This window comes from Arthrobacter sp. NPDC055585 (assembly GCF_053619115.1).
The window spans coordinates 56,899-112,222 of the sequence record NZ_JBSHIT010000004.1; the positions used below are offsets into that span (position 1 = coordinate 56,899).

The 55,324-nt window shown below is 66.6% G+C and carries 53 protein-coding genes, 1 tRNA gene and 1 riboswitch (2 of these 55 running past the window's edge); of the genes, 26 read left to right on the forward strand and 28 right to left on the reverse strand.

The features are described 5' to 3' along the window. Together ACWGQ2_RS08370 and ACWGQ2_RS08375 are read right to left on the reverse strand one after the other, a co-directional pair. A protein-coding gene (locus tag ACWGQ2_RS08370) for a flagellin N-terminal helical domain-containing protein (protein ID WP_452016191.1) crosses the window boundary here: on the reverse strand, window positions 1-546 show its 5' portion. 336 nt of this gene lie to the left of the window's left edge; the window shows 546 of its 882 coding nt (coding positions 1-546); its start codon is at window positions 544-546; its stop codon lies off the left edge, out of view. 123 nt (window positions 547-669) lie between these two features. Beyond that, a complete protein-coding gene (locus ACWGQ2_RS08375; RefSeq protein ID WP_452016193.1) occupies window positions 670-1,512 on the reverse strand; it encodes a sigma-70 family RNA polymerase sigma factor in 843 nt (280 codons plus the stop codon). A 262-nt stretch (window positions 1,513-1,774) separates the two neighbouring features. Here ACWGQ2_RS08375 and ACWGQ2_RS08380 point away from each other — a divergent pair, with 262 nt between their 5' ends. From ACWGQ2_RS08380 to ACWGQ2_RS08395, 4 genes are read left to right on the forward strand one after another with little or no spacing between them, the layout of a single operon-like run. Next, the gene (locus ACWGQ2_RS08380; RefSeq protein WP_452016195.1) at window positions 1,775-2,260 is read left to right on the forward strand and encodes a flagellar protein FlgN; all 486 of its coding nucleotides are present in this window, start codon (window positions 1,775-1,777) and stop codon (window positions 2,258-2,260) included. Between the two features lie 27 nt (window positions 2,261-2,287). Continuing rightward, a complete protein-coding gene (gene flgK, locus ACWGQ2_RS08385; protein ID WP_452016197.1) occupies window positions 2,288-3,688 on the forward strand; it encodes a flagellar hook-associated protein FlgK in 1,401 nt (466 codons plus the stop codon). A gap of 3 nt (window positions 3,689-3,691) precedes the next feature. After that, window positions 3,692-4,594 (forward strand): flagellar hook-associated protein FlgL, encoded by a 903-nt coding sequence (gene flgL, locus ACWGQ2_RS08390; protein WP_452016199.1) that lies wholly within the window; start codon window positions 3,692-3,694, stop codon window positions 4,592-4,594. Beyond that, entirely contained in the window at window positions 4,591-4,989 is a 399-nt protein-coding gene (locus tag ACWGQ2_RS08395) for a flagellar assembly protein FliW (protein WP_452016201.1), read from the forward strand. Before flgL ends, ACWGQ2_RS08395 begins: the two co-directional genes overlap by 4 nt. 87 nt (window positions 4,990-5,076) lie before the next feature. Here ACWGQ2_RS08395 and ACWGQ2_RS08400 read toward each other — a convergent pair whose 3' ends face one another. The 7 genes from ACWGQ2_RS08400 to ACWGQ2_RS08430 form a co-directional block, all read right to left on the reverse strand. Beyond that, complete coding sequence (locus ACWGQ2_RS08400; RefSeq protein WP_452016203.1) at window positions 5,077-5,913, reverse strand: aldo/keto reductase; 837 nt, start codon at window positions 5,911-5,913, stop codon at window positions 5,077-5,079. 100 nt (window positions 5,914-6,013) lie between these two features. Beyond that, window positions 6,014-6,472 (reverse strand): hypothetical protein, encoded by a 459-nt coding sequence (locus ACWGQ2_RS08405; RefSeq protein WP_452016205.1) that lies wholly within the window; start codon window positions 6,470-6,472, stop codon window positions 6,014-6,016. A gap of 25 nt (window positions 6,473-6,497) precedes the next feature. Next, window positions 6,498-7,208, reverse strand: a complete 711-nt coding sequence (locus ACWGQ2_RS08410) for a bacterial proteasome activator family protein (RefSeq protein ID WP_452016207.1) — start codon at window positions 7,206-7,208, stop codon at window positions 6,498-6,500. A 40-nt stretch (window positions 7,209-7,248) separates the two neighbouring features. Then, entirely contained in the window at window positions 7,249-7,500 is a 252-nt protein-coding gene (locus ACWGQ2_RS08415; protein WP_452016209.1) for a hypothetical protein, read from the reverse strand. 132 nt (window positions 7,501-7,632) lie between these two features. Then, complete coding sequence (locus ACWGQ2_RS08420) at window positions 7,633-7,824, reverse strand: YbdD/YjiX family protein (RefSeq protein ID WP_194781513.1); 192 nt, start codon at window positions 7,822-7,824, stop codon at window positions 7,633-7,635. Beyond that, window positions 7,824-10,127 carry a carbon starvation CstA family protein gene (locus ACWGQ2_RS08425; RefSeq protein ID WP_452016211.1) on the reverse strand — a complete coding sequence of 768 codons (2,304 nt, stop codon included), beginning with the start codon at window positions 10,125-10,127 and terminating at the stop codon, window positions 7,824-7,826. The genes ACWGQ2_RS08420 and ACWGQ2_RS08425 overlap by 1 nt, the downstream gene beginning before the upstream one ends. 150 nt (window positions 10,128-10,277) lie before the next feature. Then, window positions 10,278-11,255 carry an NAD(P)H-quinone oxidoreductase gene (locus tag ACWGQ2_RS08430; RefSeq protein ID WP_452016213.1) on the reverse strand — a complete coding sequence of 326 codons (978 nt, stop codon included), beginning with the start codon at window positions 11,253-11,255 and terminating at the stop codon, window positions 10,278-10,280. 66 nt (window positions 11,256-11,321) lie between these two features. On the opposite strand from ACWGQ2_RS08430, the gene ACWGQ2_RS08435 reads away from it, so the two are divergent. The 4 genes from ACWGQ2_RS08435 to ACWGQ2_RS08450 all read left to right on the forward strand — a co-directional run bounded on the left by ACWGQ2_RS08435 (window position 11,322) and on the right by ACWGQ2_RS08450 (window position 17,972). Beyond that, a tRNA-Ser gene (locus ACWGQ2_RS08435) sits at window positions 11,322-11,409 on the forward strand. A 234-nt stretch (window positions 11,410-11,643) separates the two neighbouring features. Beyond that, window positions 11,644-12,216 carry a septum formation family protein gene (locus ACWGQ2_RS08440; protein WP_452016215.1) on the forward strand — a complete coding sequence of 191 codons (573 nt, stop codon included), beginning with the start codon at window positions 11,644-11,646 and terminating at the stop codon, window positions 12,214-12,216. Window positions 12,217-12,433: 217 nt separating this feature from the next. Then, entirely contained in the window at window positions 12,434-16,918 is a 4,485-nt protein-coding gene (locus ACWGQ2_RS08445) for an ExeM/NucH family extracellular endonuclease (protein WP_452016217.1), read from the forward strand. A 166-nt stretch (window positions 16,919-17,084) separates the two neighbouring features. Then, window positions 17,085-17,972 (forward strand): alpha/beta fold hydrolase, encoded by an 888-nt coding sequence (locus ACWGQ2_RS08450; RefSeq protein WP_452016219.1) that lies wholly within the window; start codon window positions 17,085-17,087, stop codon window positions 17,970-17,972. An 18-nt stretch (window positions 17,973-17,990) separates the two neighbouring features. Here the strand turns inward: ACWGQ2_RS08450 and ACWGQ2_RS08455 are convergent, their stop codons facing one another. The 8 genes from ACWGQ2_RS08455 to ACWGQ2_RS08490 form a co-directional block, all read right to left on the reverse strand. Next, window positions 17,991-18,998 carry a glycosyltransferase family 2 protein gene (locus ACWGQ2_RS08455; protein ID WP_452016221.1) on the reverse strand — a complete coding sequence of 336 codons (1,008 nt, stop codon included), beginning with the start codon at window positions 18,996-18,998 and terminating at the stop codon, window positions 17,991-17,993. Then, the gene (locus ACWGQ2_RS08460) at window positions 18,995-20,530 is read right to left on the reverse strand and encodes a polysaccharide pyruvyl transferase family protein (RefSeq protein WP_452016223.1); all 1,536 of its coding nucleotides are present in this window, start codon (window positions 20,528-20,530) and stop codon (window positions 18,995-18,997) included. Before ACWGQ2_RS08460 ends, ACWGQ2_RS08455 begins: the two co-directional genes overlap by 4 nt. A 100-nt stretch (window positions 20,531-20,630) precedes the next feature. Then, window positions 20,631-22,376 (reverse strand): aa3-type cytochrome oxidase subunit I, encoded by a 1,746-nt coding sequence (ctaD, locus tag ACWGQ2_RS08465; protein ID WP_452016225.1) that lies wholly within the window; start codon window positions 22,374-22,376, stop codon window positions 20,631-20,633. Between the two features lie 146 nt (window positions 22,377-22,522). After that, window positions 22,523-23,749: an amidohydrolase family protein gene (locus ACWGQ2_RS08470; RefSeq protein WP_452016227.1), complete on the reverse strand. Its 1,227-nt coding sequence runs from the start codon at window positions 23,747-23,749 to the stop codon at window positions 22,523-22,525. After that, window positions 23,746-25,104, reverse strand: a complete 1,359-nt coding sequence (locus tag ACWGQ2_RS08475) for a formimidoylglutamate deiminase (protein WP_452016229.1) — start codon at window positions 25,102-25,104, stop codon at window positions 23,746-23,748. Before ACWGQ2_RS08475 ends, ACWGQ2_RS08470 begins: the two co-directional genes overlap by 4 nt. After that, window positions 25,101-26,300 (reverse strand): allantoate amidohydrolase, encoded by a 1,200-nt coding sequence (locus ACWGQ2_RS08480; protein WP_452016231.1) that lies wholly within the window; start codon window positions 26,298-26,300, stop codon window positions 25,101-25,103. The genes ACWGQ2_RS08475 and ACWGQ2_RS08480 overlap by 4 nt, the downstream gene beginning before the upstream one ends. 63 nt (window positions 26,301-26,363) lie before the next feature. After that, complete coding sequence (hutU, locus tag ACWGQ2_RS08485; protein ID WP_452016233.1) at window positions 26,364-28,040, reverse strand: urocanate hydratase; 1,677 nt, start codon at window positions 28,038-28,040, stop codon at window positions 26,364-26,366. A 43-nt stretch (window positions 28,041-28,083) separates the two neighbouring features. After that, the gene (locus ACWGQ2_RS08490) at window positions 28,084-28,758 is read right to left on the reverse strand and encodes an IclR family transcriptional regulator (protein WP_452016235.1); all 675 of its coding nucleotides are present in this window, start codon (window positions 28,756-28,758) and stop codon (window positions 28,084-28,086) included. A 207-nt stretch (window positions 28,759-28,965) separates the two neighbouring features. Between ACWGQ2_RS08490 and ACWGQ2_RS08495 the strand changes: the two genes are divergently transcribed. Then, window positions 28,966-29,610, forward strand: coding sequence for an NADPH-dependent F420 reductase (locus ACWGQ2_RS08495; RefSeq protein ID WP_452016237.1), 645 nt, complete (start codon window positions 28,966-28,968; stop codon window positions 29,608-29,610). A 77-nt stretch (window positions 29,611-29,687) separates the two neighbouring features. Here the strand turns inward: ACWGQ2_RS08495 and ACWGQ2_RS08500 are convergent, their stop codons facing one another. Beyond that, window positions 29,688-29,846 (reverse strand): hypothetical protein, encoded by a 159-nt coding sequence (locus ACWGQ2_RS08500; protein ID WP_452016239.1) that lies wholly within the window; start codon window positions 29,844-29,846, stop codon window positions 29,688-29,690. A 702-nt stretch (window positions 29,847-30,548) separates the two neighbouring features. Here ACWGQ2_RS08500 and ACWGQ2_RS08505 point away from each other — a divergent pair. After that, on the forward strand, window positions 30,549-30,926 hold the full coding sequence (locus ACWGQ2_RS08505) for a DUF5956 family protein (protein ID WP_452016685.1): 378 nt from the start codon (window positions 30,549-30,551) through the stop codon (window positions 30,924-30,926). Window positions 30,927-30,980: 54 nt separating this feature from the next. Here the strand turns inward: ACWGQ2_RS08505 and ACWGQ2_RS08510 are convergent, their stop codons facing one another. Continuing rightward, window positions 30,981-31,622 carry an NADPH-dependent F420 reductase gene (locus tag ACWGQ2_RS08510; protein WP_452016241.1) on the reverse strand — a complete coding sequence of 214 codons (642 nt, stop codon included), beginning with the start codon at window positions 31,620-31,622 and terminating at the stop codon, window positions 30,981-30,983. A 490-nt stretch (window positions 31,623-32,112) separates the two neighbouring features. Between ACWGQ2_RS08510 and ACWGQ2_RS08515 the strand changes: the two genes are divergently transcribed. Continuing rightward, window positions 32,113-33,594, forward strand: a complete 1,482-nt coding sequence (locus ACWGQ2_RS08515) for an aldehyde dehydrogenase family protein (RefSeq protein WP_452016243.1) — start codon at window positions 32,113-32,115, stop codon at window positions 33,592-33,594. Here the strand turns inward: ACWGQ2_RS08515 and ACWGQ2_RS08520 are convergent. Beyond that, window positions 33,557-35,563: an FAD/NAD(P)-binding protein gene (locus ACWGQ2_RS08520; RefSeq protein WP_452016245.1), complete on the reverse strand. Its 2,007-nt coding sequence runs from the start codon at window positions 35,561-35,563 to the stop codon at window positions 33,557-33,559. The two genes, ACWGQ2_RS08515 and ACWGQ2_RS08520, sit on opposite strands and share 38 nt — an antisense overlap. Before the next feature lie 67 nt (window positions 35,564-35,630). Beyond that, on the reverse strand, window positions 35,631-35,816 hold the full coding sequence (locus ACWGQ2_RS08525) for a hypothetical protein (RefSeq protein ID WP_452016247.1): 186 nt from the start codon (window positions 35,814-35,816) through the stop codon (window positions 35,631-35,633). Between the two features lie 335 nt (window positions 35,817-36,151). Between ACWGQ2_RS08525 and ACWGQ2_RS08530 the strand changes: the two genes are divergently transcribed. Genes ACWGQ2_RS08530 through ACWGQ2_RS08555 form a run of 6 tightly spaced genes read left to right on the forward strand, consistent with a single transcriptional unit; the run spans window position 36,152 to window position 43,859 of the window. Continuing rightward, a complete protein-coding gene (locus tag ACWGQ2_RS08530; protein ID WP_452016249.1) occupies window positions 36,152-36,241 on the forward strand; it encodes a potassium-transporting ATPase subunit F in 90 nt (29 codons plus the stop codon). Further along, on the forward strand, window positions 36,241-37,902 hold the full coding sequence (kdpA, locus tag ACWGQ2_RS08535; protein ID WP_452016251.1) for a potassium-transporting ATPase subunit KdpA: 1,662 nt from the start codon (window positions 36,241-36,243) through the stop codon (window positions 37,900-37,902). Before ACWGQ2_RS08530 ends, kdpA begins: the two co-directional genes overlap by 1 nt. A 1-nt stretch (window position 37,903) precedes the next feature. Then, on the forward strand, window positions 37,904-40,069 hold the full coding sequence (gene kdpB, locus ACWGQ2_RS08540; RefSeq protein WP_452016253.1) for a potassium-transporting ATPase subunit KdpB: 2,166 nt from the start codon (window positions 37,904-37,906) through the stop codon (window positions 40,067-40,069). Window positions 40,070-40,086: 17 nt separating this feature from the next. Then, window positions 40,087-40,680: a potassium-transporting ATPase subunit KdpC gene (gene kdpC / locus ACWGQ2_RS08545; protein WP_452016255.1), complete on the forward strand. Its 594-nt coding sequence runs from the start codon at window positions 40,087-40,089 to the stop codon at window positions 40,678-40,680. A gap of 3 nt (window positions 40,681-40,683) precedes the next feature. After that, complete coding sequence (locus ACWGQ2_RS08550) at window positions 40,684-43,188, forward strand: ATP-binding protein (protein WP_452016257.1); 2,505 nt, start codon at window positions 40,684-40,686, stop codon at window positions 43,186-43,188. Beyond that, the gene (locus tag ACWGQ2_RS08555; RefSeq protein WP_452016259.1) at window positions 43,185-43,859 is read left to right on the forward strand and encodes a response regulator; all 675 of its coding nucleotides are present in this window, start codon (window positions 43,185-43,187) and stop codon (window positions 43,857-43,859) included. Before ACWGQ2_RS08550 ends, ACWGQ2_RS08555 begins: the two co-directional genes overlap by 4 nt. Before the next feature lie 69 nt (window positions 43,860-43,928). Here ACWGQ2_RS08555 and ACWGQ2_RS08560 read toward each other — a convergent pair whose 3' ends face one another. From ACWGQ2_RS08560 to ACWGQ2_RS08575, 4 genes are read right to left on the reverse strand one after another with little or no spacing between them, the layout of a single operon-like run. Beyond that, window positions 43,929-44,711: an ABC transporter permease gene (locus ACWGQ2_RS08560; protein ID WP_452016261.1), complete on the reverse strand. Its 783-nt coding sequence runs from the start codon at window positions 44,709-44,711 to the stop codon at window positions 43,929-43,931. Then, window positions 44,708-45,493 carry an ABC transporter ATP-binding protein gene (locus ACWGQ2_RS08565; protein WP_452016263.1) on the reverse strand — a complete coding sequence of 262 codons (786 nt, stop codon included), beginning with the start codon at window positions 45,491-45,493 and terminating at the stop codon, window positions 44,708-44,710. Before ACWGQ2_RS08565 ends, ACWGQ2_RS08560 begins: the two co-directional genes overlap by 4 nt. Then, complete coding sequence (locus ACWGQ2_RS08570) at window positions 45,490-45,870, reverse strand: DUF1048 domain-containing protein (RefSeq protein ID WP_452016265.1); 381 nt, start codon at window positions 45,868-45,870, stop codon at window positions 45,490-45,492. The genes ACWGQ2_RS08565 and ACWGQ2_RS08570 overlap by 4 nt, the downstream gene beginning before the upstream one ends. Then, window positions 45,860-46,201: a PadR family transcriptional regulator gene (locus ACWGQ2_RS08575; RefSeq protein WP_452016687.1), complete on the reverse strand. Its 342-nt coding sequence runs from the start codon at window positions 46,199-46,201 to the stop codon at window positions 45,860-45,862. The genes ACWGQ2_RS08570 and ACWGQ2_RS08575 overlap by 11 nt, the downstream gene beginning before the upstream one ends. Window positions 46,202-46,848: 647 nt before the next feature. Between ACWGQ2_RS08575 and ACWGQ2_RS08580 the strand changes: the two genes are divergently transcribed. From ACWGQ2_RS08580 to ACWGQ2_RS08610, 7 genes are all read left to right on the forward strand, one after another. Continuing rightward, window positions 46,849-47,346, forward strand: a complete 498-nt coding sequence (locus ACWGQ2_RS08580; protein WP_452016267.1) for a MarR family winged helix-turn-helix transcriptional regulator — start codon at window positions 46,849-46,851, stop codon at window positions 47,344-47,346. A 46-nt stretch (window positions 47,347-47,392) separates the two neighbouring features. Further along, window positions 47,393-47,482: riboswitch (TPP riboswitch) on the forward strand. Next, window positions 47,474-48,283: a hydroxyethylthiazole kinase gene (thiM, locus tag ACWGQ2_RS08585; protein ID WP_452016269.1), complete on the forward strand. Its 810-nt coding sequence runs from the start codon at window positions 47,474-47,476 to the stop codon at window positions 48,281-48,283. (Overlaps the previous riboswitch by 9 nt.) After that, window positions 48,280-48,969: a thiamine phosphate synthase gene (gene thiE, locus ACWGQ2_RS08590; RefSeq protein ID WP_452016271.1), complete on the forward strand. Its 690-nt coding sequence runs from the start codon at window positions 48,280-48,282 to the stop codon at window positions 48,967-48,969. The genes thiM and thiE overlap by 4 nt, the downstream gene beginning before the upstream one ends. Then, window positions 48,957-50,534 (forward strand): bifunctional hydroxymethylpyrimidine kinase/phosphomethylpyrimidine kinase, encoded by a 1,578-nt coding sequence (locus tag ACWGQ2_RS08595; protein ID WP_452016273.1) that lies wholly within the window; start codon window positions 48,957-48,959, stop codon window positions 50,532-50,534. The genes thiE and ACWGQ2_RS08595 overlap by 13 nt, the downstream gene beginning before the upstream one ends. A 51-nt stretch (window positions 50,535-50,585) precedes the next feature. Beyond that, a complete protein-coding gene (locus tag ACWGQ2_RS08600; protein ID WP_452016275.1) occupies window positions 50,586-51,758 on the forward strand; it encodes a sensor histidine kinase in 1,173 nt (390 codons plus the stop codon). Beyond that, a complete protein-coding gene (locus ACWGQ2_RS08605; protein WP_452016277.1) occupies window positions 51,755-52,435 on the forward strand; it encodes a response regulator in 681 nt (226 codons plus the stop codon). Before ACWGQ2_RS08600 ends, ACWGQ2_RS08605 begins: the two co-directional genes overlap by 4 nt. 86 nt (window positions 52,436-52,521) lie before the next feature. Next, entirely contained in the window at window positions 52,522-53,004 is a 483-nt protein-coding gene (locus ACWGQ2_RS08610) for a hypothetical protein (protein WP_452016279.1), read from the forward strand. Here the strand turns inward: ACWGQ2_RS08610 and ACWGQ2_RS08615 are convergent. Further along, window positions 52,968-53,708, reverse strand: a complete 741-nt coding sequence (locus ACWGQ2_RS08615; protein ID WP_452016689.1) for a helix-turn-helix domain-containing protein — start codon at window positions 53,706-53,708, stop codon at window positions 52,968-52,970. The genes ACWGQ2_RS08610 and ACWGQ2_RS08615 overlap by 37 nt on opposite strands. Further along, on the reverse strand, window positions 53,633-53,818 hold the full coding sequence (locus ACWGQ2_RS08620) for a hypothetical protein (protein ID WP_452016281.1): 186 nt from the start codon (window positions 53,816-53,818) through the stop codon (window positions 53,633-53,635). The genes ACWGQ2_RS08615 and ACWGQ2_RS08620 overlap by 76 nt, the downstream gene beginning before the upstream one ends. Window positions 53,819-53,887: 69 nt before the next feature. Between ACWGQ2_RS08620 and ACWGQ2_RS08625 the strand changes: the two genes are divergently transcribed. Then, window positions 53,888-54,295, forward strand: a complete 408-nt coding sequence (locus tag ACWGQ2_RS08625; protein WP_452016283.1) for a DUF6157 family protein — start codon at window positions 53,888-53,890, stop codon at window positions 54,293-54,295. A gap of 13 nt (window positions 54,296-54,308) precedes the next feature. On the opposite strand, the gene ACWGQ2_RS08630 is transcribed toward ACWGQ2_RS08625, so the two are convergent. Continuing rightward, window positions 54,309-54,935, reverse strand: a complete 627-nt coding sequence (locus tag ACWGQ2_RS08630) for a trimeric intracellular cation channel family protein (RefSeq protein WP_452016285.1) — start codon at window positions 54,933-54,935, stop codon at window positions 54,309-54,311. Window positions 54,936-55,096: 161 nt separating this feature from the next. Between ACWGQ2_RS08630 and ACWGQ2_RS08635 the strand changes: the two genes are divergently transcribed. Then, on the forward strand, window positions 55,097-55,324 hold the 5' end (the start) of the coding sequence (locus tag ACWGQ2_RS08635; protein WP_452016287.1) for a prolyl oligopeptidase family serine peptidase. The gene runs 1,887 nt beyond the window's last position; only the first 228 of its 2,115 coding nucleotides appear in the window; it begins with the start codon at window positions 55,097-55,099; the stop codon falls past the right edge of the window.

Sequence of the window (55,324 nt, forward strand, 5' to 3'; positions counted from 1 at the left end):
CAGCGTGGTGACAGTGTCGAGCACGTTCGCCAGGTTGATATCGATTGTTTCCCCGGAGTCAGCACCTACCTGGATCTTCAGGGTTGCCTTGTAATCAGTAGGAGGTGTAGCGGGCGCCAGGGCGCTGTTGTCGAGCAGCTTGATTCCGTTGAAATTGGTCGTAGTCGAGATGCGAACGAGTTCATCCGACAGTGCGTCAACTTCGGACTGGATGGCGGTGCGTGACTTATCGTTGTTCGTGTCATTTGAGGCCTGGACGGCCAGGTCACGGACACGGTTAAGGATGTTGTGGACCTCGGTCAGTGCGCCTTCAGCAGTCTGCACCAGGCTGATGCCGTCCTGAGCATTGCGGCCAGCCTGCGTCAGGCCGGAGATCTGGTTCTTCAGACCTTCGGAGATAGACAGGCCGGCAGCGTCGTCAGCTGCACGGTTGATCCGGAGGCCGCTGGAGAGGCGCTCCACCGACTTGGCCTGGTTGGTCTGGTTCAGGTTGAGGTTACGCATCGCGTTGAGCGACGAGGTGTTAGTTGCAATTGTGAAACCCATGATGAATTCCTCCGTGATTGGGCGATAACTACGAGGCCCGTCCGTGGGCCTGTACCCCTAGCTATCGGCCCTCATCACGGGCGTGTTAGGAATTCGTCAGAGGATTTTTTGGTTTTCTGGGAGCTAGGACACCGCAGCGTTCAGCCCATGGCCCGGAACATGAAGTCCGGCAGGGCTGTGGTGCGGATCCTGACGGGTCAGGCCGCCTGCGGTCCACTCCGCGACTGACGCAAGGTACGCGTTTCGGCGGGCCGGCGAAATCCGCGACTCGATCGGCGCGGGCGTTTCAGTGTCGGAGTAATGCGTTCCCAACCCGTCGCGGAGAAGCCGGACGGCTTCGGCACGCTGCTGCGATATAGCAGAATGCGTAGCTCCCAGCTCAGCGGCAAGGTCCTTAACCGAGCGGTCGTGGAAGTAGACCTGTTCCACGATGTAGCGCATCTTCTCCGGCAGGGCAGCCACCGCGGCCCGCAGGTACTGCATACGCTCCGCAGAAAGCGCGGACCCTTCAGGAGACGGCAGCGCGCTCACCAGCGAGTCCGCAGCGGCGTCGTCCAGGTGGGAGACGGTGCGCGAGGCATCGGCCAGGGCATCCTCGGCCGCAGAGCGGTCAACGCCCATGGCGGAAGCGATCTCATCCACCTTGGGCGCGCGGCCCAGTGCGGCGGTCAGTGCTTCCTTGACGGCCAGGGTTTCCTTGATGCGCTTGCGTGCTGTGCGCGTAGCCCAGTCGTTCGAGCGCATCTCGTCAGCAAAGGCACCGACAATACGGCGCCGTGCGTAGGCGCCGAAGGGCACACCAAGCTCCGCGTTAAAGGAGTCGGCAGACGTAATCAGGGCAATTGCCCCTACTGATGCCAGATCGTCCCTGGAAAGATGCGTGGCTTTGGCACACACCTCTGAGACCAGATATCCGACCAAAGGTAAGTTCTCCACAACCAGACGGTTGCGTTCATCGCGATTCAACTAGTGGACCCCCAAGTCCTTGTTCCCCAACAAAACACGCTGACCGCTTGGACAGGAGCTGAGACTCCCGATAGACCTTCACTTTGGCGTAATAGCTGCAACATACCACTAACATTGGGAATGCAGACGCCGATAAGTGTTTCCGACGGATTAAAAGTTCTTGAGCCTGCAACGCGCGGGTGTCTTTGGCCCGTTGCAGGGTGTGCGTCCACATCCTTCGGAAAACAAGACAATTGCGTGCGTCGCAGGAGGTGAGCTAGGCATGGGAACCCAGAAACTATCCGCGTTACTCTGGGAAGAACGGGAGCTGCTGGAGCTCCTGACTTTCAAGCTCGAAGAAGAACAACTGCTTCTAACCTCCGGCAAAACCCGGTGGCTGCAGCACGCTACCCGGGAAGTGGAACAGGTTCTTGAACGCCTGCGCGCCGCGAATCTGGCCAGGACGGTGGCCGTTTCCGAGCTCGCACAGGAGTGGGGCATAGCCGAAGATGCAACTCTTCGGGAGATCATTGCCGCTGCTCCTCCCGGACCGTGGACTGAGATCTTCACGGCCCATCTGCAGGCGATGACAGAACTGACGGTAAGTATCCGCGATCTGCGCGACACGAACGAGCAGTTCCTGCGGACTGCCGCGCGCTCCGCCCAGGAAACCCTCGCCGGGCTGGGCACTGAAAGCAAGACGTACACGTCCAGCGGCACTTCGGCCGGCACCGGAAGCGGTGCCCGGATTGTGGACAAGCAACTCTAAGACCGTGAACAAAGGAACCAGCACGCCATGAGCACCTTCAGCGGTCTGAACACCGCCTACTCTGGTCTGAGCGCAGCCCGTAAGGGACTCGACGTCGTCGGGCAGAACATCGCCAACGTCAACACACCCGGCTACACCCGCCAGCGCGTCACCACCTCAGCCATGGGCGGGGCAGCGGTCACCGGCAAGTTCGCCACAGGGGCCCGGGTAGGCCAAGGCGTGTCCGTGGACGGCATCGCCCGCCTGGGCAGCATGCAGCTGGACGCCCGGGTGCGGGGCACCGCAGCGGCGTCGGGCTTCTCCGCAGTGCGTGCCAACGCCCTGGCAGCACTCGAAACCAGCCTCAACGAACCCGGCAAGAACGGCATCTCTGCCTCCCTCACCGAGTTCTGGGCGGCCTGGCAGGGTGTTGCCAACAAGCCGGGCGATGAAGCTGCCGCTACGGCGCTGATCGGCCAGGCCACCATCCTCACCACGCAGGTTGCCGCCGGCTACAAGGCAGTCGAGGAACAGTGGACAGGGGCCTACAAGCAGCTCAAGGACATGGAAGCGGAACTCAACGGTGCCGCGTCGCAGGTAGCCTCGCTCAATGCCCAGATCCGCACCACGCTGGCCTCGGGCGGCACTGCCAACGAACTCATCGACCAGCGCAACGCCCTGACCACCACGATTGCTGCCCTGGCCGGCGGAACCGTGCGCGAATCGGACAACGGCATGGTGGACGTACTCATCGACGGCAACGCCATCGTTTCCGGCGACATCGTCCGCCCGGTGCAGGTTGCCGGCGGTACTGAGATGGGCGGAGATGCTCCCCGGCTTGAGTGGGCACACCGCCCCGGAGTCAACATGGCAACCAGCGGGGAGATCGCCGGTGCGCTCAGCGTCCTGGCACCCGCAGCAGGCGGCGGCATCCTCGCCGGTGCTGCCGAAGGCTACAACAAGTTCGCCAAGGACTTGGCTGACGCAGTGAACGGGTTCCACAACGGGGGAACCAACACCGCAGGAGACGTTCGGGGAGACTTCTTCAGCCACGGCCCCGGCCCGGCTGCCCTCTCCCTGAAAGTGATTCCTTCTGACGCGTCGGGCATTGCGACCGGAGCCGCGGGGAAGGGAAACCTGGATAACTCCGTGGCCGACGACATCGCCCAGCTCGGAACCGGCCCGGAGTCACCTGACTCCGTGTGGACGAAATTCGTCAGCGGGATCGGTGCCAGCACCCGGCTGGAAATGCAGCAGGCGGATCTGGCCGGCGTGGCGGCGTCCGCCGCCGTCGACATGCAGCTTTCCAATTCCTCAGTGGACCTGGATGAGGAAAACCTCAACCTCCTGGCCTACCAGCACGCCTATCAGGGCGCGGCGCGGGTCATGACTGCCATCGACGAAATGCTCGACACCCTCATCAACCGCACCGGCATTGTGGGAAGGTAACCCGTGATCACCCGCACCTCCAACCTGCTGCTGACGCGCAACGCGCAGCAGAACCTGCAGGCCAACATGTCCCGGCTGGCCAAGCTGCAGGAGCAGGCCCAGACCTCGGCAGCCATCACCCGGCCCTCCGACGATCCCTCCGGTACCGCCGATGCGCTGAAGGTCCGCGCAGAAATGCGCGCCAACGCCGCGTACAAGAACAACATCACAGACGCGAACAGCTGGCTCTCCACCGTCGATGCCGCGCTGACCCGCACCAATGACATCCTCACCCGGATCAAGGACCTTGCGATCACCGCATCGACAGCCACGGCCACGCCAGCCAACAAGGCTGCCATCGCCACGGAGATCGAGGGCCTGAAGTCGGACCTGCTGGGGCAGGCCAACACGTCCTTCCTGGGCCGGAACATCTTCGCCGGGAACTCCGATTCCGGTAAGGCCGTGGACGTTGCCGGCACCCCTCCCACCTACACCTTTACCGGAGCCGGCGACGGCCCGGTGAACCGCCGTCTGGATGCCAACACAACTGTGCGCGTGGATGCCAGCGCGTCGGACATCTTCGGCGGCGTCAACGGTGAGCCGGATGTCTTCACAAAGCTGGACTCGCTGACCGCCGCGCTGCGTGCCAACGGCGATATCAGCACACACCTGGCTGGTCTCGACGCAAGCATGCAGCGGGTGATCACCCAGCAAACGGACGTCGGTATCCGCCACGCCCGGGTCCTGAAAGCAGAGGAAACCAACTTGGAGCAGTCCGTCAGCCTGGAAACCCGGCGCTCCGGCATTGAGGATCTGGACACCGCCCAGGTCATCCTCGATCTGAAGCTTCAGGAACTTGCCTACCAGTCTTCCCTTGCTGTCACCGCGAAGGTGCTCCAGCCCACCCTCATGGACTTCCTGCGATGAGCACCGCGACTCCCGTATCCTTTCTGGCTCCTCCCCCGGGCCTCGAGCCGCTGACCGAGTTCGCCCTGGAAGACGTCGACGGCGCACACGGGCTGTATTCCCTCACCGGCACGGACACGTCAGCCGGTGTGCGGCGGTTCTACGCCATTGATGCAGCGGTATACCTGCCGCACTACAACCCTGAGATCAGCGATGAGCAGGCCCGCCAGCTGCATCTGGAAGACCCCGCCGACGCACGCGTCCTGGTGGTTGCCAATCCGTCCGACGCCGGCACCACAGTCAATCTGCTGGCTCCGGTAATCGTTAACACCCGCACCTGGCAGTGCGCCCAGGTGATTCTGGAGGGCAGGGACCTGCCGCTCCGTGCACCGCTGGAAGCCGTAGCTGCCGCCTGAGCGTCTTACCTAAAAACGAGATAACAGAAAGTGCACGTCCCAGCTCTGGGACGTGCACTTTCTGTTATCTCGTTTTTAGGCTGGGATCTACGCGAAGTCGGACGTTGCCGGATCCGCGCCGAAACGGGTGCCGTTATCCAGGGCATTGATCGCCTGGATGTCCTCGTCGGAGAGCTTGAGGTCCAGTGCAGCCCAGTTCTCGCGGATGCGGGACTCGGTGACGGACTTCGGGATCACGATGTTGCCGAGCGCCAGGTGCCAGGCGATGACCACCTGGGCGGGCGTAGCGCCGTCGTACTTTGCGGCGATCTGCTGCAGCACTGCGTCATCCAGCAGGCCCTGGCCGGAGCCCAGCGGCGAGTAGGACTCGTGCTTGATGTTGTGCTTGGCCTCGAACTCACGCAGTTCGGTCTGGGCCAGGTACGGGTGGGTTTCCACCTGGTTCAGGACGGGCACAACGCCGGTGGCGTCGATGATCTCCTGCAGTGCCTCAACGGTGAAGTTGCAGACGCCGATGGACTTGACCCGGCCGGACTTCTGCAGTTCGACCAGGGCCTTCCAGGTGTCCACGTACTTGCCCTGCTTCGGCTGCAGCCAGTGGATCAGGTACAGGTCAAGGTATTCCAGGCCGAGGCGCTCCATGGAGGCGTCGAAGGCGGCCAGGGTTTCTTCGTAGCCCTGGTCGGCGTTCCAGACCTTCGTTGTGATGAAGAGGTCTTCACGCGGCAGGCCGGAAGCGGCAATGGCGCGGCCGACGCCGGCTTCGTTGCCGTAGATCTTGGCGGTGTCGATGTGGCGGTAGCCGGCTTCGAAAGCCATGCCCACAGTCTTTTCCGCGAGTTCGTCCTCAACCCGCCAGACGCCGTAGCCGAGCTGGGGAATGGTGTTGCCGTCATTAAAGGTGACGAGTGGAGATGTAGTCATGGTCCCCATCCTCCACCCGATGCCGGTGTCCGCGTGACCAAAAGGGCCTCTGTTAGCTGGACGCGAAATCGCCGCCGGCGCTCTTGCGCTGACGGAACGCTCAGGTGCCGGAGGCCGCGAGGACCCGCTCTGCCTCTGCGACGTCCTCTTCAACCAGGGCCGCGCGGCGGCGGACGTTCTCGACGCCGGCCGAGGCAATCCCCCACCGCTCGCCTTCGAGCCGGGACATGGCCGCGGCCTCAGCGGCGGCCGCCAGCGAATTGCCGGAGCGGGAAAGCGCCCGGTGCACGGCGATCAGTCCGCCGGGGATGTCCTGGCCGGTGCTGGGGAGCTGTTTCTGGGCCCCGGCACAGACCGCCCGAACCCGCGGGAGGAGCGCAGCCAGGTTGTTGGCCACCAGTGCCAGCTCGTTGTACAGGGCGTCGTCCTCCACCCCTTCAAGCATTTGGTGGTACCGGTCCAGGCCGCGGGTAAACCGGTCGTGGGCACGGCGCCACACACCCTTGCCGAGTTCGGTGTCGTCCTTGCGCCCCTGCCGGGCTGCTGCGAAAAGTGCCATCCTGCCGGAAATTCTACAGATAACTCTACAAATACTGTCCGGGACCCGCGTGGGGCTCAACGCGGCTGCCCACACCGGGCTGCTGGCCCGGCTGTGCGGCGGTACCGGTACGCCTGGGCTCGCCGTTCTCGCCAATCACGACGCCGGGAGCCAGCACGGTGCCCGGGGGGAGCTGGCGCAGCTGGAGTCTGCTCTGCAGCTGCGCGTTGGCCGTCTGCTGGGCGGCGATCGCCGTCTGGATGCCGCGGAACAGTCCTTCGAGCCAGCCCACCAGCTGGGCCTGTGCGATGCGCAGCTCGGCGTCCGTGGGGGTGGCGTCGTCCGGGAACGGCAGGTTGATCCGCTCGAGCTCCGTCACCAGTTCCGGGGCCAGCCCGTCGTAGAGCTCTTTGAGCGAGCGTTCATGGATCTCGGCAAGCCGGTTCCTGGCGGCGTCGTCCAGCGGGGCGTTGCGGACTTCTTCAAGCAGCTGCTTGATCATGGTTCCGATCCGCATGACTTTGGCCGGTTCGTCCACCAGCTCGTTGAGCTTGGCCGGGCCGGGTTTTGCGGCGGCCGGCTGGGCAACTGCGGACTCGGCGGCATCACTGCCGGACTGGCCGGCGCCGTCCGGGCTGGTGGCCCGGGCCGGCTGGTCCGTCCCGTCCCGGTCCGGGGACTCCGAGGGACTGCCGCCGGCCGGTGAACCGGAAGTATCCAGCCCGGAGGCGGCCGCAGATCCGTTCTCTTCAGTCATGGATTAATGCTCTCACGCCTGCTGCCGGATGGTCCGGGGCTTAGTCGTTTTCCAGCTCTTCCCCGCGCATTTGTGCGTACTCGCCGTCCGGGCTGAGTCCTGCGGCGTACTGCCCGGCATTGAGCTGGCCTGCCGTGTAGTGCTTCTCATCGAACTCCGGCCCTGCCTTGGCGTCCTCAGGGATTCCGGCGTCCTCGGCCAGGTGCTCGTCCTCGTTGTCCGGCTCCGGCAGCGGGAGGCTGATGTCCTCACGCAGGTGGGGGTCGGCGGGTAGGTTCTTGTCTTCTGCCATTCCCCCAGCAAAGCAGCATCCGGGAACCGTCTCAACCCTCTCCCCTCACCACCGAGAGGCCAGTTGCGGCTCTTTTCAGGGCTGAAATGAGCCGTAACTGGCCTCTCGATGGGGTGGGACGCGGCTGCCGGGTCAGCAGCAGCGCCCGCCGGGGTTGGCGTCCTGGCGGTCCATCTTGTCCCGCCAGAACTCCCGCTCGGTCAGCGGCGGGGAAGAGCAGCCCGACGCCGCGTGGTGGGCCTGGTATTTGCGGTACGCATCCTCCCCCATCACGTCACGGAAGAAGCGAATGAATCCGCGCAGGTGCCCGACGACGGCGGTCATCAGTGCCCCGCCGCTGCTGGTTTCTTGTCCTCCGGCAGCGCATCCCACTGTGCCTGGATCTTCTTCTCCTCCTCGGTGGCGAAGAAGCCTGCCGGCGCGAAGGTCCGCGACGGCACGGCCGGATCCTCGGCGCTCGGTGCCCCGCCGGAGCGGTAGGACCGGATGGAAGCGATCACCGCGGTGATGATCACGATGATCGCCAGGGTCACGAACAGGATGGACAGGACGCCCTGCACGAAGGTATTGCGCACCACCGCTTCCATGGCTTCAACGGTCTTGGCTGTGCCGAAGCTGGTTTCTCCGGCATCCAGTGCGTTGCGGAAGGCGTTGTGCTGTGCCCAGTAACCCACGGCAGGCACCGGCGAGAAGATCTTGTACATCGAGGCCGTGATCGTGACGACGGACGCGAAGGCCAGCGGCAGCACCACCACCCAGATGTACTTGAAGACGTTCTTCTTGGCCAGGATCGCCAGGCAGATGGCCAGCGCAATGGCTGCCAGCAGCTGGTTCGCAATGCCGAACAGCGGGAAGAGCGTGTTGATGCCGCCCAGCGGGTCAGTGACTCCCATGATCAGGATCGACCCCCAGCCGGCCACCATAATCGCCGTACATATCCAGGCTCCGGTCCGCCACCCCGTATCGCGGAACTTCGGAATGAAGTTGCCGATCGAGTCCTGCAGCATAAAGCGGGCAACGCGGGTGCCGGCGTCCACGGCGGTGAGGATGAACAGCGCCTCGAACATGATGGCGAAGTGGTACCAGAACGCCATCATTGCCGGTCCGCCGATGAAGCTCTGCATGATCATGGCCAGGCCGACCGCAAGTGTGGGCGCACCGCCGGTTCGCGAGACGATGGACTCCTCGCCGACGTCGGAGGCCAGTGAGGTGAGCATGTCCGGCGTGAGGTTCACGCCCACCAGGCCCAGGGAGTTCACGAACGCGACGGCGCCCTCCACGGTTCCGCCGGTGGCGGCTGCGGAGGAGTTCATGGCGAAGTAGATGCCGCGGTCCAGGGAGATGGCCGCAACCAGGGCCATGATGGCCACGAAGGACTCCATGAGCATGCCGCCGTAGCCGATGAACCGGGTCTGGCGTTCCTTCATGACCATCTTCGGGGTGGTGCCTGAGGAGATCAGGGCGTGGAACCCGGACAGCGCACCGCAGGCAATGGTGACAAACAGGAACGGGAAGAGCGGGCCGGCGACCACCGGGCCGTCGTCCCGGGAGGCGAACTCGCTGAAGGCCGGAACGCTGATCTCCGGGCGGACGATGATGATGGCGACGGCGAGCATCACGATCGTGCCGATTTTCATAAAGGTGGAGAGGTAGTCGCGCGGGGCCAGCAGCAGCCAGACCGGCAGGACGGCGGCGATGAAGCCGTAGATGATGATGCCCCAGGCGATGGTCACACGGTCCAGGGAGAAGATCGCCACACCCCATTCGGTGTCGGCGATCCAGCCGCCGCCGATGATCGCGAGCATCAGCAGCACGAACCCGATGACGGAGACTTCGCTGACCTTGCCGGGGCGCAGGTAACGCAGGTACACGCCCATGAACAGGGCGATCGGGATGGTCATGGCCACGGAGAAGACGCCCCACGGGCTTTCCCCGAGCGCATTCACGACCACCAGCGCCAGGATGGCAACAATGATGATCATGATGGTCAGGGTGGCGATGAGCGCTGCCGTGCCGCCGATCAGGCCGAGTTCCTCGCGGGCCATCTGGCCCAGGGAACGCCCGCCGCGGCGCATGGAGAAGAACATGACCAGATAGTCCTGGACGGCTCCGGCGAGGATAACGCCGACGATGATCCAGACTGTGCCCGGCAGGTAGCCCATCTGGGCGGCGAGGACCGGACCCACCAGCGGGCCGGCGCCGGCGATGGCGGCGAAGTGGTGCCCGTACAGCACCCGCCGGTCGGTGGCGGCGTAATCCTTGCCGTCGGCTTTGTACTCGGCCGGAGTCGCGCGCCGGTCGTTGGGTTTGAGCAGGTGCCGCTCGATGTACTTGGAGTAGAACCGGTACCCGATCAGGTACGTACAGACAGCGGCGAAGACGAACCAGATGGCGTTGACGGTTTCGCCGCGGACAATCGCCAGCATGGTCCAGCTGATGCCGCCCAGCAGGGCGATGCCCACCCAGACAGCAATCTTCAGCGGCGTCCAGCGGCGTTCTTCGGAATCGGCCGCAGCCTCATCGACCGCCACCGGCGGCAGGTCAGGGTCCTGGACGAGGACGTCGGCATCCCCGGTGCCGGGATCCGGGCGGTCCGGATCCCGCCGTCGGCGATTGTTTTCACTCATGGTGCTACCCCTTGTCAGCAGTGCGGGTCCTCACCTTTGGTGAAAAGGTGCGGGTGATGCGCAAGAGGTTAGCACCGGAGGTGAGATACGGGTCACACACACGCCGTGGCCGGGACGGCAACACGCCGCCCCGGCCATCCGCCGGTTCCCCTAGACGGTGAGCAGGACCTTTCCGGTGTGCTGACCGGAATCAAAGTACTCGTGGGCGGCGGATGCCTCGGCCAGCGGGAACGTGCGGTCCACCAGCGGTTTTACGGTCCCGTCCTTGAGCAGCGGCCACACATACTCACCGACGGCGGCCATGATGGCGCTCTTCTCCGCCTCCGGACGCGCGCGCAGGGTGGTGCCCATGACGGCACAGCGCTTGCGCATCAGCGCATTCAGGTCCAGTTCCGCCCGGGTGCCTCCCTGCAGCCCGATGATGACCAGCCGGCCTTCGACGGCGAGCGCGTCCAGATTGCGCTGCAGGTATTTGGCGCCCATGACGTCAAGGATGACGTCCGCACCGTGGCCGCCGGTGGCGGCCCGGACCTCCTCGACGAAGTCCTGTTCCTTGTAGTTGATCAGCACCTTGGCACCCAGGCTGCGCGCCAGTTCCAGCTTGGCCGGACTGGAGGCCGTAACCATGGGCACCGCCCCGAAGGCCGCGACAAGCTGGATGGCCATGGTGCCGATTCCGCCGGCGCCGCCGTGGATCAGCACGTACTCGCCCTCGCGCACTCCGGCGGCCATAAAGAGGTTGGAGAAAACGGTGGCTGCGACTTCGGGCAGCGCTGCGGCGGTCACCAGGTCCATTTCCGGCGGAACCGGGAGGACCTGCCCGGCAGGAACTGCGACCTGCTCGGCGTACCCGCCGCCGGATAGCAGGGCAACGACGTCGGCGCCCACTTCCAGCCCCTCCACACCCGTGCCCACCGCAGCCACCCGGCCGGAGACCTCCAGGCCCGGATATTCGGGAGCACCCGGCGGAACGGGATAGTTGCCGTGGCGCTGCAGGACGTCCGCGCGGTTGAGTCCCGCTGCCGCCACGTCAATCAGGACTTCGCCCGGCCCCGGCACGGGTGCTGGCACATCGCGCAGGGCCAGGACCTCGGGGCCACCGGCTTCGGTGATGACTATGGCTTTCATAAAACCTCCTGCAGAAGTGGGGAAAATTTTGGTGAACTGCGCTCATCTGCCAGACTACTAAGCGGAGGAAGGTTGTCCGAGCGGCCGATGGAGCTGGTCTTGAAAACCAGTGTGCGGTAACCCCGTACCAAGGGTTCGAATCCCTTACCTTCCGCTGGCGGGATGGTCCGCTTCCTGCCCTGCCGGCAGGCAGCATGACCTCCCGAACACCCCGGTCCTGGACCGGGGTGTTTTTCTTTGCCGTCTTCAATGCCTATGCATATTGCGCCGGCATGTTACTTCGCGGATTTATAAGCATGCTTGTGTTGCACATAGTCTCTTGTGGTGGTTTCCGGCCCATTTGGGGGGTGGAGAACCTAAACCATTCACAGCAGAAGGAGTTATTCGCATGAATTCCGCACGCCAGGGACAACTGGCACGCGCCGGAAAAGCCATCACTGTCGCTGCCTTTGCACTCGCACTTGCCGGGTGCGGTGCCTCGGGGTCTTCAGCAGACAACGACGAGCCCAGGACCAGCGAGTCGCCGGCCGCGGCATCCGCGGCGCCTGAGGCAGACACCGTTGCTGACGAGGCAGCAGAAGAAACAGCGCCGGAAACCGTGGAGGCGGTCAACCTGAAGGTCGGAGACTGCATGGCTGATGATCCGGATGCAGAGGAAGTCAGCGACGTCGACGTCCTGCCCTGCACTGAGCCGCACGACTCCGAGGTCTACGCAGCCATGGACATCGACGCCGATTCCTACCCCGGCGAGGAAGCCGTGGACACCATGGCCCAGGAATTCTGCCTCGCCCAGTTTCAGCCCTACATCGGCACTGACTACTCCGTTTCGGCCCTGGACATTGGATACCTGACGCCGACGGCGATGTCCTGGACGCTTGGCAGTGACCGAGAGATCCTCTGCACCGTCTACCGTGTAGACGGCGAAAAGCTGAGCACTTCCGTGAAGAACTCGAACGTCTAATACCCATACCGAAGAAGGGGGCCTGATCCAAGTGATTAGGTCCCCTTTTCGGTGTTTGTCAAGAGTTACGTACCGTTAGGCGGCCAAAGGGCCGGAATTCATATGCCTGTCACTCCGGGGTGGTATCCAGAAGGGGTTCACCGCACCCGCTGCCGTTTTCAATGCCGTTACCGCGCGCCCGAATCCGGCATCCTTTCCCCCAAAGGAGCAATGAGGCATGAGATTTACCCGATGGAGGGCAGCGCTGGGAACAGCACTGTCTGCCGGCCTGCTGGCCGGACCACTGGCGGCGCTGCCCGCCCACGCCGAGGAAGCAGCACCCTCCGGCGTCCTCATTAACGAGGCCTACCTGAGCGGTGGCAGTGCCAACGCCCCGTTCACCAACAAATTCGTTGAACTGTACAACCCCGGCACCTCGGCGGTCAGCCTGGACGGCTGGTCGCTTCAGTACCGTGCCGCAGGCAGCACGGGCGCACCCACAGGCGTCGGCCGGCTCTCCGGGAGCATTCCCGCCGGCGGCTACTACCTGATCCAGGGCGCCAGCAACGGCACCAGCGGTGTTGCCCTGCCGGCGGCCGACGCCACCATCGGAGCGAGCTTCTCCGGCGGGTCCGGCACTCTGGTCCTCGCCAGCCAGGCGTCCGCGGTAAACCCGCTGCCCACCGGTTCGGTGACGGATCAGCCCGGAGTCGTGGACCTGCTCGGCTACGGAACGTCCAATACTTTCGAGACTGCTCCGGCCGCCGCCCCGGCCGGCAACTCCGATCCGAAGTCCCTGAACCGCACCGAATTCGCGGACACCAACAACAACGCCGCGGACTTCAGCCTCAGCGCCGCCGTCACCCCGACCAACACGGCGGGATCCGGCACCGTACCGGACCCTGAACCCACTGATCCCGAACCAACCGACCCGGAGCCCACGGACCCGCCGGCCGGTGCAGTTGCGATCGCCGAAATCCAGGGCACCGGGGAGGCAAGCCCGCTGGTCGGCCAGAACGTCACCACCCGCGGCAAGGTCACCGCCGCTTACCCGACCGGCGGCTTCAGCGGCTACTACATCCAGACCCCGGGCACCGGCGGCGAACTGGATCCCGCAACCCACACCGCCTCCCACGGCATCTTTGTCTTCTCCGCGGACACCGTCGGCCAGGTTGCCATCGGCGACTACGTCGAGGTCACCGGAACCGTCGGTGAATACTTTGGCCTGACCCAGCTGACCGTCCCGGCGAGCGGCCTGACCAAGCTCAGCGAAGCTGCTGAAGAGGTCAAGCCCGCCACGGTGGCCTGGCCGGCCACCGACCCCGAGCGGGAAACCCTTGAGGGCATGCTGCTCGCACCGCAGGGCGAGTTCACCGTTACGGATAACTACACCCTGAACCAGTACGCAGAGATCGGCCTCGCAGCCGGCACCGAGACGCTGGTCCAGCCCACCGCCGTCGCACCGGTGGGCACTCCGGAGCACGCCGCGGTTGTCGCCAACAACGCGGCAAAGGCGGTAAAGCTGGACGACGGCGCCACCACCAACTTCCTCTCCGCCGCCAACCAGGCCAAGCCGCTGCCGTACCTGACGTCCACCGATCCGGTACGGATCGGGTCCCCGGCAGAGTTCACCACCAACGTGATCCTGGACTTCCGCAACAGTGCGTGGAAGTTCCAGCCGCTGACCGAACTGACTCCCGCCAACGCTGAAACTGTCCAGCCGGCGTCGTTCGAAAACACCCGCACTGCGGCACCACAGAGTGTGGGCGGCAACCTGAAGCTCGCCGCGTTCAACGTGCTGAACTACTTCAGCACCACCGGCGCGGACCTTTCCGGCTGCACCTACTACAACGACCGCTCCGGTGCTCCCGTCACCGTCCGCGGCGGCTGCGATGCCCGCGGTGCTGCCGACGAAGCGAACCTCGAACGCCAGCAGGCGAAAATCGTCGCAGCCATCAACGCTCTGGGTGCCGACGTCGTTGGCCTGATGGAAATCGAAAACTCCGCCGAGCTGGGACAGGACCGGGACACCGCTCTGGCCCACCTCACCGCGGCCCTGAACGCAGACGCGCCGGGCACCTGGGACTACGTCCGCTCCCCCGCGGCCCTGCCCGATGACGAAGACGTGATCCGCACGGCGTTCATCTACCGGACCGCTGCCGCCGAACCGGTGGGCGACTCGGTAATCCTGAATGACGAGAGCGTGTTCTCCAACGCCCGCGAACCCCTGGCCCAGGCCTTCAAGCCGGCCGGCGGAGAAGACAGCGAGAGCTTCGTGGCGATCGCGAACCACTTCAAGTCCAAGGGCTCGGCACCGTCCAGCGGAGAGAACGCAGACAACGGGCAGGGCGGCTGGAACGCCGACCGCGTCCGCCAGGCACAGGCCGTGGCCGCCTTCGCGGACACCGTGGCACAGGACGCCGGAACCGAGCGGGTCTTCCTGCTCGGCGACTTCAACTCCTACGCCGCAGAAGACCCCATGCAGGTCTTCGCCGAAGCCGGTTACGTGAACCTGGGCAAGGCCACGGGCAAGCACTCCTACGCCTTCAGCGGCCTGGTGGGTTCCCTGGACCACATCCTGGCCTCCCCCGCCGCTGCCGAGGACGTCACCGGAACCGACATCTGGAACATCAACTCCGTGGAGTCGGTGGCCCTGGAGTACAGCCGGTACAACTACAACGTCAACGACTACTACGCAGCAGATCCCTACCGGTCCTCGGACCACGATCCGATCCTGGTGGGCATGGACCTGACTCCGGCCGAGGCCGAGGTCACCGACCTGAACCTGCTCAACATCAACGATTTCCACGGCCGCATTGACGGCAACACGGTGAACTTCGCCGGCACCGTTGAGCAGCTCAAGGCCGCCGCACCGGAGGGCAGCTCGCTGTTCCTCTCCGCCGGCGACAACATTGGTGCCTCCCTGTTCGCCTCTTCGGTACAGCAGGACCAGCCCACCATCGACGTCCTGAACGCCCTGGGCCTGCGGGCCTCGGCAGTGGGCAACCATGAGTTCGACGGCGGATTCACGGACCTCACGGACCGTGTGGTTCCTGCCGCGGACTTCGAGTACCTGGGTGCCAACGTTTACCTCAAGGGCACCACCACCCCGGCACTGCCGGAGTACACCATCCTGGACGTCAACGGCGTGCAGGTGGCCGTGATCGGCGCCGTCACCGAGGAAACCGGCACCCTGGTTTCCCCGGGCGGCATAGCCGCGCTTGAGTTCGGCGATCCGGTGGAAGCAGTGAACCGCGTCGCTGAGCGCCTCGAAGCCGAGGGCCTGGCGGACGTCATCATCGCCGAATACCACGAGGGCGCCGGCTCGGGAACGCCCGACGGCGCCACCTTGGAAGAGGAGATCGCCGGCGGCGGTGCCTTCGCGGAGATCGTGACGGAAACCAGCGCACGGGTGGACGCCATCTACACCGGCCACACCCACAAGCAGTACGCATGGGACGCTCCCATTCCGGGTGTCGACGGCAAGACCCGTCCTGTTGTCCAGACCGGTTCCTACGGCGAGTTCATCGGCCAGATCGAACTCGCGTACAACGCCGAGACGGACGAGGTTCTCTCCTACACCGCAGGGAACGTTGCCCGCACCACCGAACCGGCTGATGCGCTGGTCTCCGCCTACCCGGCAGTTGCCGAAGTGAAGCGCATTGTCGACGCAGCCCTGGCGTTTGCGGCCGAGGTCGGCAACCAGCCGGTTGGCTCGGTCACGGCGGACATCACCACGGCCTTCGCGGGCACTTCCCGCGATGACCGCGGCAACGAGTCCACCCTGGGCAACCTGGTGGCAGACTCGCTGCTCTCCTCCCTCGGCTCCCCCGAGCGCGGCGGAGCCGAAATCGGCGTCGTCAACCCGGGCGGACTGCGCGCTGAGCTGTACTACGGCGAGGACGGCGTGATCACCTACGCCGAAGCCAACGCCGTGCTGCCGTTCGTGAACAACCTGTGGACCACCACCCTTACGGGTGCGCAGCTGAAGTCGGTGCTGGAGGAACAGTGGCAGCCTGCGGACAGCTCACGGTCCTTCCTGGCGCTTGGCCTCTCTGACAACGTGACCTACACCTACGATCCGGACCAGCCCGCCGGCTCCCGCATCCAGTCGGTCACCATCAACGGGGAACCGCTGGACACCAACCGGGCTTACCGCGTGGGTACGTTCAGCTTCCTGGCCCAGGGCGGAGACAACTTCTCCACCTTCGCGCAGGGAACGGATACCCGCGACTCCGGCCTGATCGACCGGGATGCCTGGATCAGCTACCTGGAGGCCAGCAGCCCGGTTTCGCCTGATTTCGCCCGCCAGGGTGTCATCGTCAAGGGGGCCCCGGCCACCGTGCAGGCCGGCTCCAGTGTCTCCTTCGCTGTGGAGAAGCTGGACCTGACCTCGCTGGGCAGCCCTGCGAACACCACGCTGGCCGTCAGCTGGGTCCCCGCCGGCGGAACCGCCGTCGCGCTTGGCTCGGTTCCGGTCAGCGCAGGTTCAGCCAGCGTCACGGCCACCATTCCGGCGTCGGCTTCCGGCAGCGGATCCCTGGTCCTTACCGCGGATCCCTCGGCTACGACGGTGACCATTCCGGTCACCGTGGATGCCGCACCGGAGCAGCCCACCTGTGTCCGTCCCGTCCCGCCGAAGAACTGGTGGGATCTCCGGGGCTGGCTGAAGTATGCAGTGGACTATGCCCGCTACCTGATCTGCCTCTCCGGCCGCGGCTAGTGCGCACCAACTAAGAAAATGGCGCCGCCTGGACCTCACGGTCCGGGCGGCGCCATTCTTTAACCTGCGGCAGGCGGTGGGCGGCCGCGGACAGGGAAGGTAGGCTGGCCGCCACACGCGGTCCGGCAGCACAGCCGCGTACCCCAAGACCGGAAGGACCTGGACAGTGACCCTCCCTGGAACCCGCCAGCCGGCCCCGGCGCCCCTGCACCCCAGCGAACGCCGCAGCTGGGTCAGCGGACACGAGGCGCAGCTCGCCGTCTACGAGTATGGTCCGGATCCGGGGCCAGGCGTTCCGGAAGTATTGCTGGTCCATGGATATCCTGACGACCATACGGTCTTCGCCGGGGTGATTCCGCTGCTGGCCGAAGACCATCATGTGATTGCCTACGACACCCGCGACGCTGGACTCTCCACCGTCCAGGAAGCGGCGCTGGCGAACTTCCGGCTGCCGCTGCTGGTCGATGATCTGTACGCGGTCCTGGAGGCAGCTGCTGCCGGGCCGGTCCAGCTGGTTGGCCACGACTGGGGGTCCATCCAGGGCTGGGCTGCGGCCCGGGACCCGCGGGCGCAGCCCCGGCTTTCCCGATACCTCAGCATTTCGGGTCCGGATCTGCAGCATTTCCGCAGCTGGTTCGCCCAGCGGCTGCGGACACCCGGCGGCTGGTTCGACGTCCTCCAGCAGTGCCTGCGCAGTTCCTACGTGGCGGCCTTTCAGATCCCGGTGCTGCCGGAACTGTTCTTCTCCCTCGTTGGCTCGCGGCTTTATGAGCGAACCCAGGGCAGGCCCGCCGGCAGGAACCCGCAGCGCGGGCTCGCCCTGTACCGGGCGAACATTGCTTCCCCGGGGCACTCTGCGGTGCAGGGCACAGTTGATATACCCGTGCATGTGATTGTGCCGCTGCACGATCCGTTCCTGTCCCCGGCCCTGAACCAGGGTGTGGAGGAGTTCACCCCCAACGTCCGGTTCACCGCGGTCGACGCCGGACACTGGTGGCCCGCAACCCATCCGGGGGACTTCGCCGCCCGGATCAGGGAAGGTTCACGGGGGTAACCCGGCGCCCCGGCGTTGTCAGTTGCCGGTACCCGCGGAACGCCGCAGCCGGTCCCGCAGCCGGCGGTACCGGCGCCGCAGGAGACTGACGAGGCTGGCGTCATTGATGGAGTTCTCCAGCGCCGTCATCCGTTCCTCCGCCCGGATGGCCCGGTCCCGGAGCTCGTGCAGGATCTCCTCGGAGTAGTTAAGCCGCTGGTGGAGGTGGTCTGCCTGCATCTTGCCTTCACCGGCAAGGAACAACACGCCTCCCAGTCCGTGCTGCTTGACGTAGTCCTGCAGGTAACGGTCCCGGACCAGTTTGTCGAAATGCCGGTGGTCGTCCTTGCCTGCAAGCACACTGTTGCCGGCTGCGCCTTCCGCTCCGTGCCGGTGATGCCAGAACGCCAGCGGCTCGCCGTCGATAAAGCCGAGGCTGTGCTGCTGGAGCACCCGCAGCAGAAACTCCCAGTCTCCGACGGCGTTGAGCGTCTCGTCGTAGCCGCCAACTACGGTGTGCAGGTCCCGGCGGTACAGCAGGGAAATGGGCACACAGCGGTTGTAGCGGAGCGCATCTCCGAGGACCAGCGACGAAATGTCCGAGGCGAAGGGCACGCGGCCTGTCTCCTCAACCCGGTCGCCCTGCAGTTCTTCAAGGACGATCTCGGTCCGGACTCCCACGCCCGCGTCCTCGTGGGTGCGGAGGTATTCGACTGTCCGGGACAGGAACTCCGGATGCCAGGTGTCGTCGTCGTCGTGGATGGCCAGAAACGCCGACTCGCTCGCAGCGATTCCTGCGTTGGAGGCCGCTTCCATGCCCAGGCTGCGGGGATGGTGCAGTACCGTCACCCGGTCCTTGAGGCCGGGGGCTTCCGCAACAACGGCGTCCACCTCTGCGGCATCGCCGCCGTCGTTCACAATGACCCAGTGCCAGTTGGTGAACTTCTGGGCCAGAACGTCCCGGGCGGCACGCCGCAGGAGCACCGGACGGTTCTTGGTGCGTGTGATGATGGCGACGTCCACGGAGACGTCAGTCTGTTCGTTCATTTCTTACCTCGCAGGATTCGCCGGACCGGGGCCATTTTCCCCAGCAGCGCGTGGGTTCGGGAGTTCTTCCAGGCCTGCAGTTCCCCGCGGGCATCGTCGCGTTCGCGCAGGGTCCGGGCGTGGTTCCCGTGCAGGTGTTCGTGTTCGATGCGCAGCCGGGCCAGGGCCGAAGCCAGTGGAAGGAACGTGTGCCGGTGCGCAGCATCCCGGTCCTGCCACGCTCCGTCCAGGCCGGCCGGGAACTCGGCTGGATGTTCCTGCGGGGCAGCCGGTGCTGCTGCGTCCTTCCCGTTGAGGACCGCTGCAACGGCGTCCCACCAGTGGGTGAAAGCGGTTCTGCGCCCGTCACCGGTGCGCCCCAGATAGGTGCTGACGGCGTCGCGGTTCTTCCACACATCCCTGGCCGCCTCGGCGAAGGACCCGTCGAACAGGGACGGCAGGGTCAGCGCCAGCTTTCCCGCACCCCAGTTCTCCAGCGCTCCGCGGATCCGCACATCGCTGTACCCTTCCGGCGCGAGGGCTACCACCGGCACCGCTGCGTCCAGGGCGAACACCACCGGATGGTAGCGGGAGGTGAGCACCATCGCTGCACGGGCGGTCATCGCGGCTGTGCGGGCAGCGTTCTGGATGGGCAGCAGCACCGGGTCCGGCGTTCTCATCCGGGCCGCGATCTCCTGGTGCATACTCTCGTCCACGGCTGCCCCCGCCTCAGCCGGGGCTTCCTCATCTCCGAAGAGCGGTGTGCGTGGCGTGGCCATGTGCGGAATGAACACCACACTGCAGCCTGTTGCCTCGGCTGCCTGGTCGAGGGCGCCGGCCAGGGCGTCCAGGTAGGCGTTCCGGTCTGCCTCGCCATGGGCTGGACCAAAAGTCGCTGCGATGAACGGTCCGTCCGGAACAGCAGGTTCCTGAGCCGCAGCGTGCAGGGAATCGGATGCGAAGAAGGAAGCGTCGTCCAGGCAGCCCCGGACGCCGGCATCATCGCCGGCGACTTCCCGCATCAGGTGCAGCGTAGGTTCTTCCCGTGCACCGGCGAGGCTGGCGCTGCGCAGCAGGTCCCGGGCCACGTCCCGGTCCGGGCCGTGCAGGTCCGGGCCCAGGGTCTGGCCTGTGACCACAACTTTGAGGCCGAGACTGCGCGCGACGGCGGCGGCCGCTGCACGTTCGTAGAGAAGCCAGCCGTAGATGGAGTTCATGTTCCCGCCTCCGGCAATCACCAGAGCTCCGCAGCCGCGCAGGACATCGATAAACGGCCAGGCCTGGTCCTGCTCCGGGAGCGCGGACGCGTCGCCATCTGCGGCGCGCAGGACCCGCGCAAGATAGTCGGACCGTTCTTCCGGCGGCCAGGGGAAGGACAGTGTGGGTGCTGAGTCGGTTCCGAAGGCACGGCGTGATTCCGCGGGATTCCGGCTCAGCACCAGCAGGTCATCGAACCCGCGCCGGCGCAGCTCTGCGACCGCCGCATGGGTCATGGCCTCGTCGCCTACGTGGTAGACCGGCTGTCCAACATCGCCCAGTATGGCTATCTTCATGCCCCCCATTGTTCCCCACCTGCGCCGGGCGGCCCTAACCCAGGTCCGCTGCGCAGCAAGGCCCGTCCTGCTCTTTCGCGTAGGCGAAGAACACACCCACTTACTGCCGGGGATCCGGGTTCTTCGGGTCCTCCGAGCCCATGTCCGCTGCCCCGAGCACACTGGCCACAGGGGAATCGCTCTTCTCGTTGGCCCGTGGCTTGAGTTCAGGATGGTGCAGGTCCAGCGCCGGCCGCTCGGACCGGATCCGGGGCAGTGAGGTGAAGTTGTGCCGCGGCGGCGGGCAGGAGGTGGCCCATTCCAGGGAGCAGCCGAAGCCCCAGGGGTCGTCCACTTCCACCTTCTTGCCGCGCCGCCAGGTCACGTAGACGTTCCAGAAGAACGGGATCAGGGAGATCCCCAGAATCAGCGACCCGATGGTGGAGAGCTGGTTCATCCGGGTGAAGTTGTCCTCCACCAGATAGTCCGCGTAGCGCCGCGGCATGCCCAGCACACCCAACCAGTGCTGGATCATAAAGGTCAGGTGGAAGCCCAGGAACAGCAGCCAGAAGTGGATTTTGCCGAGGCGCTCGTTGAGCATTTTGCCGGTCCACTTGGGCCACCAGAAATAGAACCCGCCGAACATCGCGAAGACCACCGTGCCAAAGACCACGTAGTGGAAGTGCGCCACCACAAAGTAGGTGTCGGATACGTGGAAGTCCAGAGGCGGGGAGGACAGGATGATGCCGGTCAGCCCGCCGAACAGGAAGGTGATCATAAAGCCCAGCGCCCACATCATGGGCGTCTCGAACGTTATCGACCCCCGCCACATGGTGCCGATCCAGTTGAAGAACTTCACGCCCGTGGGAACCGCAATCAGCATGGTCATGATCGCGAAGAACGGCAGGAACACCTGTCCGGTGACGTACATGTGGTGCGCCCAAACAGTCATGGACAGTCCGGCGATCGCGATGGTGGCGAAGACCAGGCCCTTGTAGCCGAAGATCGGTTTTCGGCTGAACACGGGCAGGATCTCCGAGATGATGCCGAAGAACGGCAGCGCAATGATGTACACCTCCGGATGGCCGAAGAACCAGAACAGGTGCTGCCACAGAATGGCCCCGCCGTTCTCCGGGTCGAAGATGTGCGCGTCGAACTTCCGGTCTGCACCGAGCGCGAACAGGGCCGCAGCCAGCGGCGGGAAGGCCATCAGCACCAGGATCGCGGTCACCAGCGTGTTCCAGGTGAAGATGGGCATCCGCCACATGGTCATGCCCGGGGCGCGCATGCAGATGATGGTGGTAACGAAATTGACGGAGCCCAGGATGGTGCCGAACCCGGACAGGGCCAGGCCAAAGACCCAGAGGTCACCGCCGATTCCGGGAGAGAACGTGGTGTTGGACAGCGGTGCGTACGCCGTCCAGCCGAACGACGCCGCACCCTGCGGGGTGAGGAACCCGGCAATGGCGATGAGGGAACCGAACAGGAAGAACCAGTACGCCAGCGCGTTGAGCCTGGGGAACGCCACGTCCGGTGCACCGATCTGCAGCGGCATCATCACATTCGCGAAGCCCGCGAAGAGCGGGGTAGCGAACATCAGCAGCATCAGCGTTCCGTGCATGGTGAACAGCTGGTTGTACTGCTCCCGGGAGGAGACGATTTCCAGCCCCGGCTGGAAGAGCTCGGCCCGGATCACCAGGGCCATCACCCCGGCCAGGCAGAAGAAGATGAAGGACGTGATGAGGTACAGGTAGCCGACCTTCTTGTGATCCGTAGTGGTGAGCCACTCGACCACAACGCGCCCCCGGGAGACGGGCACTACGCGCGGAGGGACTGTCGTTCCTTCTTCGTACTTCAACGTAGACATCAGCGCCGCCTAGGGTCCGCAGGAGGTTCAGCCCTTCACCAACCCCGCCGGACGCAGGCCAGTGTGCCTAGTATCGTAGGTCCGCCCCGGTGCCCCGTAAATAGGAGGAACCGGTTTTGCGCCCCGGTCCGCGCTTGCTCTCCAGCTCAGGCGACCCGCTCCCCCGCCCGCCACACCGCGCCGGTGAGCGGCATCCCGGGCCGGTAGGCAAGATAGGCCGCCGACGGCGCGTTCAGCAGGTGAATGTCCGCCCGGTGCCCGACGGCGATCGAGCCCACCGCCCGCTTCCCGTCCTCGTCCCGGCCTTCGTGCCGCCGCAGGGCCAGTGCCCCTCCATAGGTCGCCGCCCGGACAGCTTCGGCAACGCTCAGTCCCATCTGCAGCACCGCCGTCGTAACGCAGAACGCCATGGACGTGGTATAGGACGTGCCGGGATTGCAGTTCGAGGCCAAGGCAATTTCGACGCCGGCGTCCAGCAGTTCCCGGCCCGGAGCCAGCGGCTGCCGGGTGGACAGGTCGCAGGCCGGCAGGCAGGTGGCAACCGTTCCCGGCGTTCCGGTCCCGGCGTCCCGATTCCAGCCCTCCCAGCTGCCCGCGAGCGCCTGGACGTCGCCGGGGGAAAGGTAGTTCACGTGGTCCACGCTCGCGGCACCAAACTCGACGGCCAGCTGCACCCCCGCACCCGGGCCCAACTGGTTCCCGTGCACCCGCAGTCCCAGCCCGGCGTCCCGGCACGCGCTGAGCACCCGGCGGGACTGCTCCTCGGTGAAGGCGCCGCGTTCGCAGAACACATCTGCCCACTGCACGTAGGGCAGCACACCAGCCAGCATCGGTCCGCAGACCAGGTCCGTGTACTCCTCGGCGTCCATCCCGTCTGGAACCAGGTGCGCGCCCAGGTAGGTCACGTCGTCCACCACACTGGACGCGATCCGCGCACTGCGTGCCTCCTGCTCCACGTCCAGCCCGTAGCCGGTCTTGGTTTCAAGCCAGGTGGTGCCCCCGGCAGCAGCTTCGGCCCGGCGGGCCAGCAGCAGCCGGGTGAGGTCGTAGTCCCCGGCGCTGCGGGTGGCTTCCGTCGTTACGGCGATGCCGCCGGCGCTGTAGCTTTCCCCAGCCATCCGGGCGGCGAACTCGGCGCTGCGGTCCCCGGCGAACACCAGGTGGGTGTGGGAGTCCACCCAGCCGGGCAGCGCTGCCCGCCCACCGGCGTCGTTCGCTTCATCTGCCGCGGGAGCCTGCGCCGCCGGGCCAAGCCAGGCGATGCGCTCGCCTTCGAGCACGACGGCGGCACGCTCGATCACGGCGTCGGATCCGCGGGCGGGGTCCATCGTGGACAGTTCGCCGATATTGGTGATCAGTAGGGATTTAGTCATGGCTGGCCTTCCCGGACGGCGGCGTCGAGGTTCGCGGCGGCAGCGGCCAGCAGGGGGCCCGGGTCCCCAAGGCGCAGGTGCCTGCCCCGTTCCGCAGTGAGAACGCCCCCGACGACGACGGCGGTGACGTCCTGTGCGGTGGCCGACAGTGCCAGCTGGGCCGGATCGGAGCCCGCGGTCCGGGTACTGGCGGGGTCCACGGCCATCAGGTCGCAGGAGGCACCCGGCGCGAACCCGGGCGTCCGGCGTCCCTGTGCGGCAGCACCGGCGTCGGACACTGCCCGGTGCAGGTCAGCGGGAGCGAACCGTCCCCGGGTGCCCGACGCCAGGCGTTCACCGTGCTCAAGGGCCCGCATTTCCAGCCAGGGATCGACGACGGCATGCTGGTCCGAGCCGAGCGCGATCCGCGCCCCGGCGTCCGCCAGCGCTGCGGCCGGGCCGATGCCGTCGGCCAGATCTGCTTCGGTGCTCGGGCACATCACTACTGTTGCTCCGGCGTCCCCGAGCAGCTGAATGTCCTCCGGGGTCAGGTGCGTGGCGTGCACAGCGGCTAACCGGGGGCCGAGCAGGCCGTGCCGGTGCAGCAGCTGGACGGGAGTCAGCCCAGTGGCGACCAAGCAGTCCTGGTTCTCCGCGGGCTGTTCGGAGACGTGGATGTGCAGGGGCAGGTCCGGGTCCAGACCGGCCGCGATGGTCTGCAGTGCGTCCTCGGGCACCGCCCGGACCGAGTGCAGGGCCGCGCCGACGGAAACGTACGCCGGATCGAACTCGGCCTCAAAGGTGTGCCGCAGGTCCTTGAGCCGGTCCAGCCAGGCGCCGGCGCTTCCGTCACTGAAGCGGAGCTGCCCGTCGGAGAGCGGTTCGTTGAAGCCGCCCGTGAGGTAGCAGGTGTCCAGCAGCGTGAGCCGGATGCCGGCGGCCTGCGCGGCGCGGCCCAGGGCCAGTTCCATGGCATGCCCGCGGTACGGGGAGCCGTCCGGCATGTGGTGCACGTAGTGGAATTCGGCGACGGAGGTGTAGCCCGCGGTGACCATTTCGGCGTAGACGGCGGTGGCGAGTTCCTCGTACAGCGCCGGGGTGAGCGCTGCTGCCGCCTGGTACATTCCCTGGCGCCAGGACCAGAAGCTGTCCGCGCCGCCGGTGTGGGTGCGGCCGCGCAGCACCCGGTGGAAGGCATGCGAGTGCGCGTTGGACGCCGCGGGAACCACGACGCCGTTCAGCACCAGGTCCCCCGGTCGCGGCTGTGTGCCGGTTTCCACGGCTGCGACGATGCCCGCGGAGTCGACGCTCAGCCGGACACCGGTTTCAACCTGCCCGTTCCGCAGCGCCCGTTCGCACCACAGTCCTGTTCTCACAGCAATCCCTCCAAGACATCAGCGAGTGCCTGCGCCGAGTAGTCGGCGTCGGCGTCCTCCACGTACTCCTCCGGGGAGTGCGAGATACCGCTGGGGTTCCGGACAAAGACCATGCCCGCCGGCACCTGCCCGGCGAGGATCCCGGCGTCGTGCCCGGCACCGGTGGTGAGGACGGGTGCCTGCGGCAGGGCCAGCTGGAGCTGGCGCTGCAGCTGCGGATCGAAGGTGGTGGTGGGGCTGAAGGATTCCTGCGACAGGGTGACGGAGCAGCCTTCGAACGCGGCCGTCTTCTGCGCCTTGCCGTGGATGGTTTCCACCAGCGCGGCGGTGACTGCGTCCTCCTCATGGCGGGCGTCCAGCCACAGTTCCACCCGGGAGGCGATGACGTTGGTCCCGCCCGGAATAGCCTGGATCCTGCCCACCGTCGCCCGGGCTCCGGGCTGCGCGACGGCGGCCTGCTGCACGGCGGTGATGATCTGCGCTGCGGCGACCATGGGGTCCGCCCGGTCTTCCATCAGCGTGGTGCCGGCGTGGTTGCCCTGCCCGTGCACGGTGAGCTTCCAGCGGCCGTGGCCAAGGATTGAACTGCCGACGGCGACGGCGGGGCCGTCCTCGCCGAGTCCGCGGCCCTGTTCCACGTGCAGTTCCACGAAGTCGCCGATCCGGGCGAGCGCTTCTTCGTCCCGGCCGAGGTGCGCCGGATCCAGCCCGGCGGCGCGGGCGGCGTCGGCGAAGGTGGTGCCGCCGTCGTCGCGCAGGTTCCGTGCCTTGTCCGGGTCTATCGCGCCGGTCAGCAGCCGTGAGCCCAGGCAGGCGACGCCGAAGCGGGAGCCCTCTTCCTCGGGGAAGACGGTGATGGCCAGGGAGCGGTTGCGCTGCACGCGGCGCTCTTTCAGGACGTCGACAGCGGCCAGCGCGGCGGCGATGCCGAGCGGACCGTCGAAGGCCCCTCCCCCGGGCACGGAGTCCAGGTGGCTGCCGGTGACCAGCGCACCTTTCTGCGGCTCTCCCCACCAGGCCCAGAGGATGCCGTTGCGGTCGGTCTCCACGGCGAGGCCGCAGGCCTCGGCTTCGCCGGTGAACCAGGCGCGCAGCTCGGTCTCCGCAGTGGAGAACACCGGGCGGGTGTAGCCGCCGCGCACCGGGTCGCGGCCGATGCCGGAGATCGCGTCGAGGAGGGTGGTGACTGCTGCCATGCTGTGTCCTTGCTGGGTTGGATCGGTGGTGCTGGTTCGTGCTTTCCGGTGACTGGACGGGCCTTATTCGGCCATGGGAATGCGGACGCCGCGTTCTTTGGCGACCTGCGCTGCCTCGACGTAGCCGGCGTCGACGTGGCGCATGACGCCGGTGCCGGGATCGTTGGTGAGCAGGCGCTCAAGCTTGCGGGCGGCCAGTTCGGTGCCGTCTGCCACGGAGACCTGCCCGGCGTGCAGGGACCGGCCGATGCCGACGCCGCCGCCGTGGTGGATGGAGACCCAGGTAGCGCCGGAGGAGGTGTTGAGCAGGGCGTTCAGCAGCGGCCAGTCGGCGATCGCGTCCGAGCCGTCCCGCATGCCCTCGGTTTCCCGGTACGGGGAGGCAACGGAGCCGGAGTCCAGGTGGTCCCGGCCGATCACGATCGGAGCGGAAACCTTTCCCTCGGCGACCAGCCGGTTGAACAGCAGTCCGGCCTGAGCGCGTTCCCCGTAGCCGAGCCAGCAGATGCGGGCGGGCAGGCCTTCGAACTCGACGTGTTCGGCGGCGGCGTCCAGCCAGCGGTGCAGGTGCTCCTTGTCGGGAAAGAGCTCCTTCAGCGCGGCGTCTGTGACGGCGATGTCCGCTGGGTCACCGGAGAGCGCCACCCAGCGGAACGGGCCCATGCCTTCGCAGAACAGCGGCCGAATGTAGGCGGGGACAAAACCGGGGAAGTCGAAGGCCCGGTCATAGCCGCCCTGGCGTGCTTCGTCGCGGATGGAGTTGCCGTAGTCGAACACCTCGGCGCCGGCGTCGGCGAAACCGACCATGGCTTCCACGTGGCGGGCCATGGATGCCTGGGCCTTTTTGGTGAAGCCCTCCGGATCGGCTTCGGCCTCGCGGTGCCAGTCCTGGACCGGAATGCCCTCGGGCAGGTAGCTGAGCGGGTCGTGGGCGGAGGTCTGGTCGGTGACGATGTCGAAGTCCGCGCTCTCGCCGGCGTTTTGGCGGCGGAGCAGTTCGGGGAAGACTTCAGCGGCGTTGCCCACCAGCCCGACGGAAAGTGCCCGTCCCTCCGCCTTGGCGGCCATCACCTTGGCGACGGCCGCGTCGAGGTCCGTCTCGACGTCGTCCAGGTAGCGTTTCCCGGCCCGGCGGCGCAGCCGGGACTCGTCGACGTCGACAATCAGCACCGCTCCCCCGTTGAGCGTGACCGCCAGCGGCTGGGCACCGCCCATGCCGCCGCAGCCGCCGGTGAGCGTGGCGGTGCCGGCCAGAGTACCGCCGAAGCGTTTGTTGGCGATGGCGGCGAACGTTTCGTAGGTGCCCTGCAGGATGCCCTGGGTGCCGATGTAGATCCACGACCCGGCGGTCATCTGCCCGTACATGGTCAGGCCTTCGGCCTCCAGCCGGCGGAACTCGGGCCAGGTAGACCAGTCCCCCACCAGGTTCGAGTTGGCAATCAGCACCCGCGGCGCCCATTCGTTCGTGCGGAACACCCCCACCGGCTTGCCGGACTGGACCAGCAGGGTCTCGTCGTCGTCGAGCGTTTCCAGGGTGCGGATGATCGCGTCGAAGGACTCCCAGTTCCGCGCCGCCTTGCCAGTGCCGCCGTAGACCACCAGGTCCTCGGGGCGCTCGGCGACCTCCGGATCCAGGTTGTTCATCAGCATCCGCAGCGGGGCTTCGGTTTGCCAGCTTTTGGCATTCAGTTCCGTGCCGCGCGGCGCGCGGACGGTGCGCGGGGTGGGGTTCTGGGTCATCCGGTTCTCCGTCTTCATCGTCGGCAGGTGTCTGGTTTTTCGGTTATCCGGGGGCGTGGACGGCGCTGGTTTCGTCGGTCAGGGCGCGGCAGATGTCCTTGAGCCGGGCGGGGGTGACCCGGTAGCTGGGAACCACAACACTCATGGCCGCGACGGCCTTTCCCCCGGCGGTCAGCGGCACCGCGATCGCAGTGATGTCCGGTTCGACGCCGTCGCTCACCACGGCGCAGCCCTGCCAGTCCGTACCGGCGGAGGCATCGGCGCCGCCCGCCATTGCCTTGCCCGCGGCGCTTCCCTCGAGCTGGAAACGGCGACCGACCCAGTTGGCGTGGCGGACGGACTGGGTGCCTTCGGCGATGGCGATGTAGAGCCCGTGCCCGCCGGCCGCCGGAATGCTCAGGTAAGTGGATTCACCAGTCTGCTCGACGATCCGGTCCATGGCGGCACGATAGGTGGAAATCAGGGATTCTGAGCTGAGGGCAAGCACGCCGAGCTGCACGACTGCCGGTCCGGGACGGTAAATTCCGCTCTCTTCCCGGCGCAGGAAATCCGTTCCTTCCAGGGTGCGCAGCAGGCGCAGGGCGGTGCTGGTGGACAGGCCCGCGGCCTTGGCGGCCTCGGACTGTGTCACAGCCCCCTGGCGGCACACCACGCTGAGCAGGGACAGAGCCCGTTCCACCGTCCGGGTGGTGCTGTCCGCCTTTGCTGTCTCGGCCATGCTGCTGCTTTCCGTTGTCTCGCTATTGCCACCTAGTAAAACAGCAATTTCACTAGGTGGCTAGGATTTCGTGGCACTTGAAGCTTCAACAAAAACGTGTCATAGTAGTTGAAGCTTCAAGTGTTCAGGTGTTTGGTTACCGCCCCGCCCCTACTCGAAAAGACTGACGTGGCTTTCCGTTTCCCCATCTTCAGAAGGAAAAAGACAATGACTGATCTCACCATCATCGGCACCGGCAACATGGCCCGCGGACTGGCCGCCCGCGCAGTGGCAGCGGGACGTTCGGTCCAGCTCCTCGCCCACGAGGACAAGGCGAAGGCCGACTCCCTGGCGGCAGAACTGGGCGGGAACATCACCTCCGGTGTCCTGGGTGACCAGCTCACCGGCGCCCTGGTCATTCCGGCGGTCTACTTCGACGCCTCCCGGGCCATCGTGGAGCAGTACGGCGATGCGCTGACCGGCAGGGTCTGCGTGGACATCACCAACCCCGTGGATTTCGCGACGTTCGATTCGCTGTCGGTTCCCGCTGACAGCTCCGCGGCCGAGGAACTGCAGAAGGCTACCGGTGCGAAGGTGGTCAAGGCCTTCAACACGACCTTCGCCGCCACGCTCTCGGACGGAACCGTGGCCGGACATCCGCTGGATGTCCTCATCGCCGGGGACGACGCCGCTGCAACCCAGGCCGTGGTCGAGTTCGCCTCCGCTGCCGGGCTGAACCCCGTCGTCGTCGGTCCCCAGCGCCGTGCCCGCCAGCTCGAGCACATGGGCTTCCTGCACATCCTTCTCTCCGCCAACGACGAGCTTCCCGCTTACGAGTGGAACTCTGCGCTGAAGGTTGTGGCGGCTGCCTAAGGCGCCGGATTCCCTCGTTTCCCCGCAACCGGCCCGCACCCCTCTTCGGGGTGTGGGCCGGTTGCTGTTTACAGACGCTAGTCGCACACCCACGACCTGCGGCCCATACCGAACCTGCACATAAACTCCGGGTCATTAATGTCGCCGCCGTCGAGCATGAAAAATATCGCCAGCACCATAAGGGCCAGGCAGACGGCCATGATGGCCCAGAACCGTTTCCAGCTCATGGCCTGCATGATTCGTCTGGAACGAGCACCATCAGCAGGACTGTTGCTGCGACGAAGCACAAGAAGGCAACTGTGATCTTCTTTGCGAATGTCATCGCGTTCCTGCCCTGCCCCGATCCACGCGGGCATAGCGAAGTGGCGTCGGCTGCACCAAGTTCCCCTTGACACGAGACTGTTCCGGAACCCCTGTCCCGATCGTTCGAATCTAGCCCGGGCCCGCCTGCCCGTCTGCCGTTTCAGGTACCTGTCTTCCGGGGCTGACCTACCCGCTTATCCGGTCGCTTCGGCCCGGTGTGCCGAAACCTTTGGTGAGTTAACGTCGTTATGCTCCACTCTGCCAAAACCTTCGGTGAGCTGAAGTCGTTATGACCGGCTCAAAAAGACGTTTACTGCCCGAAGGTTTCAGTGAAAACGTCCACAGCAGCAGTATCTCCCCGAGAGTTGAGCCACGTCTTCGATCAAAATCGAAGACTCCCAGCCATCGTTACGGGTGAGACGCCTGTGGTCCCAGCAGGATCAGGCGCAACAGCCAGCGGGAAGGAGTGCATCTCTCTCGGTGCAATCCTGCTTGGGCCGCTGACAGCTCACTTGGGCGGCTATCCGTGGCTATGGTTGACCCACAGGGCCGCACCGGACGGGGCAGTTCCGAGACCGGGAGACATGATGGAGCTGTAGGATGAAGTACCGATTGCGGAGGATATCTCCGGCTACATCCAGCTGCCCTACAGCTCCCGGCATTTCCTGATCGCCTACGCAGCTGGACCCGACCTGCTGCGCCGCCGCCCCGGTTCACTGCAGGAGGCTGTTGGAACGTCGGAGGTTCTGGACGAGGACTTCGAGCAGGACATCATCGAACTAAATGATGGCGCTCTTGCCCAGGCCGGGATTCCGCCGGTTCCGCCAGGGTACGTCTGGTTCCTTCGTCTGCCTGCGGGGGTGCACGACGCCGACGGGCTGTGGACACGCCTGGATGAACTTGCCGGTCCTGTCATTGCGCCGCTTGGCGGAGCGACTCGGGAGAGCGAAGCTGCCATCCTGGCGGCCTACCGCGGGATCATGCGGAGCCTGTACGCCGAGGACCGGGCCTGAGAACGGGAGCTGAGGGCCCGCTGGCGTCTGCCAGCCAAGGACGTGGAAGAGTCGCTAGGGCAGGATCTTGAGCGCCGTATCCCAGTCAAAGCGTTCGTGTTCCGGGTTCACCTGCAGCGCCATCATCAGCAGCATCATGGATTCGAGCTGACGGGCCCAGTGCAGCGGACCCGTGTCGATGGGCCGCATGCCGGAGCGGGCAATGATTTCGGTGACCTGCAGTTTGGCGCTTTCGGAATCCCCTGCCACAAAAACGTCCAGCGGCAGATCGGCCACCGATCCCTCAACCAGGGTCTTGGCGAAGGTGGTGTTGAAGGCCTTCACGACGTCGGCCCGGCCTTCCAGCAGCGCCGCGATTTCCTCCGCAGCCGACGTACCGGCGGGGGTGGTGAGTCGGTCCATGGTGGAGAAATCGACCGGGTTGCTGATATCCACCACCACCTTGCCGGCCAGGGAGTCACCGTTCTCTCGGATAATCTCCGCCACGGATCCATGCGGAACCGCAAGGATCACCACCTCTGCCGTGAACGGGCTGCCCGCCGGAGCCGAGGAGGCCCCTGCGCCGAGGGATTCCACGAGTTCCGCCGTCTGGTCAGCGTTGCGGCCGATGATCCGGACGTCCGTGCGTCCGTGCAGCAGCCGTGTCGCCAGGCCCCGGGCCATGTTCCCGCTTCCGACAATGTCTACGTGCGCCATTGTTCACTCCTTGATCACGCGATACGGATAGGACGTCATAGGCACGGGTGATGCACTGCACTCGATGCTAGGACTGTCGCCGGAGGGACGGAACAGGCTGGCTGCAGACTGCGCTGGATGAGCTCCGGTCGAGGGGACGAGCCCGCTTCTTCAGTCATTCCTGCCTCCTGCGCCATCCTGTGTGTCGATAACGCTGGTCACCTGCACTGGATTTCATCCTGTGTGTCGATAACGTCGCTATGCCGCACCCAAAGGGACGTTATCGCCGCACAGGATGTGGCGGCGGCGGTGGAAGCAGCGTTATTGCGACACAGGATGGTTCCGCCGACCACACGTCCCCGAGGACGCCTGCGCCGCGCAGCCGACCCTGGCCCCAGCACCAGCCCCAGCAACCCAACCAAGATTTCCAGCCAAACACGGAACAACTCAGCACCCTTACTGGTTGTACCCACCATCGTCAGAAACGTGACCCACACAAAGGAGATCGCCCATGACCACCGCCAACCCCGCAGCATCCGGATGGATCCCGGCCAAGCAGTTCATCGCAGGACAGTGGCGCGAAGGCCGCTCGTCCAAGACCATGCCGGACACGAATCCGTTCACGGGCGAAGAACTCCTGAGCCTGCCGCTGGCCTCCATCGAAGACCTCAACGACGCGTATGAAAGTGCCCGGGACGCCCAGCCAGGCTGGGCAGCGACTCCCCCCGGAGAACGACGCCGCATCCTGGAACGCGCCGCGGAAATCCTGGATGAACGGCGCGAGGAAATCACCGCGTGGCTCGCCGCCGAATCAGGCAGCACCACCGTCAAGGCAGCGATCGAGATCGACTCCGCCATCGGCATCACCCGCGAAGCGGCGTCCTACCCGCACCGGGTCCACGGACAGATCCTGGATTCGGACATCCCCGGCAAGGAAGACCGCGTCTACCGCGACCCGCTCGGCGTCGTCGGCGTGATCAGCCCATGGAACTTCCCCCTCCACCTCTCCCAGCGCTCCGTGGCACCCGCGCTGGCGCTGGGCAACGCCGTCGTCCTCAAGCCAGCCAGCGACACCCCGGTGACCGGCGGCCTGCTGATCGCGAAGATCTTCGAAGAGGCCGGGCTCCCGGCCGGCGTGCTGAGCGTGGTTGCCGGCGCCGGCTCGGAGATCGGCGACGCGTTCGTGGAGCACCCGGTGCCGTCGCTGATTTCGTTTACGGGCTCGACGGCGGTGGGCAAGAACGTCGGCGCCCTCGCCGCGAGCGGTGAGCACCTGAAGCACACCGCACTGGAGCTCGGCGGCAACGGACCGTTCGTGGTCCTGGCCGATGCGGACGTGGACCAGGCAGTCCGCGCTGCGGTGATGGGCAAGTTCCTGCACCAGGGCCAGATCTGCATGGCGATCAACCGGATCATCGTCGAGGACGCCGTCCATGACGAGTTCGTGCAGAAGTTCACCGAGCATGTCCGGTCCCTGCCGGCCGGCGATCCCACGGACGGGAAGACCGTGATCGGGCCGATCATCAACGCCAAGCAGCTCGAGGGCCTGGAAGAGAAGATCAGCACTGCCCGCAGCGAAGGCGCGACCGCCGTACTGGAAGGCAGCACCGACGGCCAGGTGCTCAGCCCGTGGATCTTCACCGGGGTTAAGCCGGAGATGGAACTGGCCCGGGAGGAAATCTTCGGGCCGATCGCAGGTATCCAGCGGGCCCGCGACGCAGAGCACGCTCTGGAGCTGGCCAACGCCACGCCGCAGGGCCTGTCCGGAGCGGTCTTCACTGCATCAGCCGAGGGCGGGCTGCAATTCGCCCGGCGGATGCAGGTGGGCATGGCGCATGTGAATGACATGCCGGTGCACGATGAGCCTCACGTGGCGTTTGGCGGCGTGAAGAACTCCGGGCTGGGCCGGTTCAACGGCAGCTGGGCCATTGATGAGTTCACCAAGGACCAGACGCTTACGCTCCAGCACGAACCGCGGCAGTACCCGTTCTAGCCGTCCCACTGTCCTGCTCCCGGGGGATGCTTGTCCCCCGGGAGAGGATGGCGGCAGCGATATCATCGGCGTCGCGCAGGGTCCGCGACCCGGCCGAAGCCGGCGCGCCGGCCTCCGCGGCGATTGCCGTTCCCCATTGCACTGAAGACAGCTGCAGGCCCAGGACGTAGAGGTTTTCCTGCGGCTGCCCCTTGACATCCAGCGGCCGGTACGGCGGCAGGGAAACGTCCAGTCCGGGGGTGAGCACCGGGGTGCCGTTGGGCGCCATCATGACCTTGGCGCGGGCCTCGCCGCGGTGCAGCAGGTCCGCCAGCAGCGGCGAAAGGGTTGCGTTGACCCGGTTCGGCGGCATCATGGCCTCCACCAAAGTGGTCGCGGCGTACTCGCCGGCAACCCACGGCGAGGACGCCGTGAAGACGGCGCGCGCCTCATCGACGTCGAACCGCGGGTCCGGTCCTACAAAGTGGACCAGCCCGGCACGGACCAGGGCTGCGAGCTGTTCGATCCGCTCGGGCGGCGGGCCGGAGGCCAGGCCCTCCACCAGGGGTTCAAACCAGCCGCGCAGTTCGGTGAGCCAGGATTCCTCGGCCAGTCCGCCGTCGGCCACTACCGCCTTCAGCACGGAACGTCCGGCGTTCAGCGCACCGATCGCCATCTTCAGCGGATCGTCCTCGCCCTTTGCTGAGCCGGCGGCGTCGTCCTCCAGATAGCGCAGGATTTCCGCGTCCAGGTCCTCGGGTCCAGCAAAGGGACGCCGTCCCAGCGGCTGGGCCAGGGCTTCGAGGCTGGTCCGGTAAGCAGCCGGAACGCAGCGCGCCAGCACAGCTTCCTTCGCGGCGTCCCAGTCCGGACCCTCCACGCTGAGCGCGGCATCCAGATCCGCCAGGAAGTCCACGGCCGGAACGTTAAGGCATTCCGGGTTGGTGCGGGCCAGCGTCGAGTAATACGCCCACACCGAGTCGCGGTGCAGCAGCGGCCAGAGGTCGTGGTCGAAACCGGGCTGGATCCCCTCCGCCGCGAACCTGCCCGCCGTTTCCTCGGTGAACCAGCGCAGTTTCACACTGCGCGGCACGTAGCTGTCCAGCTTCGCTTTGGCGCGGTACGGAGTTCCGCGCCGCGAGGCGGCAACCAGCACCGGCTCGCGGCCGGACGGTTCGTAGCGCAGGGAGCGCCCCGCGGGTTTCCCGGTGGGCACAAACGCACCGCCGCGGCCCAGGGTCACGTGCGCCATGATGTCGAAAAAGTTCAGTCCCAGGCCGCGCACCAGCACCGGTTCCCCGGCCGGCAGTACGGAGAAATCCGCGTCCGACGGAACCGCCGGGGGAAGGTAGCGCAGGCCCAGCCGGGAGGCGGCGTCGTTGAGGCGGTTTTGCTCGGGCGTGAGCGCGGCCGGCAGATGACCCATGGCCAGGACGACGGCGTCCGCCTCCAGTGGTTCCTCGCCGGAAAGTTCGATGCTGAAGCCTGCCCCGGTGCGGTGCAGGGCGAGCGCTTCGGCCCGGTAATGGACGACGGCGGCACCGGCTTCCCGGGCTGCTTCCACAAGGTGGGCGTAGGTCCACTCCAGATACCGGCCGTACAGGGCGCGGCTGGGGAAATCGGCAGCACCGAGCCGGGCGATTTCGTCCCGGTCCCCGGCGTTCAGTGAGGGGGCCGGATCCTGTGCCATGCGCCGGATCCACTGCCCCAGGGAGAGGCCGGCCGGGGAGGGCAGCAGTTCCTCCGCAGTTTCCCCGGCGGGCACCACGGTGGGGAAGAGGCACGGTGTGTTCATCAGGAACTGGCGGGACTGTGCCGTGCGCCAGACGTGGCCTGGTCCGGGGTTGAACGGATCCACCATGCAGACTTCCAGCCCCGGGCGGTCTTCGGCGGGCAGGTCCAGGTAGCGGCTGAGCAGCCGGTCAAGGACGGACACGCCGCGCGGACCGGCGCCAATCACGGCAACGCGGAGATCCTGGGCTTTGTCCATGCTTCTAGGGTATCCGCCAACCCGCCATGACCTGCGCGGTCCTGTTCCTGCGCCGAGCCAGGCAGGCCTAGGTGAACGAGAGATAGAAGAACACCGCCGCCACAAAGACCCCCAGGATCCAGAACCAGCGGTTCACCCGCTTCCGGCGCACAACGTCCTCCACCGGAATCCGGGACCCGCGGAAAATGAGCACGATCAGGATCACTGAGGCGATGATGCCGGCCAGCGAAAGCACCGGAGCGAGGATCGACACGGCAGGGTTCCTCTCGCGGGGGGGCTGCGTGCCCAAAACACTACGCGCCGGGCCGGGGACGGCGGAACGGTGCAGGCTTCGGAGGCACCTGGAAGAGCCCAACTGCAGGGTTTCCGTTATGGTCCGCCCGTCCCGCGTTAGGAATCCGTGAGGATTCCCGAATCGTCCCCGCGGCAGGTTTTTACTCGACACGGCACCTGAGGGTGCCCTCCTGCCGGACCGGCGGGAGAAGAAACGAGTTTCCTGGGGGATCCCTTGCTGGATGTAGTAATTCTCGCGGGCACGGCGGCGTTCTTCGCCGGGCTTGCCCTCCTGGCCCGGGCGGTGGAGAAGCTGTGACCTTCTTCGATTACGCTGCCCTGATCGTGGCGGCCGCTTCGGCGGTCTATGTCCTGGCTGCCCTGCTGCGGCCGGAGAGATTCTGATGGCGGGCTGGCTGGCGCTGGGCCAGTTCCTCGCCCTTGCACTCGTGCTGGCCCTGGTGCACCGCCCCCTCGGCGACTACATGGCTCGTACCTACACGTCTGAAAAGGACCTGGCCGTGGAACGCGGGGCTTACCGGCTGCTCTGTGTTGCTCCCCGCTCGGGACAGGCCTGGCAGAGTTACTTTCGGGCTGTCCTGGCGTTTTCCGCCCTGGGCGTGCTGCTCCTGTATCTGCTGCAGCGCCTGCAGCCCCTGCTGCCGGCAGCGCTAGGGCTGCCGGCAGTCCCCGAAGCCCTGTCCTTCAATACGGCCGTGTCCTTCGTGACCAACACCAACTGGCAGTCCTATTCCCCCGAGGCCACGCTTGGCTACGCGGTGCAGGCCGCGGGACTGGCGGTGCAGAACTTCCTGTCCGCCGCCGTCGGGCTCTGCGTTGCCGTTGCCCTGGTGCGCGGATTCGCCGCCCGCGGCGCGGCGGCCATCGGGAACTTCTGGGTGGACCTCACCCGTTCCCTGACCCGTATCCTGCTGCCCGGCGCCGCGCTGGCGGCGCTGGTGCTGCTGCTGGGCGGAGTGATCCAGAACTTCAGCGGCTTCACCGAAGTTTCCACGCTGGCCGGCGGAACCCAGTCCATCCCCGGCGGGCCGGTGGCCACGCAGGAAGCCATCAAGCTGCTCGGCACCAACGGCGGCGGGTTCTTCAATGCGAACTCCGCACACCCGTTCGAAAACCCGACGGCGTTCACCAACCTGTTCTCGGTGCTGCTGATGCTCATTCTTCCGTTTTCGCTGCCGCGGACCTTCGGGACCATGATCGGCGACCGCCGGCAGGGCTACGCCATCCTGGCTGCCATGACCGGAATCTTCGTACTCTCCCTGGCTGCCATGACGGCGCTGGAGTTCGCTGCGGCGGACGGACCGGCCGGCTCGATGGAGGGCAAGGAAACCCGCTTCGGCATTGCCGGGTCCACCCTGTTCGGCAGCACCAGCACCCTCACGTCCACAGGAGCCGTGAATTCGATGCATGACAGCTTCTCGCCGTTGGGCGGAATGATGGCCATGCTGAATATGATGCTGGGCGAAGTCGCTCCGGGCGGCGTGGGGTCCGGTCTGTACGGCATGCTGGTCCTGGCCGTCGTCGCAGCCTTCATTTCCGGGCTGCTGGTGGGCCGTACCCCGGAATATCTGGGCAAGAAGATCGGGCCGCGGGAGATCAAGCTCGCCAGCCTGTACGTGCTCACCATGCCCGCCCTGGTGCTGGCCGGAACCTCGCTGAGCTTCGCGCTGCCCGGCATCAGCGCCGAAATCCAGGACACCTCCATGCTGAACTCCGGACCGCACGGATTCAGTGAAGTGCTGTACGCGTTCACCTCGGCGGCCAACAACAACGGGTCGGCGTTCGCCGGGCTGACCGCGAACACGCCCTGGCTCAACACGGCCCTTGGTGTGGCCATGCTGGCCGGCCGCTTCCTGCCGATTCTCTTTGTCCTGGCCCTGGCCGGGACCCTCGCGGCGCAGGGCAAGGTGCCGGTCACGGCAGGAACCCTGCCCACGCACCGGCCGCAGTCCGTGGCCGTCCTGGGCGGCGTCACCGTGCTCGTCACAGCTCTTACGTTCTTTCCCGTACTCGCGCTGGGTCCCCTGGCAGAAGGACTGATCTGACATGTCCACCCTCACCAAACACCGTCCCGAACCGGGCAGCGTCCCGGCACCGTCCGGGCCCCGGCCGGCCGCCGCAGCCGGCTTCAGCTTGCAGCAGGCGGCCAAGGCCTTCCCTGTTGCTGTAGCCAAACTCGATCCGCGCCGGATGTGGCACACGCCGGTCATGTTCGTGGTCGAGGCCGGCGCCGTGCTCATCACCGCCGTCGCCGTCGCCGAGTCCTTCAGCGGCGGTTCCCAGTCCTCCGGCGGCAGCCCTGTGCCGACCGGGTTTACCTGGCTGATCGCCGGATGGCTCTGGCTGACTGTGCTCTTCGCCAACCTGGCTGAAGCGGTAGCGGAAGGCCGAGGCAAGGCGCAGGCTGCCACCCTGCGCGCCACCCGCACCACCACCGCCGCCCGGCGGGTCCGCGGCTACGACCCGGCGTCGGATCCGGCCGCCCTGCAGGCGCCCGTCCAGTCCGTGGCCTCCGCGGACCTGGTGCTGGACGACGTCGTGGTGGTCACCGCCGGGGAGGTTATCCCCGGTGACGGGGAGATCGTTGACGGCATCGCCTCAGTGGACGAATCTGCGATCACCGGCGAATCCGCTCCGGTGGTGCGTGAGTCCGGCGGCGACCGGTCGGCCGTTACGGGCGGCACCCGCGTCCTCTCAGACCGGATCGTGGTGCGCATTACCAGCCGTCCGGGTGAGACGTTCGTGGACCGGATGATCGGCCTGGTGGAAGGCGCTTCCCGCCGCAAGACCCCGAACGAGGTGGCACTGGACATCCTGCTGTCCACCCTGACCCTGGTCTTCCTGCTGGTGGTGCTCACCCTGAACCCGATGGCGGGGTACGCCGGTGCCACCATCAGCGTCCCCGTGCTCACCGCCCTGCTGGTTTGCCTGATCCCGACGACAATCGGCGCCCTGCTCTCCGCGATCGGCATCGCCGGAATGGACCGGTTGGTGCAGCACAATGTGCTGGCCATGTCCGGCCGTGCCGTGGAGGCAGCCGGGGACGTCACCACCCTGCTGCTGGATAAGACCGGCACCATCACCTACGGCAACCGCCAGGCTGCGGAGTTCTTCCCCGTGGCTGGCGCGGAGCAGGAGGAACTGGTCCGGGCCGCGGCCCTGGCGTCGTTGCTGGACCACACGCCGGAGGGCCGGTCGATTGTTGACCTGGCCGCTTCCCGGGGCATAGTTCCGGCTCCGGCCCCGGATGCCGCAGACGTTCCCTTTACCGCCCAGACCCGGATGAGCGGCCTGGATTACCCGGACGGTTCAAGCATCCGCAAGGGCGCCGGATCCGCTGTCCTGGACTGGGCATCGGAAAACGGGGGCATCGACGTTTCAGTGCTCGCGGACCTGACCTACCGGGTGGACACCATCTCCGCTTCCGGCGGCACCCCGCTGGTGGTGGCGGTCCGGGACGCAGGCGGCACCACCCGGATCCTCGGCGTCGTCCATCTCAAGGACGTGGTCAAGGAGGGCTTGAAGGAGCGGTTCGCCGAGCTGCGCCGGATGGGAATCCGCACCGTCATGGTCACCGGGGACAATCCCCGCACCGCCAAAGCCATCGCCGCGGAAGCCGGCGTTGATGACTACCTCGCCGAGGCCACCCCGGAAGACAAGATCGCACTGATCCGCCGGGAGCAGGAGGGCGGCCGGCTGGTCGCCATGACCGGGGACGGCACGAACGATGCCCCGGCGCTGGCGCAGGCGGACGTCGGCGTCGCCATGAACACCGGCACCTCCGCGGCCAAGGAGGCCGGGAACATGGTGGACCTGGACTCCGATCCGACCAAACTGATCGACATTGTCCGGATCGGCAAACAGCTGCTGATCACCCGCGGTGCAGTGACCACGTTCTCCATCGCAAACGACGTCGCCAAGTACTTCGCGATCATCCCGGCCATGTTCATGGGCCTCTTCCCCGGCCTGGCAGTCCTGAACGTCATGGGCCTGCACTCCCCCGCCTCGGCCATCCTTTCAGCGGTCATTTTCAACGCCGTCGTCATCCTGGCGCTGATCCCGCTGGCCCTGCGCGGCGTGAAGTACCGTGCCGCCGGGGCATCCGGAATCCTCAGCCGGAACCTGCTCGTGTTCGGAGCCGGCGGTGTGGCCGCGCCGTTCATCGGCATCAAGCTCATCGATCTGGCTGTTTCCCCGCTCCCCGGTTTCTAGACCCTCAAGGACCTCTTATGACTGCGTTTCGCTCCACCGCCCGGCAGCTCGCTGTTGCTGCCCGGGCGCTGGCCCTCTTTACCCTGGTGCTCGGCATCGCGTATCCGCTGCTGGCCACCACGGCGGCACAGGCACTGCCCCGCCAGGCCGGCGGCTCCCCCGCCGCTGCCGACGGCACCGTCATCGGATCCACGCTGATCGGACAGTCCTTCACGGACAGTTCCGGTGCCGCTCTGCCGGAGTTCTTCCAGTCCCGTCCGGGGACGTACGACGGCGCTGCCTCCGGAGGCAGCAACCTCGGCCCTGCGAGCACGGAGCTGGCGGACATCGTGGCCGAACGCCGCCGGCGTGTTGCCGCGCTCGAGTCAGTACCTGCTGACCAGGTTCCGGCCGACGCCGTGACCGCCTCCGCCTCGGGGCTGGATCCGCACATCAGCCCGAACTACGCCTACCTGCAGGTCCCGCGCGTGGCACGGGCCCGGGAGCTGCCCGAGGACGCGGTCCGTGCCCTGGTGGATGCCGCCGTCTTAGGCCGGACCGCCGGGTTCCTGGGCGAACCGACCGTAAACGTGTTGGAACTGAACATGGCGCTGGCGGAGCTGGACACTTAACGGATGACGCGAGGAGAGCTCAGGGTGTTCCTGGGCGCAGCACCGGGGGTCGGCAAAACCTACAGCATGCTGGAGGAAGGCCACCGGCTGCACGATGAAGGGCAGGACGTGGTGGTGGCCGTGGTCCAGACCCACGGCCGGGCCGCCACGGCAGCTGCCGCCGAGGGGCTGGAACGCGTGCCGCAGCTGCGGCTGGAGCACCGGGGCATGCCGCTGGAGGAGCTGGACCTGGATACCGTGCTGGCCCGCCGCCCGGGCTACGCCCTGGTGGACGAACTGGCGCACACCAACGCGCCCGGGATGCGGCATGCCAAGCGCTGGCAGGATGTCGAGGCGCTGCTCGAGGCCGGGATCAATGTGCTCTCCACGGTGAACATCCAGCACATCGACTCGCTGAACGACGTAGTGGAGGGCATCACCGGCACCGTGCAGCGCGAAACTGTGCCGGATGATGTGCTCCGTTCCGCGAACCAGATCGAGCTGGTGGATCTGGCCCCGGAACTGCTGCGCCGCCGGCTCGCCGAAGGGCTGGTCTATCCGGCAGCACGGGTAGACGCCGCGCTCTCCAACTACTTCCGCGTGGGCAACCTGACCGCGCTGCGGGAACTCGCACTTCTCTGGCTGGCCGATGAGGTGGACAGCGCCCTGAACCGGTACCGCACCGAGAAGGGAATCCGCAGTAAGTGGGAAGCCCGCGAGCGCGTGGTCGTGGCGCTGACCGGCGGGCCGGAAGGGCAGACGCTGCTGCGCCGCGGTGCCCGGATAGCCGCCCGCACTGCGGGCGGTGAGCTGCTGGCCGTGCACGTCACCAACCCCGATGGGCTGCGCGAAAGCCATCCCGGAGAACTGGCCGTGCAGCGGGCCCTCGTTGAAAAGCTGGGCGGAACCTTCCACCAGGTGGTCGGAGCGGACATTCCGGGCTCGCTCGTGGACTTCGCCCGCTCCGCGAACGCCACTCAGCTGGTGATCGGCGTCAGCCGCCGCCCGCGTCTTCGGGCCCTGCTTGGCGGTCCGGGGATCGGTGCCACCGTCATCCGGCTCTCCGGGGACATTGACGTGCACATCGTGAACCACGGTGCCGCCGGCGGCCAGCGGAGCCTGCCCCGGCTTGGCGGTGCACTCAGTGCCCGACGGCGGCTGGCCGGCTTCGCGCTGGCGCTGGCCGGCGGTCCGCTGCTCACCTGGCTGCTGGTGGGGGTCAGCACCCCGGAGTCAATTACCAGCGACGTCCTTGCCTATCAGCTGCTGGTTATCCTCGTTGCACTCGCCGGCGGCATCTGGCCGGCGCTTTTCGCCGCACTGCTCTCCGGGGTGACCCTGGACTACTTCTTCATCCAGCCCCTGCACACGGTGACGGTGTCCGAGCCGCTGCACCTGTTCGCGCTGGTGCTCTACTCGGCCAATGCCATGCTGGTCAGTTTTGTGGTGGACCGCGCCGCCCGGCGCTCGCGGGCAGCCCGGCGGGCGGCGTCGGAATCCGATCTGCTGGCCGCCGTGGCCGGCAACGTCCTGCGCGGGGAAGACGCGGTTCAGGCCCTGGTAGGCCGGGTGCGGGAAGCCTTCAATCTCGACGCCGCCCGGCTGCGGTCCGGAGACACAGACCTGGCGGTGGCGGGCACCGTTTCCTGCCAGCCGAGCCACCGGGTACCCGTCGGAGCTGCTTCCCTGGAGCTGTACGGCAGCGTTCCGGCTGCAGCGGACCGGCGGCTGCTCGAAGTCATCGCGGCCCAGCTCGGCGCGGCACTGGACTACCGTGACCTCTCCGCCCGGGCCGAAGGCCTGGTCCCGCTCGCCGCCGCCGACCGCGTCCGCACGGCGCTGCTTGCCGCCGTCGGGCACGACCTGCGCCGTCCCCTGACCGCTGCAACCGCCGCCGTCACCAGCCTGCGGGCCGACGACGTGGACTGGAGCGAACGGGACACCGAGGAACTGCTGGCCACCGCCGAGGAATCGTTGGAGACCCTCTCCGCCCTGGTGACCAGCCTGCTGGACGTCAGCAGGCTCCAGGCCGGGGCCCTCGCCGTTTCGCTTGCTCCGCTGGAGGCAGCGGATTCCGTGCTGCCCGCCTTGGAGGAACTGCGGCTGGGCCCGGCGCAGGTTCAGCTGGATCTGCCGCCCGGCCTTCCTGCGGTCCTGGGTGATTCTGTGCTGCTGCAGCGGGTGCTGGTGAACGTGCTCGCCAACGCGGTGCGGTTCTCCCCTCCGCAGGAGAAAGTGGTGCTGGCCGCCAGCGAGTTCGGCGGAAAGGTCGAAATCCGCGTCATAGACTGCGGACCGGGGATTTCCCCGGAGCGCGGCGAGGAAATGTTCGTTCCCTTCCAGCGGCTCGGGGACACCGACAACCAGACCGGACTGGGGCTGGGCTTGGCAGTTGCGAAGGGATTTATGGAAGGCATGGGCGGAACGCTGGAAACGGAGAAAACACCCGGCGGCGGACTCACCATGGTGCTGGGCCTGCCGGCTGCACCGGCGCCGCAGCCGGCAGGTGCTGCGGCGGCTGCACTGTGAAGATCCTGCTGGCCGACGACGACGTCCAGATCCTCCGTGCCCTCAAGATCACCTTGGCGGCTTACGGCTATGAAGTTGTGGCGGCGTCCGACGGCGCCGCGGCGGTGCGCCGGGCGGTTGACTGCCATCCTGACCTGATGGTCCTGGACCTGGGGATGCCCGGGCTCAGCGGCATGGAGGTCATCGAAGCCGTCCGCGGCTGGAGCGCCATGCCGATCCTTGTGATCTCCGGCCGGTCCGACTCCGCGGAGAAGGTCCGCGCACTGGATCTGGGCGCCGATGATTACGTGACCAAGCCCTTCTCCGCCGAGGAGTTGCTGGCACGGATTCGTGCCTTGAAACGGCGGACGGGTTCCGCACCGGACAGCCCGGCGGTTCTCTTCGGTGACGTCTCGGTGGATCTGGCTGCGCGCCGGGTTTCCCGGATCAGCGACGGAAGCTCGATCCGCCTCACCCCCACGGAATGGCATTTGCTGGCGGTGCTGCTCAGGAGCCCGGGCCATCTGCTGACCCAGGCCCAGCTCCTGAATGACGTGTGGGGGCCGGGCACCACGGATTCCGGATACCTGCGCCTGTACATGGCGCAGCTGCGGCGGAAGCTGGAGCCGGATCCCTCGCATCCGGCCCATTTCCTCACCGAGCACGGCATGGGCTACCGCTTCCAGCCCTAGGCCCGGCTCCTGCGCCTGGGCTGTGCCTCCGTCTCGACTGCGGATCCGCGGCTGGGCTGCGGCCGCCGCCTAGGCTGCAGCTCCGCGGTTGGTCCTCCGCCGGTACACCGCGGCGGAAACGGCGCAGGCAGCAACCAGGATGCCCAGGCACCAGGCGAGGGCGGCCCAGATCTCCGGTCCAACCGGCTGGCCGGCAAAGATGTTCCGGATGGTGTTGACGATCGCGGTCACCGGCTGGTTCTCTGCGAACCAGCGCACCGGTCCGGGCATCGTGTCCGTTGGAACAAAGGCAGAGCTGACGAAGGGCAGGAAGATCAGCGGATAGGAGAATGCGCTGGCTCCCTCCACTGACTTGGCGCTCAGACCCGCGACCACTGCCACCCAGGTGAGTGCCAGCGTAACCAAGGTCAGCATGCCGGCCACGGCCAGCCAGCCGGCAACCCCTGCCCCGGTGCGGAAACCCATCGCCAGAGCCGCTCCAACCACCAGCGCCAGGGACAGCAAATTGGCCACCAGGGAGGTCAGCACATGTGCCCACAGCGCGCTGGAACGAGCGACCGGCATTGACTGGAACCGCTCAAAGACGCCGCTCTGCAGGTCTGTGAACAGCCGGAACGCGGTGTAGGCGACTCCGGACGCCACAGTGATCAGCAGGATTCCCGGCAGCATGTAATCGATGTACTCGATGGCGCCGGTATTGATCGCACCGCCAAAAACGTAGACGAACAGCACCATGATGGCCACGGGCATGACCGCCGTCGTAATGATTGTGTCCGGGCTGCGCGCTATATGGCGCAGCGAGCGCCGGGTCAGCACCGTGGTGTTGGAGTAGAAGTGGGTTGCCGCCGTCATGGTGCTGTCCCTTCAGGTGTTCCCCCGCCTGTGATTGCCAGGAAAATCTCCTCCAGCGTTGGCTGTTTCTCCACGTATTCGACCCGCGGTGAGGGAATCAGCTGCCGGAGTTCGGCCAGGGTGCCGCTGGCAATGATCTGCCCGCCGTGCAGGACGGCGATGCGGTCAGCCAGCTGCTCGGCTTCTTCGAGGTACTGCGTGGTGAGCAGTACGGTGGTTCCCTCCCGTGCCAGCTGCCGCACCGTTTCCCACACCTCCAGGCGCCCTTCGGGATCCAGCCCGGTTGTCGGTTCGTCCAGAAACACCACTTCCGGGCTGCCGATCAGGCTCATGGCGATGTCCAGCCGCCGGCGCATGCCGCCGGAATAGGTGGAGACTCTCCGTTCTCCGGCTTCCGTCAGCGAGAAGCGTTCCAGGAGCTCATCCGCTACCAGGCCCGGGTTTGGAACCTGCCGCAGCTGGGCTACCAGCACCAGATTCTCCCGGCCGGTCAGGACGTCGTCGACTGCGGCGAATTGGCCGGTGAGACTGATGGCTGCGCGGACCTCCGCGGCCTGGCCTACGACGTCGAACCCCGCCACCGCGGCGGTTCCGGCATCCGGTCTCAGCAGCGTGGACAGGATCCGGACCAGCGTCGTTTTACCTGCCCCGTTCGAGCCGAGCAGGGCGAAAACGCTCCCGGGCTCCACCTCGAACTCCACCCCGCGCAGGACCTGCAGGTCCTTGAAGCCCTTATGGAGATCCTGAACCTGAACAGCCCGCTCCGCAGGCTGCGCGGTCATGGCTGCCCTCCCCCGGTGCTTCCCCCACCCTCCCGTTCGGCTTCCTCGATGGCCGCGGTGAGCCGCTGCCTTTCCTTGTTGATCCACTGGGCGTCGGAGTAGTTGCGCAGGAAGTCCTCTGCGAACTCCACGGGGTCCTCACCCACAATCGCCCGAACCGGTGTCCCATCTGCCGCGCCCCGCTCGAACAGGTCAGCCAGGTCCTCGTACATGTTCACCATCACGTCACCCCGGGTGAGGGCACCGGCGTACATCAGGTAGCGTTCCACGGCCTCGGCCGCCGTCCGGTATCCGGGCGGAAGCGCCTTCACCCGGTTTTTGTATTCCCGCCAGCGGCGCTTGTCGCCGAAGTCGCCCAGAATCTTCTCAGCCCACATGGTTGTTTCCCTCCTCGCGGAGCTGTTCCAGCCGGTCCGAGAGGAAGCTCCAGGTCCTCCAGAACTCGTTGAGATAGTCCTGTCCCGCGCGGGTGAGTGAGTACATTTTGCGCGGCGGTCCCTTTTCGGAGGGAACTTTCACCACGTCCACCAGCCCGCGCTGTTCTACTCGGATGAGGAGCGCGTAGACGGTGCCCTCGGCAATGTCCGAGAACCCCTCATCCCGCAGCCAGGCAGTGATTTCATACCCGTAGGCGGAGCGGCCGGAGAGGAAAGCGAGCACAATGCCCTCCAGAACCCCTTTCAGCATCTCCGTCGCCTGCCTGCCCATCGCATCCCTCACTACCTAGCGTTATTGACTACCACTACCTAGTAAGAAAGAGTAGCACTGCGGATGCAAGAGGTCCGGGAAAGTTTTTTGGTTTGCTGTCGGGCTCCGGGCGCGCGCTCGGAAGCGGCGCCGGCGTAGTGGGGGCCATGCAGGCGCTCCGGGGGGCGCTGGACGTGTTCGGCACGTCCTACGCGGGGCTCGGTTCCCGGAGTCGGGGCATCCTGTGTGTCGATAACGCTCTTTAGCGGCAACGCATTTCATCCTGTGTTGCAGTAGCGTCGTTATGCCGTGTTCAAAGGGACGGTACTGCAACACAAGATTCTGCGGGCAGGGCCCAAACAGCGGTATTGCAGCACAGGACGCGTGCGCCCGAACGGGGAACAGCATTATTGCCCCACAGGACGCCGGCGAATGCCAGGGAAACAGCGTTGCTGCGACACAGGATGGCTGCCATGGGCAGGGGGCTCCATGGGCTGAGGATCACCCCCACCCAGCCCCCGGTGCCGGCTCCAGGCCCCCGGCTCCAGGCCCCCGGTGCCCCCCCTCCCGGTGCAGGCCCCAGGCTCACTGTCTCATTAGGTGGACACACAGATTATTTGCGCACTAGAACATCTACTCGCCCGCATGGCGGGACTAAGATGTTCCCCATGACCAGAGGCAACATCACAAAGGACAGCGCTGCCGTTCTGCCCGGAGGCCTCGGCTGGGACTTGGGCATGCTCGCGGGCTGCTACCAGTCACGGATGGAATCGGCCCTGGAAGGCACCCCCGGCGGGCTGCGCGGATTCCAGGTCCTCCGGGCGGTGGTTCATTTTGATCCGCCGAACCAGCAGGCACTCGGTGCCCATCTGGGCATCGACCGGACGGTCCTGACTTACCTGATTGACGCCCTGGCAGCGGCCGGCGAAGTTGAACGCGTTCCGGACCCGGCCGACCGCCGGGCGCGGAAGGTCGTGGCCACCCATGCCGGGCGTGCCCGGCTGGCAACCTGCGAGAAACAGATTGCCGCTGAAGAGGCAGCGCTGCTGTCCGGACTCGAACCCGCAGACGCGGACCTGCTGCGAACCCTGCTGCACCGTCTGGCCAGCCAGGCCCACCAGCCGGCGTCGGGCAGCAATCCCTGCGTCTCCATGGACGCCGCCTAGCCCGGACACAGACTGGCCATTTGCCCGCCGACTTCGTAGAGTCGGCTGTAGTGACACGGGGTGCCGCAAGGCTGAGATGAGACCCGTCGAACCTGATCTAGTTAGAACTAGCGAAGGGATGTCGCCGATGACTATTGGCCTGACACCATTTTCCGTATCCACCCTCCTTTCCCGCGTGCGCAGCGAACCGCCGCTGGTGCAGTGCCTGACCAATACCGTGGTTACTAACTTCACCGCCAACGTCCTGCTCGCGCTGGGCGCCGCCCCAGCCATGACGGACATTCCCGGTGAAGCCGGGCCCTTTGCCCGCATCGCCTCCGGGGTGCTGGTCAACCTTGGCACCCCGCACGCCGAGCAGCGCACTGCAATGCTGGAGGCCGCAGAAGCCGCGAACGACGCCGGCACCCCCTGGGTCCTGGATCCCGTGGCGGTGGGCAGCCTCCCGGTCCGCACTGCCCTGGCCGCCGAACTGCTGGCGCTGCGGCCCACAGCTGTACGCGCCAACGCGTCCGAAATCATTGCACTGGCCGGCCTGGGCGCCGGCGGCCGCGGAGTGGATGCCACGGACAATCCCGAAGATGCCCTGCCTGCGGCCGAGCTGCTTGCGGCGAAGTATGGCTGCGTCGTGGCGGTTTCCGGGCCCACGGACGTCATTACCGACGGCGAATCCACCGTTCGGATCAGCAACGGAGATGTGCTGCTGACCAGGGTGACCGGTGGCGGCTGCGCCCTTGGTGCCGTCACCGCCGCTTTCCTCTCCGCAGCGGACGACGGCGGCAACCTCACTGCCGCTGCGGCCGCCACAGCTGCCTACACCATTGCCGCCCAGCAGGCCGCAGCCGTTGCAGCCGGACCGGGTTCCTTCGCTCCGGCGTTCCTGGACGCACTGGCGGCCCTCTCTGATGCGGACATCAACACCCTGCTGGTGGCGGCATGAGCGCCGGCGTGCAGTCCGAACTGGTCCGGCGGCCCCGTGCCCTGGCCCGGAACACCGGCATCCACCTGGTCACCGACACTGTGCAGTGCGGGGAACGGGGTGTTGCCGCCGTGGCCGCTGCTGCCGTGGCCGGCGGTGTGCGCACCGTCCAGGTCCGGGAGAAGCATGCCTCCGCGGCGGAATTCTACGCGCTGGTGCGCGCTGTGGCCGACGCCGTTGGTGACCGTGCCCTGGTGCTGGTGGATGACCGGGTGGACATCTATTTGGCCGCGCGTGCAGCCGGCGCCCGGGTACACGGCGTCCATGTGGGCCAGAGCGACCTGCCTATCACTTCCGTGCGCTCGCTCGTGGGCCCGGACGCCGTCGTTGGCCTGACCGCCAACACACCCGCGCACCTCGACGCGGTGCGGAAGCTCGCGCCCGGAACGGTGGACTATCTCGGTGCCGGGGTCATTCATCCCACCAGCACCAAACCGGATCATCCTGCCCCGCTGGGTGTCGACGGGTTCCAGGCCTTCGCGTCCGCGGCTCCGCTCCCGTGTGTGGCCATCGGCGGGATCGGATTGTCCGACATCCGGGACCTGCGCGCCGCCGGAGCGTCCGGCGCCGCCGTCGTCTCCGCCATCTGCACCGCCGCGGATCCGCAGCGCAGCGCCGAGGAACTGGTGGCAGCGTGGGAGAAGTGAACGTCCGGGACGTTCCGCGGATCTTGAGCATCGCCGGAACCGATCCCACCGGCGGCGCCGGAATCCAGGCGGATCTGAAGTCCATCGCTGCCAACGGCGGGTACGGCATGGCCGTCACCACGGCGCTGGTCGCGCAGAACACGCACGGCGTCCGCTCCGTGCACACCCCGCCGGTTGAGTTCCTGCGCGAGCAGCTGGACGCGGTGAGTGACGACGTCGTTATTGACGCAGTGAAGATCGGCATGCTGGGCAGCAGCGCCGTCGCCCTGACGGTGGGCGCCTGGCTGGCGGATGTCCGTCCTCCGGCCGTGGTGCTGGATCCGGTGATGGTGGCCAGCAGCGGTGACAGGCTGCTCAGCCCCGACGCCGAGGACGCCCTGCGCAGGCTCCTGCACCGGGTGGATCTGGTCACCCCAAATCTCCCTGAGCTGGGCGCGCTGCTGGAGGAAGAGCCGGCGCAGACCTGGGAGCAGTCGCTGGACCAGGGACGCCGGCTTGCTGCTGGCTATGACACGGCAGTGCTGGTCAAGGGAGGGCATCTCGCCGGAGCGGCCGCTCCGGATGCGCTGGTGATGCCCGACGCCGCGGGCGGATTCACGGTTTCCGAGTTCAGTTCCGTGCGGGTCAGCACCAAAAACACCCACGGCACCGGCTGCTCGCTCTCCTCCGCGGTGGCGACCCTGTTCGCCCGGACCGGGAACTGGGTGCGCGCATTGGAGGGTGCGAAGTCCTGGCTGCAGGAAGCCCTTGAAACCGCAGATGAGCTGGAGGTGGGTACCGGGCACGGCCCCGTGAACCACTTTGCCGGGATCTGGCAGCGCGGACTTGCTCCGCTGCCCGTCCCGGCCGGATCCGGTGTTCCTCCCGCCGGCGAGCGCACAGCGGAGCTCTGGGCCCGGACAGCGGATGTACGCTCGCAGATTGACGCTCTGGACTTTGTCCGGGGCCTCGGCGACGGAACCCTGGACCAGGCACTCTTTGCCCGCTACCTCGTCCAGGACGCGATCTATCTCCGCGGCTATTCCCGGGCCCTGGCCCGCGCCAGCGAACTGGCGCCCACCCTTCAGGAGCAGCTCTTCTGGGCAGAGAATGCCAGCGGGGCACTGGAGGCCGAGCTGGAACTGCACCGGAACTGGCTCGCCGCCAATTCCGGTGCCGGCGCCGTCGACGGCACAGAGGACGGCGGCAGCACCGGCGTCGGGCAGCTTCCAGCGGACCCCGCAAAGGGCCTGACTGCCGGTCCGGTGACCCGCGGCTATATGGATCACCTGCTGAGGCGGCACGCCGATGACCGGGTGGAGTACGCACGGCTGGTGGGAGCGGTGCTCCCCTGTTTCTGGGTCTACGCGGACGCCGGTGCTGCACTGGCCGCCGGGAACCATCCGCTGCATCCGTACCGGGAGTGGCTGCACACCTACGCCGACCCGGCCTTTGCCGCGGCCACCGTCCGTGCCGTCGGGATCCTGGAAACCGTGCTTGCCGGTGAGGACGCCCAGCGCCGCGCTGCGGAGGACGCGTTTGCTGCATCCGTGCAGTGGGAACACGACTTCTTCGCGGCCGGCTGACTGTTCCCCGGGCCCCTCCCGCGGCGCAAATGCCCGCCGTACCATGGGCAAATGGCAGCCTCTGGTGCCGTTCCCGCCGCGGGCAGGGCAGCCCCTGCACCCTGGGTCTACGACGCCCTCCTGGCGGCGGGAGTGTCACTGATCCTGGCAGCATTCATCGCAGCCGATATTCAGGAGACCCGACCTCCGGTCTGGGCGTATCTCTGGGCAGCGGGGTTCGGCGCGCTGATGTTCATCCGCCGCAGCTATCCAACGCTTGTGGTGGTGCTCTCCGGCGTCGGCTTCGTTGCGTACTACGCGTCGGGGTTCACGACCATCGGCACAGCAGTACCGATGGCCGCTGCAGTGTTTTCCGCAGCCGAATGCGGGCGGCTCACCGCTGCCATCGCCGGGTCCGCAGCCGTCACCGTCATCTCGATCGGCTACCGCCTGGCCAGCGGCCAGGAACCGGCCTTTGTACTCGGATATGACCTTCCGCAGAACCTGCTGATCCTGGCGGGTGCCATTGCCCTGGGCGACAGTCTCCGCGCCCGGCGGACCCTGCAGCGCCAGGCCGGCACCATCGCCCAGCTCACCGCAGAGCGGTACCGGCTCGATGCGCAGGAACGCCTCGCCGCGGAACGCCTTGAAGTGTCACGGGAGCTTCACGACTCGATCGGCCACTCCCTGGCCGTGATCTCACTGCACACCGAAGTCGCCAGGGAAGCACCGGAGGAGGACGCAAAGACCCGGAATACGTCCCTGGACGTCATCCGCTCCACCACCGCAGACGCCGTAGCCGAGCTGAAGCGCACCGTCGCCGGACTGCGCAGCGGCTCTCCCCCGGCAGCCGGCACGCACGGCCTGGATTCGCTGGACTCAACGCTTGCGTCCGCCCGTGCTGCCGGGCTGGACATTACTCTGCAGAACGGTGTCCAGTCGATGCTTCCCGTCTCCGTGCAGTCCACCCTGTACCGGATCATTCAGGAATCCATCACCAACGCCGTCCGCCACTCCGCCGCCGGCAAAATGCTGGTCCGTCTCCAGGAGTCAGAAGGGGCCGTGAGTGTTTGGATTACGGATGACGGCGCCGTCCCCCGGGGCCTGCCTGTCCCCGAGGCTGCGCCGGGTTTCGGACTCGCCGGGCTGCGGGAGCGGGCTGAGGCCCTCGGCGGGGAATTCGGCGCCGGATGGACACCCAGCGGCTTCCGGGTTGAAGCGTCGCTGCCGTTGGACACGCCATGATCTCCGTTGTGCTGGTTGACGACCAGGATCTGGTGCGCGCCGGACTACGCACCCTGCTCGGCAGCGCCGGGGATATCCGGGTGGCAGGCGAGGCGGCGGACGGCCGACGCGGGTTTGACGCCGTGCTCAGGCACCGGCCGGATGTGGTGCTGATGGACATTCGCATGCCCGTGCTGGACGGCATCGCTGCGACCCGCCTGATCCGCAGCGAGGAAGACCTGGCCGGTACCCGGGTTCTGATCCTGACAACGTTCGACGACAACCGCGACGTCGTCGAAGCAGTCCGGGCCGGGGCCGCCGGATACCTCATGAAGGACGCCGCCGGTCCCGAGCTGCGCGACGGCGTCCGGCGGGTGGCAGCCGGGGAAAAGCTGCTTGCGCCCACCGTCCTCGGCCGGCTGCTGGATATTGTTGCTGCCGCGCCCCCGGTACCGGAACCGGACCCGCGGCTGGGCCTGCTCAGCGAGCGGGAGCTTGAGGTCCTGATCCGTGTTGGCCACGGGGACACCAACGAGGAAATCGCCGGCGCCCTGTTCATCAGCCCGGCGACATCCCGCACCTATGTGAGCCGTATTCTCGGCAAGCTGGGAGCCCGGGACCGCACCGAACTGGCGGTGCTGGCGCACCGTTCCGGGCTGGTTTCCCCGCCGCACCCCCGTGGAGCCGAACCGGGCTGAGCGGCCTGGACTGTCGCCTGGCGGCGACCTGCGTTGACGCCTTCAGCACGACGCGCCTCAGCCTGGTCCGGCCCTACGGTGGCCGCATGACTGGATACCCCATCCCCAACAATCCGTCCCGCCGGCGCCCGTACTTCTTCGGGATGCCGCTGCTGCTTATGGCGGGCCTCGCGCTGCTGGGCCTGCCCCGTGTGGTGCTGCACGACCTGCATTTGATCGGTGAACGCTCACCGGTCACCTGGTTCCTGGCACTGTTTCCCGTGGCCGTCTGGATCACTGTGACCGTGCTGGTCCGCTCGCCGCGCCCGTTCCTGACTGTCCTGGTTATCGGCCTGATGTTCGGCGTCCTGCTTGTCATCACCCATCAGCTGCTCTGGGATGCCGCCTTCTCCGGCAACGCACCGGAGGTGGGCAGCGGCCCGGTGGCTGAGATGATCCCGCGCATCGCCGCCGTTCCGGGCGGGCTGATGACAGGGGCCGCCATCGGAGCTGTCGGCGGGCTGTTTGCTCTGGCGGGCACTGCCCTGCGCGGTCAGAGGTCCATGAGTGCGCGGACGCTCCGGCGGTAGGCGCCCGGCGTAACGCCGGTGGCTTCGCGGAATTCCTTTGTCAGGTGCGCCTGGTCCGTGAAGCCCAGCCGAGCGGCGATCTCCGTGAGCTGGTCCCCGCCGTCGAGCACAAAAGCCTGTGCAGCTTCCTGCAGCCGGATCCTCCGCAGAGCCTGTTTGGGACCAATCCCCAAGGTGGCGGACATGGCACGCTGGATGGTCCGCTCGCTGACCGCAAACCGCCTGGTGAGCGGAGAACTGGCCCGGTGATATGCCAGGGAGCGGAGCTCGGCGAGGATGCCGTTCGCTAGGCGGTGTGATTCCGGCGGCGGCTTCCGGGCAAGCTGCTCCCGGATCAGGGTGTTGGCTGCACCGGCCCGGGCTTCCGCGGACTCTTCCTTGGCAATGCGCTGCATCAGTTCGTGCAGGCCGGGGTCGAGTCCGGGGGTCACCGGCAGGGTCTGGTTGGCGAGGCCTCCGGGTTTCAGCGAAGAGAGCACGGCGAGCCCGGCGGGCCGGAGCCCGACGGCGAAAACCCGTCCGGTTCCCTGAATACGCCGGAACCAGGCCCGGCGGTGAAGGCCCGTGATAACCAGGGGCGCCGGCACATCGCCTTCTTCGATCGAAAGGCTCACCGCCGGCAGGTCAATCACGGCCTGGTCGATGGATTCATCCCGGTCGAGGTTCCAGCTGACCGTCCAGTACTGGTCAACAGCAACGTCCAGGTCCGGGCAGGCTCGATCCAGCGCGCGTCATACCGGACCAGGTTCACCGGATCCAGCACACCGGTCAGCTCATCCGGGTGCATCCTGCGCTCAGGGTTCAGCTCTGTCACCGGGTTCCTCCTTCCCCGGTGTCGGGTTTTGCCAAGACGCCCGGTCCCCGGATGTTCGAAGATAGCCGCATGACGACCAATTACACAGACACCTTCATCCAGGTAGCCGGCGACAGCCCGGCACAGTCCGCAAAAACCCCGCCGGAGGGAAAAGCCGCCCCCACTATCGCGCAGCTTCAATACGAACTGCTCATCGCTGCGCCCTACTCCATGACCTCAGACGACCTACTCTTCGAAGTGCACGCCCGGCGGCAGGGCATCGCCGATGCTGACCGGGATCAGGCCCGCCTGGAGTACTTCGCGAAGCCGCTGGCCTGCCTGCGGTCCTCTCCGCTGGGCAAACAATACGGCTGGGGCATCCACCACGATTCTCAGAGCAGGGTCGCGCTGGTCCCGCTGGGCAGCCCGGAGTATCTGGAGTTCGCCGGCGATGCCGGTCTGCGCCAGGTCCACGCTATGCGCTCCAAACGGCAGTAGGCGGCGTGACCGGTCAGTCGCCCGCGGACGCCACCGTGCGCCCGGCCAGCGGAATCCGCCAGCCATAGCGCAGGGACAGGATCCGGAGAGCAAAAACCAGCACCGCCACTGCAATGCCGATCGCAGGGTTGAACAGACCCGCCACTGACAGCCCGGAAGCCAGGCCGGCACCGAGCATGGCCGGGACGGCGTAGACGCCGCGCGGGTTGAAAAGCTGCGGTACCTCATTGGCGACGACATCGCGCAGCAGACCGCCGCCAACCGCCGTCGTCACCCCGAGCAGTGCGGCGGAGACCGGATGCAGTCCTGCAGCGAGTGCGGTGAGCGTTCCGGTCACGCAGAACAGGGCCAGCCCCGCGGCGTCGAACACCAGCAGGGTGCGCCGGTAGCGTTCCACGCCCAGAGCGTGGGTGAACACCAGGGCGGCTGCCAGAAAGGGAGGCAGCAGGTAGACCGGGTCGGCGAATGCCCGCGGCACGCCCTGGTCGATGATCAGGTCCCGTGCCACTCCTCCCCCAAGTCCTGCCAGGGAACCGAGCAGCAGGGATCCAACGACGTCGAAGTTCCGCCGGGCGGCGAGCAGCGAGCCGGAGACGGCGAAAAAGAATATCCCGATGAGGTCGAGGATCATCAGAGTCATGGCAGGTCTCCGCAGGTAGGGGCTACAGCGTACTATCCTGCCAGTCCCGCAGCCATGCCTTGGCGGTGAACGGAAACAGCCGGGTCCTTAGCCCCGTGGTTCTGTCATTCCTGTGCCCCGCCTCACAAGCCAATGTCACCTGACGCCCCTAGGATGGGCTCATGACTTCCGCGAGCGCAGAAACCCCGCAGGACACCGAGGACGAATTCCTCTGGCTGGAGGATATCTATGGGGACAGGCAGCTGAACTGGGTCAAGGCGCAGAACGCCGAGACCGAGGCGCTGCTCTCCGCCACCGGCTTTGAACAGACCGAAGAACGGCTGCTCGAAGTCCTGGACTCCACTGACCGCATCCCGATGGTGGTCAAGCGCGGGGACTGGTATTACAAC

What these genes read in the sequence shown, in the direction of transcription:
- ACWGQ2_RS08445 (WP_452016217.1), top strand. Translation starts at nt 12,434, where the DNA reads ATGAGATTTACCCGATGGAGGGCAGCGCTGGGAACAGCACTGTCTGCC.
- ACWGQ2_RS08605 (WP_452016277.1), top strand. Translation starts at nt 51,755, where the DNA reads ATGATCTCCGTTGTGCTGGTTGACGACCAGGATCTGGTGCGCGCCGGA.
- ACWGQ2_RS08420 (WP_194781513.1), bottom strand. Translation starts at nt 7,824, where the DNA reads ATGACCGCCGTCGTCGGGCACCTGCGCGGATTCATTCGCTTCTTCCGT.
- ACWGQ2_RS08395 (WP_452016201.1), top strand. Translation starts at nt 4,591, where the DNA reads ATGAGCACCGCGACTCCCGTATCCTTTCTGGCTCCTCCCCCGGGCCTC.
- flgK (WP_452016197.1), top strand. Translation starts at nt 2,288, where the DNA reads ATGAGCACCTTCAGCGGTCTGAACACCGCCTACTCTGGTCTGAGCGCA.
- kdpC (WP_452016255.1), top strand. Translation starts at nt 40,087, where the DNA reads ATGACTGCGTTTCGCTCCACCGCCCGGCAGCTCGCTGTTGCTGCCCGG.
- ACWGQ2_RS08500 (WP_452016239.1), bottom strand. Translation starts at nt 29,846, where the DNA reads ATGCAGGCCATGAGCTGGAAACGGTTCTGGGCCATCATGGCCGTCTGC.
- ACWGQ2_RS08565 (WP_452016263.1), bottom strand. Translation starts at nt 45,493, where the DNA reads ATGACCGCGCAGCCTGCGGAGCGGGCTGTTCAGGTTCAGGATCTCCAT.
- kdpA (WP_452016251.1), top strand. Translation starts at nt 36,241, where the DNA reads ATGGCGGGCTGGCTGGCGCTGGGCCAGTTCCTCGCCCTTGCACTCGTG.
- ACWGQ2_RS08600 (WP_452016275.1), top strand. Translation starts at nt 50,586, where the DNA reads ATGGCAGCCTCTGGTGCCGTTCCCGCCGCGGGCAGGGCAGCCCCTGCA.
- ACWGQ2_RS08380 (WP_452016195.1), top strand. Translation starts at nt 1,775, where the DNA reads ATGGGAACCCAGAAACTATCCGCGTTACTCTGGGAAGAACGGGAGCTG.
- ACWGQ2_RS08510 (WP_452016241.1), bottom strand. Translation starts at nt 31,622, where the DNA reads ATGGCGCACGTAGACATTGTCGGAAGCGGGAACATGGCCCGGGGCCTG.
- ACWGQ2_RS08425 (WP_452016211.1), bottom strand. Translation starts at nt 10,127, where the DNA reads ATGAGTGAAAACAATCGCCGACGGCGGGATCCGGACCGCCCGGATCCC.
- ACWGQ2_RS08440 (WP_452016215.1), top strand. Translation starts at nt 11,644, where the DNA reads ATGAATTCCGCACGCCAGGGACAACTGGCACGCGCCGGAAAAGCCATC.
- ACWGQ2_RS08550 (WP_452016257.1), top strand. Translation starts at nt 40,684, where the DNA reads ATGACGCGAGGAGAGCTCAGGGTGTTCCTGGGCGCAGCACCGGGGGTC.
- ACWGQ2_RS08415 (WP_452016209.1), bottom strand. Translation starts at nt 7,500, where the DNA reads ATGGCAGAAGACAAGAACCTACCCGCCGACCCCCACCTGCGTGAGGAC.
- ACWGQ2_RS08480 (WP_452016231.1), bottom strand. Translation starts at nt 26,300, where the DNA reads ATGGCAGCAGTCACCACCCTCCTCGACGCGATCTCCGGCATCGGCCGC.
- ACWGQ2_RS08610 (WP_452016279.1), top strand. Translation starts at nt 52,522, where the DNA reads ATGACTGGATACCCCATCCCCAACAATCCGTCCCGCCGGCGCCCGTAC.
- hutU (WP_452016233.1), bottom strand. Translation starts at nt 28,040, where the DNA reads ATGACCCAGAACCCCACCCCGCGCACCGTCCGCGCGCCGCGCGGCACG.
- ACWGQ2_RS08520 (WP_452016245.1), bottom strand. Translation starts at nt 35,563, where the DNA reads ATGGACAAAGCCCAGGATCTCCGCGTTGCCGTGATTGGCGCCGGTCCG.
- ACWGQ2_RS08460 (WP_452016223.1), bottom strand. Translation starts at nt 20,530, where the DNA reads ATGAAGATAGCCATACTGGGCGATGTTGGACAGCCGGTCTACCACGTA.
- ACWGQ2_RS08490 (WP_452016235.1), bottom strand. Translation starts at nt 28,758, where the DNA reads ATGGCCGAGACAGCAAAGGCGGACAGCACCACCCGGACGGTGGAACGG.
- ACWGQ2_RS08625 (WP_452016283.1), top strand. Translation starts at nt 53,888, where the DNA reads ATGACGACCAATTACACAGACACCTTCATCCAGGTAGCCGGCGACAGC.
- ACWGQ2_RS08570 (WP_452016265.1), bottom strand. Translation starts at nt 45,870, where the DNA reads ATGTGGGCTGAGAAGATTCTGGGCGACTTCGGCGACAAGCGCCGCTGG.
- ACWGQ2_RS08470 (WP_452016227.1), bottom strand. Translation starts at nt 23,749, where the DNA reads ATGACTAAATCCCTACTGATCACCAATATCGGCGAACTGTCCACGATG.
- ACWGQ2_RS08495 (WP_452016237.1), top strand. Translation starts at nt 28,966, where the DNA reads ATGACTGATCTCACCATCATCGGCACCGGCAACATGGCCCGCGGACTG.
- ACWGQ2_RS08575 (WP_452016687.1), bottom strand. Translation starts at nt 46,201, where the DNA reads ATGGGCAGGCAGGCGACGGAGATGCTGAAAGGGGTTCTGGAGGGCATT.
- ACWGQ2_RS08515 (WP_452016243.1), top strand. Translation starts at nt 32,113, where the DNA reads ATGACCACCGCCAACCCCGCAGCATCCGGATGGATCCCGGCCAAGCAG.
- kdpB (WP_452016253.1), top strand. Translation starts at nt 37,904, where the DNA reads ATGTCCACCCTCACCAAACACCGTCCCGAACCGGGCAGCGTCCCGGCA.
- thiE (WP_452016271.1), top strand. Translation starts at nt 48,280, where the DNA reads ATGAGCGCCGGCGTGCAGTCCGAACTGGTCCGGCGGCCCCGTGCCCTG.
- thiM (WP_452016269.1), top strand. Translation starts at nt 47,474, where the DNA reads ATGACTATTGGCCTGACACCATTTTCCGTATCCACCCTCCTTTCCCGC.
- ACWGQ2_RS08580 (WP_452016267.1), top strand. Translation starts at nt 46,849, where the DNA reads ATGACCAGAGGCAACATCACAAAGGACAGCGCTGCCGTTCTGCCCGGA.
- ACWGQ2_RS08430 (WP_452016213.1), bottom strand. Translation starts at nt 11,255, where the DNA reads ATGAAAGCCATAGTCATCACCGAAGCCGGTGGCCCCGAGGTCCTGGCC.
- ACWGQ2_RS08560 (WP_452016261.1), bottom strand. Translation starts at nt 44,711, where the DNA reads ATGACGGCGGCAACCCACTTCTACTCCAACACCACGGTGCTGACCCGG.
- ctaD (WP_452016225.1), bottom strand. Translation starts at nt 22,376, where the DNA reads ATGTCTACGTTGAAGTACGAAGAAGGAACGACAGTCCCTCCGCGCGTA.
- ACWGQ2_RS08405 (WP_452016205.1), bottom strand. Translation starts at nt 6,472, where the DNA reads ATGGCACTTTTCGCAGCAGCCCGGCAGGGGCGCAAGGACGACACCGAA.
- ACWGQ2_RS08630 (WP_452016285.1), bottom strand. Translation starts at nt 54,935, where the DNA reads ATGACTCTGATGATCCTCGACCTCATCGGGATATTCTTTTTCGCCGTC.
- ACWGQ2_RS08410 (WP_452016207.1), bottom strand. Translation starts at nt 7,208, where the DNA reads ATGACTGAAGAGAACGGATCTGCGGCCGCCTCCGGGCTGGATACTTCC.
- ACWGQ2_RS08400 (WP_452016203.1), bottom strand. Translation starts at nt 5,913, where the DNA reads ATGACTACATCTCCACTCGTCACCTTTAATGACGGCAACACCATTCCC.
- ACWGQ2_RS08455 (WP_452016221.1), bottom strand. Translation starts at nt 18,998, where the DNA reads ATGAACGAACAGACTGACGTCTCCGTGGACGTCGCCATCATCACACGC.